This is a genomic window from Pseudomonas sp. PDM32 (genome assembly GCF_019219225.1).
Lineage (GTDB): Bacteria > Pseudomonadota > Gammaproteobacteria > Pseudomonadales > Pseudomonadaceae > Aquipseudomonas > Aquipseudomonas laurylsulfatiphila.
Genome location: NZ_JAHUWE010000003.1, coordinates 171,748 through 226,677, shown reverse-complemented (window position 1 = coordinate 226,677; position 54,930 = coordinate 171,748). Strand labels below are relative to the sequence as shown.

The following is a 54,930-nucleotide window of genomic DNA, read 5'->3' as shown; positions in this document are numbered from 1 at the left end:
TGGCTGGCTGACAACAGTGCAGCCATCGTCGGTGGGCGCAACCTGGGGGATGAATATTTCGACGCCAAGCCCGATCTCAACTTTACCGACATGGACCTGCTTTGCATCGGACCGGTCGCCGAGCAATTGGGACACAGCTTCGATCAGTACTGGAACAGCGCCTTGAGCCAATCGATCAGTGACTTCCAGATCAACAAGCCGACAGCACAGGACTTGCGCGAGAGCCGTCAACGTCTGGAGCAGTCGCTCCAGTCCTCACGTACCGAGCACAGGGCTTTGTACGACCATCTCATGACCTACCAGACTCGGCCGCAATTCGAGGCGTGGCGCAAGCAGCTGATCTGGGCCCATGGCACGGCGATGTGGGATGCTCCGAGCAAGGTCCTGGCTGACGGCGAACCGGCACGCGCGTTATTGATGGCCACACAACTGCGGCCTGAACTCGATGGCGTCAGCAACGAGCTGATCATGATGTCGGCCTACTTCGTCCCGCAAAAGTCGGGCATGGACTATCTCCTGGGGCGTGCCGATGCTGGCGTTGATGTGCGCCTGCTGACCAATTCACTGGAAGCCACCGATGTCCCGGCGGTGCATGGCGGCTATGCACCGTATCGCAAGACGTTGCTAGAACATGGCGTGAAACTCTATGAGCTGCGGCGTCAGCCGGAAGATACCGGCCGCAGTTCTTCGTTTGGACTCAGTGGTGGCTCGGACTCCAGCCTGCACACCAAGGCCATGATCCTGGACAGGCAGAAAGTGTTCATCGGTTCGTTCAATTTCGACCCGCGTTCACTGTTCTGGAACACTGAAGTCGGAGTGCTGGTCGACAGTCCAGAACTGGCCGGCTACGTGCGCCAGGCGGCGCTTGATGGCATGGCGCCGGCCATGAGTTACCAGGCCCGACTGGAAAACGGCGAAGTCGTCTGGCTCACCGAGGACGACGGCCGTCAACATACCTTGCGCAAGGAACCCGGCGGCAAATGGCGCAGCTTCAAAGCCTGGCTCAGCGACAAGGTCGGCCTGGAGAAGATGCTCTGAATCGATACCCGGAGTCCCCCCTGGTCTCATCGTGCAATAGGAATTTACAAAGAACCCTTTCGATAAGGGTGACGTGATCAAGCTGGAAGTCTTCTGACGTTTTTGCCTGCACCTGCCTGAATCCGGCGCCTGCCAGCGATGGTTGTTAAGGATAACGCGGGTGAGCTGGATGAACGCGGCGCACTGGAGTCCATCGCCAGCAGGCTGGCTCCTACAGTAGTTTCCCGGGATCGTGCGAAGAACTTTATTTTTGAGCGTGATGAATGACACAACGAAATTTTTTGCTGTTGGCTTTGTTGTTCATGTTTTTGACAGGTTGCACGACGATGCCACCCAAGGATCAGGACAATCTCTGCAACATTTACCGTGAGTATCCCGACTGGTACGAGGACTCGCTGGAAATGCAGAGTGAATATGGGACACCACTGCATGTGGCCATGGCGATCATGAAGCAGGAAAGCAGCTACGTGGCGGACGCATTGCCGCCGCGTGACTACCTGCTCTGGGTGATCCCCTGGGGGCGAGTCAGTTCGGCCTATGGTTATGCGCAGGCTCAGGACCCGGTGTGGGGTGAGTACAAGGACAGTACCGGCAACGGCGGTTCACGTGACAGTTTCGACGACGCGATCATGTTTATCGGCTGGTACACCACGGGCACGCAACGCCAGCTCGGAATCTCCAAATGGGACACCTACAATCAGTACCTGGCTTATCACGAGGGGCGTGGGGGCTTTAGCCGCAATTCCTATCGCAGTAAACCGTGGCTGATGCAGGTTGCCCAGAAAGTGCAAAAGCAATCGGAGATTTACAACGCCCAACTCAAGCAGTGTCGTCAGGCGCTGGAAGATGATCGCAGTGGGTGGTTCTAGCGCGGTAAAGACTTCGCTCACGGGTGTTATGCGGGATCAAGGGCCTGCCTTGCGACGATCGCTGCCGGTCGGGTTGCCGGTGTTGATCAGCCTTCTTTCCTGCAACACGTTTTCCAACGCCTGGCGGTCTGACGGGGTCAATTGATGCTCTCGCTCCTTGAGTTCCAGCAGGATCGGGGTGGACCACTGGCGGTAGGTTTGTTCGGCACTACGATTGAGTGACATGCGTTTTCTCCTTGATCAGGCTCCTGCCAATTAAGGCGCCGCAGTTCGATACGCAAGAGACCCTAGTCGACGTACCCTGTTCTCGCCAATGCGTTACATCGTACGCCCATTTCCCCAGATGCCCGCAGCGGCAGTTCGCTGCACATAATCGCTGAAGTCGCGCGCCGGTCGTCCCAGTGCCCGCTGCACGCCATCGGTCACCGGTGTGTTGCGGCCGTCGAGCACGGTGGTGAAGAGGTACAGCACCAGATCGATCAACGCCGGGGGAAGTTGTTCCTGTTCCATTGCCTGTCGATAGGCGAGCGCCGGTACGGCCACGAATTCGATGTTGCGATGAGTGGCTCGGGCAATCTCGGTCACGGCGTCGGCAAAGGTCAACGCCCGAGGACCGGTCAATTCATAGAGCTGGTGTGTGTGCCCGGGCTGGGTCAATGCGGCGACGGCGCACTCTGCTATGTCGTCTGCATCGACAAAGGGTTCGGCGACCTGGCCGACGGGGAGTGCCAGTTCACCTTGCACTATGGGTTCAAGAAAGTGCGCCTCGCTGAAGTTCTGGCAAAACCAACTGGCCCGCAGAATCGTCCAGTCAATCCCGCTGTCCTGTACGACACGTTCGGCCTGTTGCGCTTCGACTTCGCCGCGCCCGGATAACAAAACCAGTTTGCGCACTCCGCTTTTCACCGCCAGGTCGGTGAAAGCCTGGATGGTTTCAACGGCGCCTGGAACGGCGAGATCGGGCTGGAAGGATATGTAGACCGCATGAACACCCTCGATTACCGCGTCCCAGGTCGATCGATCTTCCCAGTCGAAAGGAGGATTCGCATCGCGGGAACCCTGGCGAACGGGCAGGCCGGCCGTTTCGAGTCGTTGAGTGATTCGCCGTCCGGTTTTGCCGGTGGCGCCGAGGACCAACAGGGTTTGCTGAGCGGTGTTCATCGCGTTCATCTCCATCGGTTAATGTGAGTAATACTCACGTTTATAAGATGATAGATCCTCATGTTTGTGCGTCAACCCTCAGGGTCGAATTGCCCGACGTGTGGGCATCAGTTGTTTGGCATGGGGATGGGCGATGCTAAGGTGAGTACATGTCACGTTATTGATCGGGAAATTCACTCGTGCGCAAAAAGCCCCCTGAAGCCCAGGAACAGCCTGTTGCAGAAGCTGTTCGGCGTAATCCCATGCAAAAGCGCAGTCGCGAGCGTCAGGAGCGGATTCTGGCCGCCGCGACTCAATTGATTGCGGACAAGGGCAGCGATCAGCTCAAGATGAGTGAAATCGCCGAGCGCGCCGAGATCTCCATCGGTTCCCTTTATCAGTATTTTCCCGACAAGAGCGCCGTCATTCGAACGCTCGCCGAACGCTACAACGCTGAGAGCCGTCGTTGCATTGCACAGGCATTGGAGGCTGTGGAGGATGCCCAGGGGTTGCAGGCAGCCTATTCGCAGTTGCTCGACCTGTATTACGAGATCGTGATGGCGACACCGGTGATGCGTGACATCTGGTCCGGCATGCAGGCCGACAAGCAGTTGTTGCAGCTGGAGCTGGAAGAGAGCCGGGTGGCCGGAGCGCTGCTGGCCCAGGCCATGCTTCGCGTATATCCGCAAAGCGATGAGCTGAAGGTCAGGCAATCCGCGTTTTTGATCTGGCACCTGGGCGAGGCGACCATGCGCTTGGCGGTCACTTGTACGCCAGAGGAAGGGCGCGCGCTGGTCGAGGCGTTCAAGCGCATGTCCCTGCGCGAGGTCATGGAGCCAGCGTGCAGGGACATCTCATCGCAGTAGAAGCTGCCTAGACGAAAGGTTGGCCGGCAAATCCCCGTGGCAGTCGTTGCAGGCCGGCCATCGCGGTCAGTCGTTCGGTCCAGGCTGAACGCCAGTTGTCGGCGGTGTGCACGGCTTTGGCTTTGCGTGCTGCGCGGCGGGCGGCGTTGCGTTCAGCCTTGCGGGCTTCTTTGTAGGCGTCGGTGTTTCGGCAACTTCTGCATTTCACCCGATTGAGTTCGCGGGTCGATACCAGGTTGTTGCCGTGGTGACCGCAGGCCAGGTGCCCGCTGACTTTGAAATGAGTGACCATTGGAACGTCTCCTTGGTGACGTGTGATCGGTTGACCCCACGTGAGCGGTGACGTTCGATTGATTTTGCGCAACAAAAAATCCCGGCACGAGGTCGGGTTGCAAGAGAGGGTGAAAACTCGGCAGGCAGCCAGCTATCCGGAGGCGTCAGTGCCACCGGTCATGCTGCCCGAATCGGGCCTGTCCTCGTACCGCGAATCCGTGGCGGATCATCTGAACCGAGGCAGAGGCCGGTCGACAGGCTGGAGAGAAGACAGCGTGTGCCGGATCAGCGGCGTGTCCTTCTCGATGTCGTTCAGGCGATCACGAATTCTGAGGGCGGTGGGGTGTCCGCCTTGATGATCGACCCAGTCGGCGATTTCTTTGCAGGCCGCAGCCAGGCGCGCCTGACGGGAGTCGAGCAAGGTGAGCAGGGTGGTGATGGACTCTTTTTCGGACATGGGAGACACCTCCGTTCAAGAAACCTGGTGTGGCAGCAAAAAGCCCGCCTGGAGCGAGCTTTCTGCCGTTGGGGTCGCTGTTCCTTCAGCCATTTCAGTATAGACCCGTTAAAAAATGGTGGCAGGCCCTCAACCTTGTCGGGCTGTCACTTGTGATTTGGCGTTCAACTGCCGGCAAACACGCTGAGCGTCTTCTTCAGTGTCGTAGCCATCTCCGATAAAACCTTGGGTGCGGGTATCGGCGATGCGATACCAGACCGCGGCATCCGGAGGCAGATGGTCATTTTCACCCGCACGGCGGCCATGAATGATGATCTTGTTGCAACGCTTCACGACGAAAATGTCTTCCATGGCGTCTCCGCAGCGGATTCGTGTTCAGTTCAACTATAGAAGTCATTGGTGATCGTGCAAAAAATAGGCAGGTCAATTCGTCGGTTCAGGCGCGGCGGGCATTCTTTCAAGGAAGATCGCCAGCCCGACCTCTTCGGCCGATAGCCCCTTGCGCGCTCTGGTCCTTGGCAGTTGCGCCAGGTCGCCGAGAACAAAGCCATCCAGCACCGCCGGGTGGATATAGCATTTGCGGCACACCGCCGGGGTATTGCCGAGTTGCCTGGCCACATTCTTGACCATGTCCACCAGGTGCCGCCTGGCGTCCGTTTCGGGCTCCCACTGCAGTTTGCGCAACATCGCCAGAGCCAGGACGCTGCCGGCCCAGGTGCGGTAATCCTTGGCGGTGAAGTCGGCGCCGGTGAGCGTTTGCAAATAGCTGTTGATGTCGGATGAACTGACGGTGTGCCGGTCTCCGTTTTCATCCAGGTACTGGAACAGGTTTTGCCCGGGAATGTCCTGGCAGCGTTTGATGATCCGCGCCAGTCTCCGGTCTTTCACGGTGATCTGGTGCTCGACGCCACTTTTGCCGCGGAACTGGAACAGGATGGCACTGCCGTTGATCTCTACATGGCGGCTGCGCAAGGTCGTCAGGCCGTAGGAGCGGTTTTCCCGGGCATATTGGCTGTTGCCGATTCGGATCAACGTCGTGTCCAGCAAAGTGATGACCGTGGCCATGACTTTGTCGCGACTGAACCCCGGTGCCGCCAATTCGGCCTCCAGTCGCTGGCGCAGTTTCGGCAAGGCCAGGCCGAACTCACGCAGGCGCAAGTACTTGTCAGCGTCGCGCACCTCCCGCCAGCGCGGATGATAACGGTATTGTTTGCGACCCCGGGCATCCCGACCGGTGGCCTGCAGGTGCCCGCATGGATCGGTGCAGATCCACACTTCGGTATAGGCCGGCGGCACCGCGAGTGCGTTGAGGCGTTTGATTGCCTCCGGGTCGGTGATGCGCTGGCCCGCCGGGTCGAAATAGGCGAATTTTCCACGCAGTTTCCGGCGGGTGATGCCCGGCTGGGTGTCATCGACATAATGCAGGTCAGGCGGCAGTTCATCGAGCATGACAGGCGTCCTGGGCGAGGAATCACGGGGCGTTACAGCCATGGACCGCGCCCCGCTGCAGTCGTGCCGACGGATTTACGCCAGCACCGCGACCGCTTTGATTTGTGCCCAGAGTTGCTGGCCAGGGTGGATGTTCAGGTGATCGCGGGAATAACGCGTGATCCGCGCCAGCAGCGGCGTGCCGGCGGCGTCCAGGCGAATCAGCACATGGGCGGCGTTGTCGGCGTTCATTTCACTGACCACGGTGACCGGCAGGCGATTGAGAATGCTGCTGTGCCCGGCACTGTGCAGGTTCAGGCTGACATCCCGTGCCTGGACCTTGCAGCGCAGTGCCTGGCCTGCATCCATGGGCGTATGCGGTACCCGAATGTTGAGGCTGGTGCCGGGCAATTGCAGGCTCAGCAATTGATAGTCGGCGTCATAGGCGCTGACACGACCTTCGATCACCACACCGGCGTCGTCCCCCATGGCCAGAGGCAAGTCGAGGCGCGCCAGGGTCTGGCCGATCGGACCGCTGGCCAGTGCCTTGCCGTTGCTGAGCAACACGATATGGTCGGCCAGCCGCGCGACTTCATCCTGGGAGTGGCTGACGTACAGCACCGGAATCTCGAGTTCGTCGTGCAGCCGCTGCAGGTAAGGCAGGATTTCACTTTTGCGTTGGGCATCCAGCGCGGCCAGGGGCTCGTCCATCAACAACAGTTTCGGACTGGTGAGCAAGGCGCGGGCGATGCCGACACGCTGTCGCTCGCCGCCCGAAAGGTGTTGCGGATGGCGGTCCAGCAAGTGACGGATGCCGAGCAATTCGCTGGCGTGGGCCATGTCGACCCGCCGCTGCGACTTAGGGATGCGCTTGAGGCCGAACTCCAGGTTGGCCAGCACCGACAGATGAGGAAACAGGCTGGCTTCCTGGAACACGTAGCCCAGCGCGCGTTTGTGCGGCGCAACGAAAGCCTTGTTGGCGCTGTCTTGCCAGACTTCATCGTTGACCTGGATAAAACCCTGATCGGCCCGTTCCAGGCCGGCGATGCAGCGCAGGCAAGTGGTCTTGCCCGAACCGGAATGACCGTAAAGTGCGGTGACGCCACGGCCCGGCAGTTGCAGGTCGACGTCCAGGGCGAAGCCCGGGTAATCCAGTTTCAGGCGCATGTGAATCATCGGTCAGCTCCAGCCCGCTTTGGTTTTCCGGCTGGAATACAGCGCCAGCAAGACGACAAACGAGAACACCAGCATCGCCCCGGCCAGCCAATGGGCTTGGGCGTATTCCATGGCTTCGACGTGATCGTAGATCTGCACCGAGACCACGCGGGTCTTCTCGGGAATGTTGCCACCGATCATCAGCACCACGCCGAACTCGCCGACGGTGTGGGCGAAACCGAGAATGGCGGCGGTAATGAAACCAGGGCGGGCCAGGGGCAGCGTCACGCTGAAAAAGGTGTCCCAGGGATTGGCCCGCAGCGTTGCGGCCACTTCGAGCGGGCGCGTGCCAATGGCGGAAAAAGCGTTTTGCAGCGGCTGAACGACAAAGGGCATCGAATACAACACCGAGCCAATGACCAGACCTGCAAAACTGAAGGTGAGGGTGCCAAGACCGAGTGATTGGGTGAGCTGGCCAATGAACCCGTGAGGGCCCAGCGCCAGCAACAGATAAAAACCGATCACGGTCGGTGGCAACACCAGGGGCAGGGCGACAATCGCCCCGACCGGACCGCGCCACCAAGAGCGGGTGCGCGAAAGCCATAACGCAATCGGAGTGCCGACAATCAGCAGGATGACGGTCGTCAGGGACGCCAGTTTAAGGGTCAGCCAGATGGCGGAAAAATCGGCACTCGATAGCGACATTTTAGATTTCGTAGCCGTAGGACTTGATGACAGCTGCCGCCTTCGGCCCCTTGAGGTAGTCAACCAAGGCCTTGGCGGCCGGGTTGTCCTTGCCCTTGTTGAGGATCACTGCGTCTTGCTTGATCGGGTCGTGCAGGCTGGAGGGAACGATCCAGGCCGAACCGCTGGTGATCTTGCCGTCCTTGTAGATCTGCGACAGCGCGACAAAACCCAGCTCGGCGTTACCGGTGGAGACGAACTGATAGGCCTGGGTGATGTTCTGGCCTTCAACGATCTTGTCCTTGACCTTGTCGGTCAGACCTTCCCTGGCCAGCACCTGGGTCGCCGCCAGGCCGTAAGGCGCAGCCTTCGGATTGGCGATGGACAGGTGCTGGTAATCGTTCTTTTTCAGCACGTCACCCTTGGCATCGACGTAGCCTTCCTTGGCCGACCATAGCGCCAGGGTGCCGACTGCGTAGGTGAAGCGCGAACCCTTGACGGTGTCGCCTTCGGCTTCGAGTTTTTTCGGGGTGCTGTCGTCTGCCGCGAGGAACACTTCGAACGGCGCGCCGTTTTTGATCTGGGTGTAGAACTGGCCGGTGGCGCCAAAGGCGGTGACCAATTTATGCCCGGTAGCCTTTTCGAAATCAGCGGCGATGGCCTGGATGGGCGCGGTGAAGTTGGCAGCGACAGCCACCTGGACTTCGTCCGCCTGGGCTGAGCCGCAGGCGAATACGGCGAGCAGGCTCGTGAGGCACGCAGGGGCAAAACGTGAGACGCGAAGGGTCATGAAACGGCTCCGTCAAAGGCAATTGCAGCAAGGGTAAATCGTTATGTAGAGAAATATATAGCGAATTGCCTTTGAACGGAATGTGCAGTCACAAAACTGTATACAATTTTAACGCAAATGATGCTCAGGGGTGGCGCAGCAGCCTCGCCAGTCCTTCTTCGGCCAGTTTTCGAGTCAGTGCCTCGGTGGTCAATTCAACGCCGAGAGTAAATGCCTGGCCGGCCCAAAGGTTGCTGAAGTCCGCTTCACCTTTGGCCCGCAACGGCATCAACGCGCCACCGGCCAGGGGAAAGGCCGGAGCCTTGGCGCTCATGGGCCCCAGTTCGCGCATCACCCGATTAAGAATGCCCCGGGCCGGGCGACCGGTGAACACGTTGGTCACCGCCGTCTCGCTTTCCTTGGCGGTGCGCAACGCTTTGTGATGGGACGGGCTGACCTTGGCCTCCGGGGTGAACAGGTACGCCGTGCCCACCTGCACCGCCGAAGCGCCCAGCATGAAGGCAGCGGCGACGCCTCGTGCATCAGCGATGCCGCCAGCGGCAATCACCGGCACTTTCACTGCATCGACGACTTGCGGCACCAGGGCGAACGTGCCCACCTGGCTGCTCAGGTCATCGCTGAGAAACATTCCGCGATGGCCTCCGGCTTCATAGCCCATGGCAATGATCGCATCGCAGCCATGCTGCTCCAGCCACACCGCTTCTGCGACGGTGGTGGCCGAGGACAATACTTTTGCACCGGTGGCTTTGACCCGGTCGAGCAGGGATTTTTCCGGCAGGCCAAAGTGAAAGCTCACCACTTCGGGGCGAAACTCTTCGATCACTTGGCAGGCCGCGCCATCGAACGGCGCCCGATTGGACACCGGAGTTGGCGCATCGAAATCGGCGCCGAGTTCCTGGTAGTAGGGTTGCAGCAGGTTTTTCCAGTCCTGCGCGCGTTGCTCATCAGGGGCTGGAGGCTGATGACAGAAAAAATTGACGTTGATCGGGCGCCGGGTGTGCTGGCGGATGGTTTTCAGCTCTTCGCGCAGTTGATCGATGCTGAGCATCGCCGCTGGCATCGAGCCGAGGCCGCCGGCATTGCAGGCCGCAATCACCATGGACGAGTTCGTGGCACCGGCCATCGGCCCCTGAATGATCGGCAGTTCGATCCCGAGCAGGTCAAGAATGCGGGTATCTGGCCATGGGTTCATGTGCTGTGTTCTCCGACGTTGAAGCAGGGCAGGGACGGTAGAACAGGATTTGTAACGCAACGATTGGCGCAAGGCCAGTCGTCTTTTCAGTTCGCCAGGCTTTCTTCGGTGCCCGCTGGGGTGGCTGATTGGCTTAAAGTCGAGTACGACAATCTGTTGCCATGTGCTATTTCAAATGCACCACAATCCGACTGATTCCATTGAGAGGCCGTAATGTTCAAAGGTATTTTGATCGACAAAGACGACAGCGGTTACCGGGCCACACTGCAAGAGATCCAGGACGATCAACTGCCCGAGGGCGATGTCACGGTGCGTGTTGCCTACAGCACGCTGAACTTCAAGGATGGCCTGGCAATCACCGGCAGCAGTCCGGTGGTGCGCAAATTCCCGATGGTGCCGGGCATCGACCTGACCGGTGTGGTCGAGGTCAGCGGGCATCCGGACTACAAGGTCGGTGACCATGTCCTGCTCAACGGCTGGGGCGTAGGGGAGGGGCATTGGGGCGGCCTGGCGCAGAAGGCTCGCCTTAACGGTGATTGGCTGATCCCGTTGCCCAAGGCATTCACCGCCGCCCAGGCGATGGCCATTGGTACGGCGGGCTACACGGCCATGCTGTGCATCCTGGCTTTGGAACATAACGGTGTGACGCCCGGGCAGGGCGAAATCCTGGTCACCGGCGCCAACGGTGGCGTCGGCAGTTTCGCCATCGCGTTGCTGAGCAGGCTCGGCTACCGGGTGGTCGCGTCCACCGGGCGTACGTCGGAGCACGACTACCTGAAGCAACTGGGCGCCAGCGAAATCATCGATCGCGCCACCTTGTCAGAGCCGGGCAAGCCCTTGGCCAAGGAGCGCTGGGCGGCCGTGATCGATTCGGTCGGCAGCCACACCCTGGCCAATGCGTGCGCCAGTACCAAGGCCAATGGCACCGTCGCGGCCTGCGGTTTGGCGCAGGGCATGGATTTTCCGGCGTCCGTTGCACCCTTCATATTGCGCGGTGTGACCCTGGCCGGCATCAACAGCGTGACCCAGCCCAAAGCCAAGCGCGTGGAGGCCTGGAGTCGCCTGGCCAAGGACCTGGACTTCAACCTGTTGCCGTTGATCAGTCACGAAATCGGCTTGAGCGAAGCCATCGAAGCCGCGCCGCGCTTGCTTGCCGGGCAGTTGCGCGGGCGCGTAGTGGTGGATGTGAATCGCTGATTACCGCGATTCGCGCTCCAGCAACTGGCGTTTGCGCTCGACACCCCAGCGATAGCCCGAGAGATTGCCATCGCTGCGCACCACGCGATGGCACGGGATCGCCACGGCCAAGCTGTTCGCGCCGCAGGCTTGAGCCACGGCGCGAACGGATTTCGGCGAACCGATGCGTAGCGCGACATCGGCATAGCTCGCCGTGCTGCCAACGGGAATCTCCCGCAGCGCTTGCCAGACCCGTTCCTGGAATGCGGTGCCGCGCACGTCCAATGGCAGGTCCAGGCCAATCGCCGGGGCTTCAATATAGCCGACGACCTTGGCAATCAGCGCTTCGAACGCCTGATCGGCGCCAATCAAATTGGCTCGCCGGAACTTGTCTTGCAGATCACAGACCAGTTGGTGCGGATCATCACCGAGCAAAATCGCGCAAACCCCGCGTTCACTCTGCGCCACCAGAATCGCTCCCAGCGAACACTGGCCGACGGCAAAACGAATGTCGTTGTTTTGACCGGCAGCGCGGTAGTCCCCGGGTTTCATTCCGAGCAGTTGGTCTGCCGCTTCATAAAACCGGCTGTTGGAGTTGAAGCCGGCGTCATACAGGGCATCGGTCACCGAGCCGCTGTCTGCCAGGCGCTCGCGCACCTTGCGTGAACGATGGGCATCGGCATAGCCCTTGGGCGTCAGGCCGGTGACGGCTTTGAACACGCGATGGAAGTGGAAGCTGCTCAATCGCGCAACCTCGGCTAATTCGCCCAGGGTGGGCAGCGTTTCGGCGCTTTCAATCTGGCGGCAGGCAGCGGCCACGGTGGCGGCATGCTGCGCGGCGAGTTCGCTCTGATCCTTTGCCGCGCGCTTGCTCGGACGATAACCCGCGGCCCGGGCCTGTTCGGCGCTATCGAAGAACTCGACATTCTGTGGTTTGGGCAGGCGCGCAAGGCTGCTGGGATTGCAGTAGATGCCTGTGGTCTTCACGGCATAGACAAACTGCCCGTCAGCCTTGGGGTCGCGCGCGACCACGGCGGCCCAGCGCGGATCGTTTTCGGTGGTGATCTTGGTCGATTGGGTTGTCATGGCGTCACGTCCTTTGAGGAGTTGCCTGCACATTAACCATGGGGCAATTCCCACACACTCCGGCGCTTGCGGTCAAATTCGAAGTCTTCATCCGGCGGTGCGGAAGGTGAAGTTGATGCGTTGCTCGCCCAGTCTCGGGTGAAGGCCGTCCTTGATCGGCAATACGCCGTGATAACGCAGGCGATCCACGCCACCCCAGACCACGATGTCACCATGCAGCAGAGGGATGCGCTGGCTTTTGTCACCGCGTGCAAAGCCGCCGAACAGGAACATCGCCGGCAAGCCCAGCGATACCGAAACGATGGGGGCTGCGTAGGCATGTTCGTCCTTGTCTTGATGCAATGACATTTTTGCCCCGGGGATGTAGCGGTTGATCAGGCAGGAATCGGGCACAAAGTCGCTGAACCCCGCAGCCTGCGCCGCCGCTTGTGCCAGCTGGAAAAACACCTCGGGCATTGTCGGCCAGGGCTGACCGGTCTGGGGATCGTGACGGGTGTAGCGGTATCCGTTGCGGTCCGTGGTCCAGCCAAATGTGCCACAACTGCTCAGGGCGACCGACATGGTAAAGCCGCCGGGTGTGACCATCTGCCGAAACGGCGCGGCCTCCAGCACCATCTCAAGCGCGGGCAGCAAACGCTCGAGCCAGGGCAGAGCGAAGCCTCTGAGCACCCAGGATTGTTCGCCGATCTGCTCGCGCCTGGGCTCTTGCTCGGGCTCTGCATCGGCAAACAGATCGAACGTCAGCGGATTCATGGGCTCATGTCGCATCGTGAAAGATGATTCCAAGGGTATGCCGCTTGCCGCTGTGCAGGCGACTCACGCCGTGGCGCAGGGTCACGCGGTAGTAACCGCGAGTGCCTTTGACCGGCCGCTGGTTGACGGCAAAGACCAGCCCGTCACCTTTCTTCAGATCGATGACCATCGGCCGTGACTGCATTCGCGGGCGTTGTTCAGTCATGACAAATTCGCCACCGGTGAAGTCTTGATCGGGGTCCGACAGCAGAATCGCCACTTGCAGCGGGAAAACCTGCTCACCGTACAGGTCCTGATGCAGACAGTTGTAGTCCTGCGGACCATATTGCAGCAATAAGGGTGTCGGACGGTTCTGACCAGCGGCATGACAGCGCTCGAGGAAGGCGGGATGAGTGTCAGGAAAACGCTGCGGCAATCCCATTTGTTCATGCCAGCGATTGGCGATCGGCGCCAGGCGCGGGTAGAGCGCGCTGCGCAAGCGCGCCACAAGGTCCGGCAACGGGTAGCTGAAATACTTGTACTCGCCGCGGCCGAAGCCGTGACGAGCCATCACCACGTGCGAGCGAAAGGACTCGGTCCGGGGGTACAGGGCGCTGACCTGATCACAAGCCTTGTGGCTCAGCAGTGAAGGGATGACGGCGTAACCGTCCAGGTCAAGTTGCTGTTCCAGCCGGGGCCAGTCCAGCCGGTCCAGATATTGCTCGCTCATTGCCGGGCCTCTAGTGATTGAGGTGCCCAGTCTGCAAGACTTGAATGCAGCAGGCACTCCGGCGCTTGCGGTCGAACTGCGAACGGGAGCCGACGTCCATTGTCGCTCCGGATTGCGTTACAGCGCTTTGCTGACGCTGATTTCGCTGATGACGTCGTCCGGTCCATGAATGGCATCCAGCGCCGCTTTGGCTTCCTCTGCGGTGCCGTGTTCAAGCTGGGCGAACTCGAAACGGCGCTCACCGTTGAGTTTGTATTTGATGACGTACTTGGTCGTTTGGGCCACGGTCGTATCTGCCTGTCTTGTGTTTCGGGTTTGCCGGTCAGCTCAGTTTCGTGCTGGAACGGCGAATGATTTTGATCGAATGCGTCAGGGTGGGCTTGCGCGTCACGCTGATAGCGCGGCGGTTGACAGTGTCGATCGTGATGTTCCAGAAACCGGTGCTGGGGGCGGTGATGCGCGCCGGAAACGTGTCGAATGCACCGCCGTGATAGGTGTGACGGCCGCCATTCTTGAAGCTGCGGAAGTTGGCGTCGTTCATCAAACGGATGTTGCACATTTGGGAGCATTGAATGACGACGATGTCGTCTTCATTGAGGTGCTCGCGCTGATGGATAAATTTCATGGGGCGCCTCCAGAAGGGCTTTTTCTACAAAATCAAAACGATAGCATGGGCGATGGGCGCAGTTTATCAGCCCGAAGGCCTTATTATCCGGCTGCTTCGACAATTAAAAACGCTAATTTCACCTTTGATGAGCGATAAAGCAGTTTGCCTCGGAGAAAAAACGCATCTGCGTTGTCCGAGCCTCTTTATCGGAGGTTTTGTATGAAGTGGGGTTTGTGGGTTGTTGCGCTGGCGGCATTGGTGAGCGGTTGTGCGAACGTCTCTGACATCAACGAGTCACTGCCGACCATGAGCGTGATTTCTGGCAAGAAACCCCATGAATATGCGCAATGCCTCAGCGAAAAACTGGCCGACAGTCGTGGTGCCTTGCAAATCGAGCCGCACAAGGATGGCCTGCGTGTGATCGTGCCGCTCAAGTATTCCACGGGGCCGTCAGCCGTATTCGACATTGAAGAGCGCTCGGGCGGCAGCAGCATCAAGCTGCACGAGAGCATGTCCAATGTCCCGGTGCGTCCAAAGGATGTACAGAAGGCTGCCACCGAGTGCATTTCCGGCTGATAAACTATCGACCCACAGCACCGATGCCGCCAAAGCCTGTTTTTGGCGGCATCGTCATTTCTGGAGTCGACTATGAAACGAGAGCAGGTCCGGGAGCGCCATGCAGAGGGACTTATCTCTGCCACCCATGTGATCCAGAATCCGGCGGAGCTGGGGGAATGGATCGTGTTTTTCAAGAAAAGCGCCGGGCGCAGCTATTTCCTGGTGGATGACAATGACGAAGTCGAGTCCTTCGGCAAGCTCGACGATTTGATCGAAACAGTACGTGGACTCGGGATCAGGTTCGCCGAGATTCATCTGTAGGGCCGGGCCCCTTATTTGCAGACCACCACGACGCTGCGGTTCTTGTAATTGCCGATATCGGCGCCGAGGGTTTTCTCACTGACCTTGAGCGCTGGCGTGCCGTCGGTGCCGACGATCCGGTAGCCGGTTCCTGCACAGGAGGCATCGGCCTTTTCGTAGCATGCGGCCCAGGAATTCGCCTCTCCCGAGCAATCGATCGTCAGACCCTGCTCTCCGTTGCCCAGGTAGGTTTCTTTCGACGTTGCGCAGCCGCTCAGGGCCAATACTGCTAGCAAAGGCAAAACTTTATTCATGGTTTGATCATCGTCAGTGGGGTGGGCTAAGGCTGAGACAGCGCCGGATTCAAAAGGTTATAGCCAAAGGCCACTTCTTTTCGTTATCCAGCAAAAAGGTTCTTCACACATTCCCGGGAAACTGTAGGAGCCAGCCTGCTGGCGATGGACTCCAGTGCGCCGCGTTTATGCAGGTTCACACGCGTTATCGTTAACGACCATCGCTGGCAAGCCAGCTCCTACAGGAGACCGCGTTCGCGTCGAAAACGAAGTGACCTCTAAACCAGTGAAAGAACCATAAAAAAGCCCTGCGCCATGGCAGGGCTTTTCGAGAGGAGCGTCGATCAGCTCTTGTCCTTGCCGCGTCGCTTGGGTTCCGGGTGCTCAAGCTCCAGCACCGAGGCCACTTCGATTGCCAGGGCTTCGGAAGGGAAAGGCCCGGCGATATTTTCACCGGCGACGCTGGCCACCCACCATTGGCCGTCTTTCACCTTGTTGATCAGGAATCCGTTGACGCTTTTTGCTTCCGACATCTATTTGCCTCGTTGTCTGGTTCAATCGCGCCATGATACCGGCAAACGCACGCAACGGGTGCCGATGAGCGTATGGTGATGGGTTTCGGGCGGTAGAAGGCCGTGCATTTGCGCCAGTCTCTGCTATGCATAAGAGGCTGTGCAATCGCCTGTGCAACCTCGCAGGGAACTATCCGCCAGAATAATTCTCTATGTTGGCATCAGTTAGCCAGCGCGGGGGCATTGTAAGGTGCACGCCGCCTGATTAGACTGCGCCGAAACTCGTACACACAGCCCTTTCAAGGACTTATATGATCAAGAAATGCTTGTTCCCAGCAGCCGGTTACGGTACTCGCTTCCTGCCAGCGACTAAAGCCATGCCCAAAGAAATGCTGCCGGTGGTGAACAAGCCACTGATCCAGTACGGCGTCGAAGAAGCACTGGATGCCGGCTTGACCGAAATCTCCATCGTCACCGGCCGCGGCAAGCGTGCCCTGGAAGACCACTTCGACATCAGCTACGAGCTGGAAAACCAGATCAAGGGCACCGACAAGGAAAAATACCTGGTCGGCATCCGCAAGCTGCTCGACGAATGCTCGTTCTCCTACACCCGTCAGACCGAAATGAAAGGTCTGGGCCACGCGATCCTCACCGGCCGCCCGCTGATCGGCGACGAGCCGTTCGCCGTGGTACTGGCGGATGACCTGTGCGTCAACCTCGAAGGCGACGGCGTGCTGACCCAGATGGTCAAGCTGTACAAGCAGTTCCGCTGCTCGATCGTGGCCATCCAGGAAGTCGATCCGCAAGAAACCAACAAGTACGGCGTGATCGCCGGCGAGATGATCCGTGACGACATCTACCGCGTACACAGCATGGTTGAAAAGCCAAAGCCGGAAGACGCACCGTCGAACCTGGCCATCATCGGCCGCTACATCCTGACCCCGGACATCTTCGACCTGATCGAACAAACCGAGCCAGGCAAGGGCGGTGAAATCCAGATCACCGACGCCCTGATGAAGCAGGCCCAGAACGGCTGCGTCATGGCCTACAAGTTCAAGGGCAAGCGTTTCGACTGCGGTGGCGCCGAAGGCTACATCGAAGCGACCAACTTCTGCTTCGAGAACTTCTACAAGACGGGCAAGGCTTATTGATAGCGCTTGAACCGCTTGTATTGAATTCACCTTCTCAGGTTGTGTAACAACAATCAGATGAAGGTCCAGGTAAACGCCCCGACTTGTTCGGGGCGTTTGCTTTTGTGCGGGCTCAAGTACACAGGGGGGGGCGAGAAGGTAGGCATCGCCTGACATCCATCGGTAGGCGTTGCGAAAGAAAATCCTGATTTGTTAATTGCAGGGGCAAACGATGATTGTTGCGGTTAAAAACCTCTGTATTAAATGGGATTTACCAGAGTTGGCTTGCTCGGCGTGACTAATGTCAGGTCAAGGGCACGCTTAAAGTCGCTGGGGTTTATGAGGAAATGGAGTTTCGTGAATGGCGTTAACAGGAGGCGTGACCCTAAAACGGTGGTTGGCTCTGAGCGTACTGATGCTGCCTGTACTGCTGGTAACAATTGACAATACAGTGCTTGGATTCGCATTGCCAAAAATTGCCGAGGCCCTGCGTCCGAGCGCTAGCCAGCAGTTGTGGATGATTGATGCTTATTCGCTGGTATTGGCGGGGTTGCTGGTATCGATGGGGAGTGTGGGAGATCGGGTCGGTCATCGTAAGTTGTTGTTGGTCGGGTCCTTGGGTTTTGCGATTGTGTCGGTGTTAACCGCGTATTCCGATACCGCCGCGCAACTGATTGCCGGGCGAGCTTGTATGGGCGTTTTCGGTGCAATGCTGATGCCCTCGACGCTGGCGTTGATACGTTCGGTGTTCGAGGACCGAGAAGAACGCAGGCTCGCAGTCGCGATCTGGGCGACGACGTTGACGGTAGGTTCGGCACTCGGTCCTTTGGTGGGCGGGGTGTTGCTGGAATTCTTCAGTTGGGGGTCGATTTTCCTGTTGGCGGTGCCCGTGTTGGTGCCACTGCTGGTGCTGGGGCCACTGTTGTTGCCCGAATCCGAGCGCGATGCTTCAGGACCGTTGGATCCGATAAGCATCCTGCAATCGATGGTAGCCCTTGGTGCCATTGTTTATGGCATTAAGCACAGCGCCAGTAATGGTAGCGACTGGATGGCGCTGACAGCATTTGCAGTAGGCGCAGTTGCGGGATGGATGTTTGTGTTTCGACAGTTACGTTTGCCAGTGCCGCTGATGGATCTGAGTCTGTTTCGTAGTGGCGCCTTTAGCGGCTCTGTCGCGATCAATTTGATGAGTCTCGCGTTTCTCGTCGGCTTCGTATTCTTTACCACTCAGTTCCTGCAGATCGTTCTTCAGATGTCGCCCTTGAGTGCTAGCCTCGCGTTGGTTCCTGGTCAGGTTATGGCGATTATAGTGGGGATGGCGGTCGTACCAGTTGCTCGGCGATTACAGGTGCATGTGCTGATACCGATTCTGATGGCTTTTGCTGGAGCGGCGTTTTTGCTGGTCGCCAGTATGGGCAGTAGCCTGACCGTTCTGGTGGTGGCTTTTGCCTTGCTGAACATTGGCGTGGGCGCGATCGCGACGGTGTCCAATGATGTGATTTTGTTAGCCGCACCACCGGCAAAGGCGGGCGCTGCGTCGGCCATTAGCGAAACGGCCTATGAAGTAGGCGTAGTTCTGGGGACGACAGTGCTAGGTGGTGTCGTCACCGCCTACTATCGCGGTGCATTGCAGCTTCCGAGCTTCCTGAGCGAAGTGCAGATGATGCTGGCGAGTGAGACGCTGTCTGGCGCCTATCATGTGGCGGCAGACTTGTCGGGTGATCAAGCAAGGGAATTGATGGTGCAGGCGGGAAGGGCATTCGAAGGTGGAATCGGTTTGGTTTCGTGGGTGACGTTCGGCTTGGCACTCATGGCGATTTTGATTGCTTGGCGCACTTTGAAGACACCGAAAACGCAATCCGCAGAGGGGCATTGATCGAAAACGAAGATTGGGTCGCGTATCGCCCGGCCCGAGCATTTCAGCACAATGCTTGCTCAGCGGCTGTCCGCAGGTATGCTGTTGGCCTGCCGAGGAGATTGAAAATGGCCTACGATTTTGACCTTTATGTGATTGGTGCCGGTTCCGGCGGTGTGCGGGCTGCGCGGTTTGCCGCCGGGTTTGGCGCGAAAGTGGCGGTGGCCGAGAGTCGCTACCTGGGCGGCACCTGTGTGAACGTCGGTTGCGTACCGAAAAAATTGTTGGTCTACGGTGCGCACTTCGCCGAGGACTTCGAGCAGGCATCCGGTTTTGGCTGGAGCCTGGATGAAGCGCAGTTCGACTGGGCGACGCTGATCGCCAACAAGGACCGCGAGATCAATCGCCTCAATGGCATTTATCGCAACCTGCTGGTCAACAGCGGCGTGACCTTGCATGAGGGGCACGCGAAGATCGTCGATCCGCATCAGGTCGAGATCAATGGCGAGCGCTTTACCGCCAGGAACATCCTGATCGCGACCGGTGGCTGGCCGCAGATTCCGGAAATTCCGGGGCACGAGCATGCCATCAGTTCCAACCAGGCATTCTTCCTCAAAGAGCTGCCAAAGCGGGTGCTGGTGGTGGGCGGTGGCTACATTGCGGTCGAGTTCGCCGGGATCTTCCATGGTCTGGGTGCCGAGACCACGTTGCTGTACCGCGGCGAACTGTTCCTGCGCGGCTTTGACGTTTCCGTGCGCAAGCATTTGCAGGAAGAATTGACCAGGCGCGGCATGGACCTGCAATTCAACGCGGACATCGAGCGCATCGACAAGCAGGCCGATGGTAGCCTGAAAGTCACGCTCAAGGACGGCCGCCAGCTGGAAGCCGATTGCGTGTTCTACGCCACCGGGCGTCGTCCGATGCTGGACAATCTCGGGCTGGAAAACACCGGGGTCAAACTCGACAAGAAGGGTTTTGTCGAGGTTGATGAGTTGTATCAGACCGCCGAGCCGTCGATCCTGGCGCTGGGCGATGTGATCGGTCGTGTTCAGCTGACACCGGTCGCACTGGCTGAGGGCATGGCGGTTGCGCGACGCTTGTTCAAGCCTGAGCAGTATCGTCCGGTGGATTACAAGATGATCCCGACGGCTGTGTTCAGTCTGCCGAACATTGGCACCGTCGGCTTGACCGAAGAAGAGGCCCGCGAAGCCGGCCACGACGTGCAGATCTTCGAAAGCCGCTTCCGGCCAATGAAGCTGACCCTGACAGAATGCCAGGAGCGCACGCTGATGAAGCTGGTGGTGGATGCCAAGACCGACAAGGTATTGGGTTGCCACATGGTCGGCCCGGAGGCCGGTGAAATCGTCCAGGGCCTGGCGATTGCCTTGAAGGCCGGCGCCACCAAGCGCGACTTCGACGAAACCATCGGCGTGCACCCGACGGCCGCCGAAGAGTTCGTCACCATGCGCACGCCGGTCGCCGGTTAATCGTCCTTCGCTGCGTCTGCCGCTGCCGCAAGGGTTGCGGCCAGACGTACGCGTTCTTCCAGTTCCGTCCGGATCCTGGTCAGTTCAATTTCCAGTGACTTGTTGAGCTGCGACTGCTCATCGACGTTTTGCTTGAGTGCCTGACTTTCCAGCAGGGCGACGCGCAGGCGTTCCTGGAGGAGGGTGCGCTCGCCGTCGACGCGGGTGGCCTGCTCCAGCAACTGATCCTGACGGGTATTGCTTTGCTTGAGCTGTTCCTGCAGCAGGCTCAGCTCGCGCAGGGTGCCGCGGTTTTCAGTCAGCAAGCGTTCGTTGTCGCGGTGCAACTGGGTGATTTCATCCTGGCGTACCAGTGCGCTTTGTTGTGCCTGGCGCAGTTCCATCTGTAGCTGTTGCACCTGGCCTTCGTGGCGACTCATTTCCTGTTCGCGCTGTTCCTTGACCGCATTGCGGTAGTGCTCCAGTGCGTCGCGAGTGTGCAGGTGCTTTTCCTCAAGGGAACGGATCTGCTCGTCCTTGTCTTTCAAACGCAATTCGAAATCGGCCAGCGCCTGGTTCATCCCGGCGTTACGGGTTTGCTCCGTTTGCAGCGTGGTGCGGGTTTCTTGCAGGGCCTCGGATTCCTGTGTCAGTGCCAGGCTCTGGAACTCGTATTGCTGGTGCAGTTCGCTGTTGGCCTCTTGCGCTTCGCTGAGCTGATTCTCCAGCGCCTTGCGTTGTTCCTCGTACTGCGTGCGCGCCTGGTCGATGGGTTCCTGCGCCTGCTCCTTGAGTCTTTGGGCGAGCCGCGCCACTAGCGCCATCAGTTCGTCGTCAATCGGTTCCGCTGGCGCTTCGACCGTCTCGGTTCTGTCATCGAGCTCTTTGAGGTAGCGATGAATCGTGGTTTTCGAGCCGGTATTGCCCATTTCGATCCGTACGGCATCGATGCTGGGGTTTTCGCCACGGGCGAGGATCGCCAACCGAGCGGCTTGCACCACCGCTTTATTTACACCGCCGCGTGCCATGAGATCTCCCGGGTTTTGTTTATGTGGTACGTACCACGTAAATACACATTGTACCATTCAATGAAAAAAGTTAAATGCTGAATCTATTTAACACGGGATATACTGGTATTACCCCGTGTGATACGCCAAGTACCGGTTTTTGACCTGTCAAAGCGGTATGAATTCAAGAGTTGAGCCCATGACTGAACTGGATCGTTACCTGCAAGCCGCGACTCGCGACAACACCCGTCGCAGCTATCGGGCAGCCATCGAACACTTCGAAGTCACGTGGGGCGGGTTTCTGCCGGCAACCGGCGACAGCGTGGCGCGCTACCTGGTGGCGCATGCCGGGGTGTTGTCGATCAATACGCTGAAGCTGCGCTTGTCGGCCTTGGCGCAGTGGCACAACAGCCAGGGTTTTGCCGACCCCACCAAGGCGCCGGTGGTGCGCAAGGTGTTCAAGGGCATCCGCGCGCTGCACCCGGCCCAGGAAAAACAGGCCGAACCCTTGCAGCTTCGGCATCTGGAACAGGTGGTCAGTCGTCTGGAGCTGGAAGTGCAAACCGCAAGGACCGAAGGCGACCGACCGGGGTTGTTGCGGGCCCGGCGCGACATGGCGTTGATCCTGCTGGGCTTTTGGCGCGGCTTTCGCAGCGACGAGTTGTGCAGGCTTCAGGTTGAACACGTGCAAGCCAGCGCCGGTTCCGGCATCAGCCTCTATCTGCCGCGCAGCAAAAGTGATCGCGACAACCTCGGCAAGACTTATCAGACGCCGGCCTTGCAGCGTTTGTGCCCGGTGCAGGCCTACATCGACTGGATCACCGAAGCGGCACTGGTGCGTGGGCCGGTGTTTCGTGGCATCGATCGCTGGGGGCATCTGAGTGAGGAAGGCTTGCACGCCAACAGCGTGATTCCCTTGTTGCGCCAGGCGCTGGAGCGCGCAGGCATTGCCGGCGAACTCTACACCAGCCATTCCTTGCGCCGCGGCTTTGCGACCTGGGCGCATCAAAGTGGCTGGGATCTGAAGTCGCTGATGAGTTATGTGGGCTGGAAGGACATGAAGTCGGCCATGCGCTACATCGAAGCCAGTCCGTTCCTCGGGATGGCGCGCCTTACGGAAAAGCAGATCGAGTCCTAGAGATCGTTTTCTTCTATAAATAGAGCCGGCTAATAGCGAAAGCCAATCAGCGGCATCAGGTTTGCCAATGAGCCAACCGTCCGTCGAGTGGGTAAAGTTCTCTCCATCAACTTCTTAACCCCTGACGGAGAGTCAACGATGCCTATCATCAACAGCCAAGTTAAACCGTTCAAAGCTGATGCATTCAAGAATGGCGACTTCGTAAAAGTCTCGGACGCTGACCTGAAAGGCAAGTGGTCTGTCGTGTTCTTCTACCCGGCCGACTTCACCTTCGTCTGCCCGACCGAGCTGGAAGACCTGGCTGACAACTACGACGCCTTCCAGAAGCTGGGCGTCGAGATCTACAGCGTTTCCACCGACACCCACTTTGCCCACGCTGCCTGGCACAACACTTCGCCAGCCATCGGCAAAATCCAGTACACCATGATCGGCGACCCGACCCACGCCATCTCCCGCAACTTCGACGTGCTGATCGAAGAAGCAGGCCTGGCTGACCGTGGCACCTTCGTGATCAACCCGGAAGGCCAGATCAAGATCGTTGAACTGAACGACGGCGGTGTAGGCCGTGACGCTTCCGAGCTGCTGCGCAAGATCAAGGCAGCCCAGTACGTCGCCGCTCACCCGGGCCAGGTTTGCCCTGCCAAGTGGAAAGAAGGCGAGGCCACTCTGGCGCCGTCCCTGGACCTGGTCGGCAAGATCTAAGTCTGTGATCGCTCCATCAGGGCGGAACTCCGCACCTACTCGGTAAGCTGCACCGCCCAATAAAAACGCCCGGGCGAGATTCGCTCGGGCGTTTTTTTATGCCTGCTTTATATGAAACAGCAAAAAGGAAATCGCCCGTATGTTGGACACCAATCTTAAAGCCCAGTTGAAATCGTACCTGGAACGGGTCACCCAGCCGATCGAGATCGTTGCTTCCCTCGACGACGGTGCGAAATCCCAGGAAATGCTCGAACTGTTGAAAGACGTTGCCAGTCTTTCCACCCAGATTACTTTGCTCGACAACGGTGATGATGCACGCAAGCCATCGTTCTCGATCAATCGCCCGGGAGCCGACATCAGCCTGCGTTTTGCCGGCATTCCGATGGGCCATGAATTCACTTCGCTGGTGCTGGCCTTGCTGCAGGTCGGCGGTCATCCGTCCAAGGCCAGTGTCGAGGTGATCGAACAGATTCGCTCGCTCAAAGGCGAGTTCAACTTCGAGACTTACTTCTCGCTGTCGTGCCAGAACTGCCCGGACGTGGTCCAGGCGCTGAACCTGATGGCGGTGCTCAATCCGAACATTCGCCACGTCGCTATCGACGGTGCACTGTTCCAGGCTGAAGTCGATGAGCGCCAGATCATGGCAGTCCCAAGCATCTACCTCAATGGTGTGAACTTTGGTCAGGGCCGCATGGGCCTGGAAGAAATCCTCGCCAAGATCGACACCAGTGGCATTGAGCGTCAGGCCGAGAAAATCAGCGCCAAGGAAGCCTTTGACGTATTAGTGGTCGGCGGTGGCCCGGCCGGTGCTTCGGCGGCCATCTATGCGGCCCGCAAAGGCATTCGCACCGGTGTCGCGGCCGAGCGTTTTGGTGGTCAGGTGCTGGACACCATGGCCATCGAAAACTTCATTTCGGTTCAGGAAACCGAAGGGCCGAAACTGGCCGTGGCGTTGGAAGAACACGTCAAGCAGTACGACGTGGACATCATGAATCTGCAGCGTGCCGACAAACTGGTGCCCGGCAAAAATGGCGAGCTGCACCAGATTCACTTCGCCAGCGGTGCAACGCTCAAAGCCAGGACCTTGATTCTGGCGACTGGAGCGCGGTGGCGTGAAATGAGTGTCCCGGGCGAGCAGGAATACCGCAACAAAGGCGTGGCGTACTGCCCGCACTGCGACGGCCCGCTGTTCAAGGGCAAGCGCGTGGCAGTGATTGGCGGCGGTAACTCCGGCGTCGAAGCGGCCATCGACCTGGCCGGTATCGTGTCCCACGTCACGCTGCTGGAGTTCGACGTTCAGTTGCGCGCCGATGCGGTGTTGCAGCGCAAGTTGCACAGCCTGCCGAATGTCACCGTGATCACCAGTGCGCAAACCACTGAAGTCACCGGCGACGGTCAGAAGGTCAACGGCCTGCGTTACAAGGATCGTCAGAGCGACGAAGTGCGCAGCGTGGAGCTGGAAGGGATCTTTGTGCAGATCGGTTTGCTGCCCAACACCGATTGGCTCAAAGGCACCATCGAGCTGTCACCCCGTGGCGAGATCATAGTCGATGCGCGCGGTGAAACGTCGGTGCCGGGTGTGTTCGCCGCCGGTGACGTGACCACTGTGCCGTACAAGCAGATCGTGATCGCGGTGGGCGAGGGCGCCAAGGCTTCGCTAAGCGCCTTCGATCACCTGATCCGCACGTCCGCCCCGGCATAAAACCCGGCGCTGAAAACATAAAACCCCATGAGCGATCATGGGGTTTTTTGTGTCTTGCACATTACCGATGTGGGAGCGGGCTGGATGATCTCGACCCAGTAGGCGTCCGGGTCCTTGATGAATGCCAGGCTCTTCATGCGGCCATCGCTCAGGCGTTTCTGAAAATCGCAGCCCAGCGCTTCAAAGCGCTCGCAGGCGGCGACGATGTCCGGCACCGAGATGCAGATATGGCCGAAACCGCGCGGATCGGTGTTGCCATTGTGGTAGGCGAAGTCCGGGTCGTTCTCTGTGCCATGGTTGTGGGTCAGTTCCAGAATGCCAGGGATCGATTTCATCCACTCGGTGCGCGCGGCGGTATCGGCCGGGATCTGGTTTTTGTCGACCAGCGCCAGGAAATACAGGCTGAACTCGGCTTCCGGGAAGTCGCGTTTTTCCACCAGGGTAAAACCCAGGACGCGTGTGTAGAAGTCCAGGGACTTGGTGATGTCCTTGACCCGCAGCATGGTGTGGTTGAAGACAAATTTCTGCGTAGCGGTGTCCGGTTGGGCGGTGACGCCGGGGAAGGTGTTCAATTCGTGCAGGCTCATGGGCCCTCCGGGAAATATGTGGGCTAACGAATGGTGACAATGATACGCAAGGGTTCGGACATCACCAAACCCAAACAGTCGGCTATTGCCTGACAGCCGGCCTGGGCCCAGACTTTACGGCTTGATCCGTGAGTGCCGATTGCAATGATCCGATTCCGTAACCTGCTGTTTATCCTGCTGAGCGTGTTTTCGCTGGTGGGCGTTGCTGGTGCCGATGCGCCAGTGGTGACCTGGCCGCAAGGCTGGCAGATCGAAGACGTCCCTGATTCAGCGTCGGGGGTCAGTCGCCAGCGGGCGGTGAAAAATGATCAGGATGGATCGCCGCTTCTGGTGATGGAGCTAACCATGAGTCCGGTGCAAAGCGATCATCAGGTAAACCTCGAAGGCGTATTGCTGGAGATGCGCAAATCAGTTCAAAAAGACTTCTTTCAGGGTGGGTATCAAAGTGTCTGCACACGAATTCATTCGACTACCTTGAGTCGATTGGCCGCGCTGGAAACAACCTGCACTGTCACGCAAAACGGCAGGCATGTGCTTTCGCAAACATTGGTGGCCGCGGTGGATGCCGATAAAGCCTATGTTTTTTCCTACGCAGGGCAGGCCGAGGCTTATAAGGCGAGCCAGGATGAAATAGACGCAGCCCGTAACAGCTTGAAACTTTAGTTGGCGACAGTGCTTTTTCGATGCATGAAAAAAATTTTAGATATCAAAATGGATTAAGCACAAAGTAGTCGGGGGCAGGTAGTTGACTTGTGCTCGCCGCGGGCATTTAGAGAGCCCATGAAAAAGCCCTGCATAAGCAGGGCTTTTTTGTCGCCGCGAGAGTTAGCCGCGCAGCCAGGAGTCGACGGTGGCTGCACCGTACTGTTCTTTCCAGGCTTTCAGGCCGCGGTGATTGCCGCCCTTGGTTTCAATCAGCTCGCCGGTGTGCGGGTTCTGATAAACCTTGACCACACGAGCGCGGCGGGTTTTCGGTGCTGCTTGCTGCAGGCCGGATTTTGCCGGGTTCGGGTCGAGAATGGCGATGATATCGCGCAAGCTCTTGCCATAGGTTTTCATCAAGCCCTGGAGCTTCTCTTCGAATTCGATTTCTTTCTTGAGCCCGGCATCGTTCTTCAGGGATTCCAACTGCTTGAGCTGTTCTTGAAGGGCCTTTTCGGCTGCACGAAATTCAGCGAGTCTGGACAATATCTTTACTCCAATAGTGTGTTTGGCTGATACCAACCGCAAACAAAGCTATAAGCCAAGAGCCTTGAAGCGACTCGGTGATAGTGGCTCACCTGCCAAATTAGCGCAGGCAGGAAAAATTGTAGTAGTTAATTGGCCAAGAGTAAATCCTGTCTTTTTCTTCATGTAACGGCAGTAGTGTTTTGATTCAAATTTATGCCTGTGGTCGTTGTTTTATCGATTAAATTTTCGAGTTAATGGTCGCTTAATGCACTAATGAATTCCGCCCCGGACATGGGTTTGCCGAACAGATAACCCTGCAGGAAGTTGACCTGACGAGCGCTGAGGTAATCACTCTGCTCAGGGGTTTCGACACCTTCGGCCACCAGGGCAAGGTCGAGTTTGACGGCCAGGTCGATGATGCTGTCGAGGATGTGGCTGGAGAGGGTGTCGATGCCGATCATGGCGACAAAACTCTGGTCTATTTTCAGGAAGTCGACATTGAACTGCCGCAGGTAGCCAAGGCTTGAGTGGCCCGTGCCGAAATCGTCGATGGCGATCTTCACGCCCAGTTCGCGAAGTTGCTCGAACAGTTGCAGGGTGATCGCCGTTGGCTCGATCAGTTCGCGTTCGGTCAGTTCCAGTATCAGGTAGATCGAGCCTGGCTCGAACGCATCGAGGAACTCGCGGCAATCCTTGACCAGGTCCAGGTCCTGACAATGGCTGGCGGTAATGTTGATGCCAATGTGAAAGGGTTTGTTGAATCCGGCGGATTGAGGCGCGAGCAGGGCGGCGGTTTGTCGCATGAGCGAACGGGTCATCGGTACGATCAGTCCGCAGTGCTCGGCAAACGGGATGAACAGGTCCGGACGCACCAGGCCTTCCTTCGGATGTTTCCAGCGCATCAGCACTTCAGCACCGGACCAACGTTTGCTGTCGCCATGCACCACGGGCTGAAAATACGGAATGAACTCTGCGGCTTCCAGTGCCCGTTGCATTTCCTGGGTGGGGGCCGATGAGCGCTTTTGCAGGAAGTGACCAATTGACCCGGCAATCACACCGAAGAAAATCAGCAGACTGAACAGGGGGGGATACTCGCTGCTCATGTATCGCCAGGTTTCGCCTTTGGGGAAACCTGCCTCCACGGCAAAGGCATAGCGTCCGGAAGTCAAGCGGCTCTGCGCAACGGGTAGTTCAGGCACGGCACCTGTGTGAACCTTGGCATCGGCGGACATCCAGTGCGGGCCAACCTGCAGCACCAGCAAGGTCTGGCGGCCGATCAAGCGCAGAACGTTGCCCAAGTGATAACCATAGAGGGTCGTCAGCGCGCCTTTTTTTCCTTCGCTCAGGCGGTACACCAGCAAGGACGCGTTGGGCGTCACCGGATTGCCGCTCATGAGCCACAAAGCGCCCTGAGTGTAGTCGCCGGGGCTGACCGTCTCCTGATAGTCGCCGAACAGCGAACTGCAATAGAGGTTGTTATCCCACACCAGACTGGTCGAGCGCACGAATGGGCGGCGGGTGACCTGTTCGCGCAGCGCCAGATTGACCTCGCCGCAACTTTGGCCGGCCATCGGCAGCAGTTCGCGAGCGGCTTGAGCGGCGTTGTCGAGCATAAAGTCGAACTGACGAACCGCTTCCTCGGCGGTTTGTTCGGTGTCTTGCTTGAGCGCACGCCCTGCCTGCATGTAAAGAATGATGGCCCCGAGCAGCACCGGGAGCAATCCGCTGATCAGGGTGACAGCAATTTTCGTGCTGCGACTGCGGGTTTTGGCTTTCAGCGGCATTCGCGAATCCCGTCACGAAGAAGTAAGGCTCTCAACCACTGGCAGGGCAATACGCCTCCCATAAAGAGTTCGGGTAATGGCCATGATAGTTGGCCCCAGGCGGTTACGCTGCTCAACACAGGTCGAGGCTTTGTGCCAGTTTGATAAAGGCCAGCGTCGCGGGTGATGCCTGGCGTCGATCGAGTACCGCCAGGCCGACCTGGCGCGCCACCGTCGGTGACAGCGGTTTTTTCACATAGCGGCTGTCTGATTGATGGGGCAATGAACCTTCGGCGACTACCGTCACCCCGTCGCCACGAGCGACGACATCCAGGGTGCTCATCAGCTGCGAGCAGCGATAACGGATGTTGGGCGTCAGTCGGGCCGCGGTGAACAGGCGGGAAACCAGCTCCGAAGAACCGGCCTCGGTCAGCACAAACGGCACGTCGCACAAGTCCTTCAGGCTCAGGCTGTCGTGAACCGTCAGCGGGTGGTCGGCGGGCAGTAGCGCGACCATCTGGTCTTCGATCAGCGCGACCGTGTCGAAGCGCTCCTCGGGCAACACCACAAAGCCGATGTCGATCCGTCGCTCCTCCAGCCACTGCAGCACCTGGCGGTCTGGGCCTTCGTCGATATGCACTTCTATGCCGGGATGGGCGGCGCGGTACTGCTGCAGAATCAACGGCAACAATTTGATCGACGAAGTCGGCCCGAACGAGCCGATACGCAGCGTGCCGCGTTTCATGCCCCGCGCATCGGCCGCTTCCTGGCGCAGGGTGTTGGCCAGGCCCAGCATCGCGCGGGCGCGCAGCAGCAATTGCTGGCCAATATCGCTTGGCTCGACCCGGGTTTGATGCCGGCGCAACAACTCGACCCCCAGTTCTTGCTCCAAAGACTTCAAGGCATGGGACACCGCCGATTGGGAAATGCCCAGGCGATTGGCCGCTGGCGTGAAGCCGTGGAGTTCGGCCACGAGGGAGAAAATCTCCAATTGAGTGAGGGTCATGAGTGTTTACTCATTTTACGATGATTTGCTATTAGTCGAATGATAGATCATCTCTCCGCTATCCGACCCTGGAATCTTATGACGATCTGTGAGCAAAACCTGTCAAAACCCTCGGATCTGCCGGTCTGTCTGAAACTGGCGAGCGTCAGCATGGTATGGGGCGGCACCTTCGTTGCCGGACGCTTTCTGGCCGACGGCCTCAGCCCGCTGTTGGCTGCCAGCCTGCGGTTTTTACTGGCCAGCGTGGCATTGCTGCTGTTTGTACGCATCGCGCGGGTACCGCTGCTCCGGCCCAGCGCCCGGCAATGGCTGCAATTGGTCTTGCTTGGCTTTTTCGGGATCTTCTTCTACAACCTGTGCTTCTTCTATGGCCTGCATTACATCAACGCTTCACGGGCATCCTTGATCGTGGCACTGAACCCGGCCGTGATCGGCCTGGCTTCCTGGCTACTGTTCAAGGAGCGTTTGAGCCGGGCAAAAGTCACCGGTATAGCGATCTGCATAGCGGGCGCGAGCATGGTGATCGTCAGTCGCAACCCGCAATTATTGGCCGCTGGTACCGATGCCTGGCTCGGCGATCTGCTGATTTTCGGCTGCGTGCTCGGGTGGGGTGTCTACTCGCTGTGCTCCAGAGAGCTGAACCAGACCCTGGGACCGGTGCAAACGGTGACCTGGTCGATTCTGTTGGGCACCGTCATGCTCTGGATGACCTGCATCGTCCGTGGCGAGGTGAGTGTCACTGCGATCGCCCAACTGGATGCCCGGCAATGGTTGAGCCTTTTGTACCTCGGCGTGCTGGGGTCGGCGCTGGCGTACATTGGCTACTACGATGGCATCCGCACAATCGGTGCGACGCGATCCGGGGTGTTCATTGCCTTGAACCCGTTGACCGCGGTGATCCTGGGGGCGCTGTTGCTCGATGAGCCGTTGACGCTGGCCATGTGCCTGGGTGGCGGGCTGATACTGGCGGGGATTTTCCTCTGCAACAAACCCCTTGCGCGGGTAAGGAAAAAGGGGATTTGATACAGAAGGCGGACAAATCGATTTACGCTGTGTAGAATCAGGTTACGCATACAATAATAATCGTCTTCTGGCAGCAGAAGCCTCGCCCGCAAGAGCCTTGGGTCGATAATGAAGATATTCGGGTTTCAACTGATCTACGGTGATTTTCTCGCCCGCAGCGTGCGGGGCATCTCCTGCGCGCCACCCAGCGGTCTCAGCATTGTTTACAACTAACCTTAGTTAATTGATAAAAAATGATGAGGCGCCAACAATGGCAGATTTATACGAAAACCCAATGGGCCTGATGGGCTTTGAATTCATCGAGCTCGCATCGCCGACCCCGAACACCCTGGAGCCGATCTTCGAGATCATGGGCTTCACCAAGGTGGCGACCCACCGCTCCAAGGACGTGCACCTGTATCGTCAGGGCGCGATCAACCTGATCCTCAACAACGAACCCCACAGCGTCGCCTCGTACTTTGCGGCCGAGCACGGCCCGTCGGTGTGCGGCATGGCGTTCCGCGTCAAGGACTCGCAGAAAGCCTACAAGCGCGCCCTGGAACTCGGCGCCCAGCCGATCCATATCGAAACCGGCCCGATGGAGCTGAACCTGCCGGCGATCAAAGGCATTGGCGGCGCGCCGCTGTACCTGATCGACCGTTTCGGTGAAGGCAGTTCGATCTATGACATCGACTTCGTGTTCATCGAAGGCGTTGACCGCCACCCGGTCGGTGCCGGCCTGAAGATCATCGATCACCTGACCCATAACGTGTATCGCGGTCGCATGGCCTACTGGGCCAACTTCTACGAGAAGCTGTTCAACTTCCGCGAAATCCGCTACTTCGACATCAAGGGCGAATACACCGGCCTGACCTCCAAGGCCATGACCGCACCTGATGGCATGATCCGCATCCCGTTGAACGAAGAATCGTCCAAGGGCGCCGGGCAGATCGAAGAGTTCCTGATGCAGTTCAACGGCGAGGGCATCCAGCACGTTGCCTTCCTGTCCGATGACCTGCTCAAGACCTGGGATCACCTGAAGAGCATCGGTATGCGCTTCATGACCGCACCACCGGACACCTACTACGAAATGCTCGAAGGCCGTTTGCCGAACCACGGCGAGCCGGTGGACCAACTGCAGGCGCGTGGCATCTTGCTGGACGGTTCGTCCGAGTCGGGCGACAAGCGTCTGCTGTTGCAGATCTTCTCGGAAACCCTGATGGGGCCGGTGTTCTTCGAGTTCATCCAGCGCAAGGGTGACGACGGTTTCGGCGAAGGCAACTTCAAGGCGCTGTTCGAATCCATCGAGCGTGACCAGGTTCGTCGTGGCGTGTTGTCCACGGACTGACCGGGTTTTCTGGATCAAAAGATCGCAGCCTTCGGCAGCTCCTACATGGGAAAACGTACACCCTGTAAGAGCTGCCGAAGGCTGCGATCTTTTGCTTTAAGGCCTGCGCTGTCGCACCAAATGCTTGAACCCTTCAAACACCAGCACCAGCACCGCCATCCAGATCGGGATATAGGTCAGCCATTCGCCGGCCTTGATACTCTCTCCCAGCAGCAGCGCCACGCCCAGCAGCAACACCGGTTCGACGTAGCTCAACAAACCGAACAGGCTGAACGGCAGCAGGCGACTGGCAATGATGTAGACCACCAGCGCTGAAGCGCTGATCACGCCGAGCAACGGGATCAACAGTGACAACCATGGGTGCTGGTCAAACACGCCAAAACCCTGTGCACCGCTCTGAACGAACCAGAAGGCCACGGGCAGCGTCAACGCCATGTCCAGCCACAAGCCGCCGAGGTTGTCCGCTGCCAGCCGTTTGCGAAGAACGAAGTAAGTCGGATAACCAATGCAGACCAGCAAGGTCGCCCAGGAAAAACCACCGACCTGATACACCTCGTTGACCACGCCCAGGCAGGCGAACACCACGGCGACCTTTTGCAGGTACGACAGGCGTTCGCCATAGGCGATCCGCCCGGTCAACACCATGGTCAGCGGCAGCAGGAAATAACCCAGGGATACATCCAGGCTGTAACCGTTCAGCGGCGCCCACATGAACAGCCACAATTGCACGCCGAGCAGGGCAGAGGAGGCGATCAGCGCGCCAATCAGCTTCGGATCGGCTTTGGCGCGCCGCCCGATCTCCAGCACGCGCTTCCACTCGCCGGACACCACCATGAACACGGTCATGCACGGCACAGTCAGCAGCATGCGCCAACCGAAGATTTCCACGCCGCTCAAGGGGGTGAGCAGCGACGTGTAGTAATACATGACGGCAAACAGCACCGAGGCTGAAACCGATAGAGCGATACCTTTAGACAAGCTGTCCTCGCGAGGTTGAAGGTGAAACGGGGGTGCGGAGGATACGTGGTTTTCGAGCCGAATATTGACCAATCAATCAACACAGTCCAATTGTGGGAGCGGCGGTGCGACGATTCGACTTGCTCGCGAAAGCGGTTTTCCAGCCAACATCAATGTTGAATGTTAAGCAGCCTTCGCGAGCAAGCCCGCTCCCACATTTTGTCTTGTGTTGTGTCAGCTAATGCGCGGTTTACGCCCGGACACAAAATGGCTCACATCATTGAACCCCGGTGTCGACGCATGCCCCGGTGTCACCAGCGCATCGATGAACGCCTCGTCCTCGACCGTGATCTTCACAGCCTGCGCCTTAGTGTAGGCGTCCCATTGCGCTTCGGTACGCGGCCCGACAATCGCCGAGGTCACGGCGCTGTTGTTCAGCACCCAGGCAATCGCGAACTCGACGATGCCGACGCCGCGCTCCTGGGTGTATTGCTGGATCTGCTGGACGATGCGCAGGGATTCGACGCGCCATTCAGTCTCAAGGATGCGTTTGTCCTGGCGACCGGCACGGCTGTTGGCGTCCGGTTCCACATCCGGCGCGTATTTTCCGCTGAGCACTCCGCGCGCCAGCGGGCTGTAGGGCACCACGCCCAGACCATAGTTTTGCGCCGCCGTGATCTGCTCGGTTTCAGCCTGACGGTTGACGATGTTGTACAGCGGCTGGCTGATCACCGGCCGGTCAACGCCGAGCTTGTCAGCCACGCGAATCACTTCGGCGATGCGCCAGCCACGATAATTGGACAGGCCCCAATAGCGGATCTTGCCCTGGCGAATCAAGTCGCCGATGGCCGACACCGTGACGTCCAGCGGCGTGTTGTGGTCTTCACGGTGCAGGTAGTAGATGTCGAGGTAGTCGGTGCCCAGGCGCGCCAGGCTGGCGTCGATACCGTTGAACAGATGCTTGCGGCTCAGACCGCTGCGGTTGGGAACACCGTCCACGGGACCGAAACCGACCTTGGTGGCCAGCACCCATTCATGACGGCGGCTGGCGATGGCCTCGCCGACGATTTCCTCGGAACGGCCGTTGGTGTAGACGTCGGCGGTGTCGATGAAATTGATGCCCTGGTCCCAGGCCTTGTCGATGATCCGCAGGGAGTCTTCGGTACTGGTCTGTTCGCCGAACATCATCGTGCCCAGGGTCAGCGTAGACACCTGCAGACCCGAGTGACCCAGTGTGCGATAGCTCATGAGCAAATCCTTTTACCGGTGGGAAAGGCTCAATCAGATACCAGAAAATCCGGGTGTGGCAAATGAAAAGATCGCAGCCTTCGGCAGCTCCTACAGGGTTTATCACAATCCATGTAGGAGCTGCCGAAGGCTGCGATCTTTTGATCTTCTATCCCTAAACTCGCAGCGTACGAGTCATGCGCAATGCCAGCAGACTGCCGCAGACAATCACCCCCGCCAGCAGGTAGAGCGCCGCATCGGTCGAACCAGTGCTGTCCTTGACCCAACCCACCAGATACGGGCTGAGGAAGCCGGCCATCTGGCCCATCGAGTTGATAAGCGCCAGGCCACCGGCGGCAGCGCCGGCACTGAGCAGGGCGGTCGGCACCGGCCAGAACATCGGCAGGCCGGTGAGGGCGCCCATGGTGGCGATGGTCAGGCCGAGAATCGCGATGGCCGGGTTGGCGGCGAAGTTCACCGCGATCAGCAGCCCCAGCGCGCCCATCAGCATCGGCACCACCAGATGCCAGCGACGTTCTTTGCGCAGGTCCGCCGAACGGCCGACGAGCAGCATGAACACTGCCGCCAGCAGGTACGGAATCGCACTGAGCCAGCCGATCACCAGGTTATCGCTGAAACCCAGGTTCTTGATGATCGATGGCAGCCAGAAGTTGATCGCGTACACGCCGCTCTGGATGCAGAAGTAGATCAGGCCGAAGGCCCAGATCGCCGGGTTCTTGAACACCGCCAGCAGCGAATCCGTCGTGGTTTTCGGTTTGTTGGCCAGGTCTTCAGCGTGGTCGGCTTCCAGGACCGAACGCTCGAACGGGGTCAGCCATTTCGCATTGGCGTAACTGTCACTGAGCAGGAAGTAAGCCAGTGCGCCAAGGATCACGGTCGGAATGCCTTGCAGCAGGAACATCCACTGCCAGCCGGCGAGACCGCCCTGGCCGGCGGCGAAGTGGTTGAGAATCCAGCCGGAGAAAGGGCTGCCGAGCAGGCCGGAGACCGGGATCGCCGACATGAACAGCGCCATGATGCGGCCACGGCGGAAGGTCGGGAACCACTGCGAGAGATACAGCACCACGCCCGGGAAGAACCCGGCTTCGGCGGCGCCGGTGAACAGGCGCAGGGTATAGAACTCGGTGGGCGTGGTGACGAACAGCAGGCAGGTCGACAGCGTGCCCCAGGTGATCATCATCAGCGCGATCCAGCGCCGCGGGCCGAATCGGGTCAAGGCCAGGTTGCTGGGTACGCCGCACAGCACGTAACCGATAAAGAAGATGCCGGCGCCCAGGCCGTACACGGTTTCGCTGAACTTCAGCGCGTCGAGCATCTGCAGTTTGGCAAATCCAACGTTGACCCGGTCGAGGTAGTTGAACAGGTAGCAGATGAAAATGAAGGGGATCAAACGCAGGGTGATGCGCTTGTAGACGGCGTTTTTGTCGTCAGCGATGGCCTCGGACGCTACGGCGCTCTGTGTCATGGCGGCTCTCTCTTTATTATGATTTTTTGCGATGCAAAGGGTAACGTTGATCGCCCGGAGAGTCTCGACCACCCTCAGGGTGGCTGTCTTTGTGCCTGAGCACAGGGTTTGCAACCAAGGCCTGTGCGGGTGAACAACCCGTTCCATCACCGTCTTCAAGGATCACTTGCATGTTCGAACTCGATCACGACCTGGCCCAGGACATCGTCGACCGGGCGATGGCCATTCTGCCGTACAACGTCAACGTCATGGACAGCCAGGGCCTGATCCTGGGCAGCGGCGAACCGGAGCGGGTCAACACCCGGCATGAAGGCGCGCAACTGGTCCTGGCCAACGGCCGCGTGGTGGAGATCGATGCGCAGACGGCGATTCATCTCAAGGGCGTGCAGCCGGGCATCAACCTGCCGCTGTTGCTCGATCAGCGCCTGATCGGCGTATTGGGTATCACCGGCGAACCCGAGCAACTGCACACCTATGCCGAACTGGTGCGCATGACCGCCGAGATGCTGGTAGGCCAGCGCAACCAGCAGGCCGAACAGCAATGGCGGCGCCAGCGCTGCGATGACCTGCTGGCGCTGCTGCTCAGCGAGGCCGGGGATTCTCCGCGGCTGATCGATGAAGCGCAGCAGTTGGGCCTCAAGCCGCAAATGACCCGGGTGCCGTACCTGTTCGAACTGGGTCTGGAGCACGCTGCGGGGCAAACCGTCGAGGCACTGAGTGCCTGGTTGACCACCCGCCACCCGGACAGTTGGTGCGTCAGTTCGGCCAAAACCTCGTTGCTCTGGTGCCGGCCGGCCAGTCAGTCGGTCGAGAACGAGCGCTTGCTGGACAAGCTTGACGGCCTCGGCTGGAACATCCTGCGCATTGCCGTCGGTGGGCAAGCCGATGGGCTGGCGGGGTTGCGTCGCTGTTATCGCCGGGTCGGTGACTTGCTGGCCTACGGGCGCGAAGTGTTGCCGCGCTCCCGGTTGTTGACGCTGAACCGCTATCGGTTGCCGGTGATGCTCTGGCGCCACCGCAACGACGACGCCCTCGACGAATTGCTCAACCCGCTGCGCAAGGTCATTGCCAAGGACAGCAATGGTCAGTTGCTGGCAACCCTGCGCAGTTGGTGTGAACACGACGGCCAGAGCCAGGCCTGCGCCGATGCGCTGGGCATCCATCGCAACAGCCTGCGTTATCGCATGGAGCGGATTGCCGAGCTCAGCGGCGTCGACCCGCTGCGACTCGATGGGATGCTCGCGTTGTACCTCGGCGTCCAGCTCCTCCCGCAAACCGAAGCAGGCCCCCTGTAGGAGCTGCCGCAGGCTGCGATCTTTTGATTGTAAAAAGCAAGATCAAAAGATCGCAGCCTGCGGCAGCTCCTACGGGGTCGGTGTGAATACCGGTTTGTGGAAATGAACAATAATCCTCTTTGCCGCTTGTGCAGCGGACCGGCGTTATTGTTCATGGCGGCTGGCAGCATGTGGGCATTGGAACTGGAGAATTCCCATGAAAATCGTGATCGCCCCCGACTCGTTCAAGGACAGCCTCAGCGCTCAAGGCGTAGCCGATGCCATTGCCTTGGGATTGGCGCAGGTCTGGCCTGATGCCCAACTGATCAAATGCCCGATGGCCGACGGCGGGGAAGGGACTGTCGAGTCGATACTGGCCGCGTGCGAAGGCGAACTGCGTCGCACCCTGGTTCGCGGGCCGCTGGGGGCCATGGTGGATGCCGCCTGGGGCTGGTTGCCGCAGAGCCACACCGCAATCATCGAAATGGCCGAGGCCAGCGGTTTGCAGTTGGTCCCGGTGGCGCAGCGCGACGCGTGCATCAGCAGTACTTTCGGCACCGGGCAATTGATCCGTGCCGCACTGGATGCCGGTGCACAACGGGTGATCCTGGCGATTGGCGGCAGCGCGACCAACGACGGCGGCGCCGGTGCCATGCAGGCCTTGGGCGTGAAATTGCTGGACGCTCAAGGTCAGACGCTGTCACCGGGCGGCCTCGCCCTTGCGCAATTGGCCCGCGTGGACCTGAGCGATATCGATCCGCGTCTGGCGCAGGTACGCTTCGACATCGCCGCTGACGTCAATAACCCCCTGTGCGGCCCCCACGGCGCCTCGGCGATTTTCGGCCCGCAAAAAGGAGCCTCGCCGGTGCAGGTCGAACAACTGGACCGGGCGCTGGGACACTTTGCCGACCATTGCGCGGCCGCTTTGAGCAACGACGTTCGCGACGAACCGGGGAGTGGCGCGGCGGGTGGCCTGGGGTTTGCCGCCAAGGCGTTCCTGGGCGCGCAGTTCAAGGCCGGGGTCGAGGTGGTCGGCGAGCTGGTGGGCCTGGCGGAGGCGGTTGCAGGCGCCGACCTGGTGATCACCGGCGAAGGGCGTTTCGATGCGCAAACCCTGCGCGGCAAGACGCCATTCGGTGTAGCGCGTGTCGCCGGGCAGCACGGCGTGCCGGTCATCGTCATCGCCGGCACGCTGGGCGAGGGGTATCAGGCGCTTTACGAGCACGGCATCGACGCTGCGTTTGCTCTGGCAAGCGGGCCGATGACCCTGGAGCAGGCCTGCGCCGAGGCGCCGCGCTTGCTGCGTGAGCGGGCGACCGACATCGCGCGTGTCTGGCGGATGGCCGTCCGCTGCGACTGAGGTTTTTTCTGTGGCGAGGGAGCTTGCTCCCGTTGGGCTGCGCAGCGGCCCCATTCAATGGCGGTTGCTGCGCAACCGAGCGGGAGCAAGCTCCCTCGCCACAAAAGCGCCGATGGCAGTTTTGAGGGTGGATTTGAACGCCATGCTGGCGCGTTGCGTGATTTGAGATAGGGTTGAGGCTTGGAGCACCCGCGCGACTGGAGAACGACATGCGCTACTCAGCCTTGACCCAACGAATCGCCGGTGACGGAGCGGCGGCCTGGCAGATTCACGATCGAGCGCTGCACTTGCGCGAACAGGGCGTCGACGTCCTGCTGTTGTCCATCGGCGACCCCGACTTCGATACGCCGCAACCCATTGTCCAGGCCGCCATCGCCAGCCTGTTGGCCGGTGATACGCACTATCCTGAAGTGCGCGGCAGTCGAGGGCTGCGCGACAGCATTGCCCGCCGGCATCGGCAACGCAGCGGCCAGGTGGTGGATGGCGAACATGTGATCGTCTTTCCGGGGGCGCAGTGCGCGGTGTATTCGGTGGCGCAGTGCCTGCTCGACCCGGGCGATGAAGTGATTGTCGCCGAGCCGATGTACGTGACCTATGAAGGTGTGATCGGCGCGTGTGCGGCCACCGTGGTCCCGGTGCCCGTGCGCCCGCAGAACGGGTTTCGCGTCGACCCGCTGGATGTCGCGGCGCGGATCACGCCCAAGACACGCGCCATACTGCTCAACAGTCCGAACAATCCATCCGGCGCCAGTTTGCCACTGGCCATCTGGCAAGAGCTGGCGGCGCTGTGCATTCGTCACGATTTGTGGCTGATCAGCGATGAGGTCTACAGTGATCTGCTGTTCGAAGGCCAGCACATCAGTCCGGCGAGTCTGCCGGGCATGGCCGAGCGCACCGCGACGATCAACAGCCTGTCCAAGTCCCACGCCATGAGCGGTTGGCGGGTGGGCTGGGTGATCGGGCCCAAACCCATGGCGGGTCACCTGGTCAATTTGTCGCTGAGCATGCTGTTCGGCATTCCGGATTTCGTGCAGAACGCTGCGCAGTTGGCACTGGACCGGGACCTGCCGGAAGTGGCCTCGATGCGTGAAGAGTATCGCCAGCGCCGCGACCTGGTGTGTGCAAGCCTTGGGCAATGCCCGGGACTCAAGCCGATACGCCCGGACGGCGGAATGTTCGTGATGGTCGATGTGCGCCAGACCGGGTTGTCGGCCCAGCGCTTCGCCGAGCGACTGCTGGAAGGTTATGGCGTGTCGGTGCTGGCCGGTGAAGCTTTCGGGCCGAGTGCGGCGGGGCATATCCGCATCGGGCTGGTGGTGGATCAGATGAAGCTGGCTGATGCCTGCCGGCGGATTGCTTTGTGTGCAACAGATTTGCTGGAGGTGCGGCGGGCCTGAAGGATTTGTGTTGCCTGTGCCGGCCTCTTCGCGAGCAAGCCCGCTCCCACCCTGATGTGGGAGCGGGTTTGCTCGCGAAGGCTGCCTGACAGGCGCCGAATACCTCAGCCCTTCCACGCTCGAGCGTTAACCAGATTGGCCGGCCGCTCACCGGCCAGCGCCGCCAACAGGTTGTCCACCGCGCACCTGGCCATGGCCTCCCGTGTTTCATGGGTGGCCGAGCCGATGTGGGGGGTCGCCACCACGTTGTTCAACTGCAGCAATGGCGAGCTCTGATTCAAGGGTTCGCGGTCGAACACATCCAGCCCCGCCGCGCGAATTTGGCCCGTGCGCAAGGCTTCGATCAGCGCCGTTTCGTCCACCACTTTGCCCCGTGAAATATTGATGAAGATGGTCTCGGCACGCATCAGGGCGAACTGATCTGCGCCGATCAGCCCTTGGGTTTCAGCGGTCAGCGGTAACGTCAGGCAAACGAAATCGGCCTGTTGCAACAGTTCCGGCAGGCTTCGATAGTGCGCATTGAAGCGCTGTTCCACGGCCGGTTTCGGTGACTGGCTGTGGTAGATCACGGGCATGCCAAACCCGCAGTGTCCGCGCTGCGCGAGGGCCTCGCCAATACGACCCATGCCGATGATGCCCAGGGTTTTGCCGTGCACGTCGCTGCCGAAATGCGCAGGGCCGATGTTGCGGTTCCATTGGCCGGCGCGAACCAGATTCGCCAGTTCCACCACCCGCCGGGCAGTCGCCAGGATCAGCGCAAAACCCGTGTCGGCGGTGGTTTCGGTGAGCACATCCGGCGTGTTGCTCAGCAGGATTCGCCGTTCGGTGAGGTAGTCGATGTCGTAGTTGTCGACGCCCACCGAAACGCTGGCAATGGCTTGAAGGTCGGGCGCCAGGTCGAGCAGTTCGGCGTCCAGCTTCAGGCTGGCCCCGAGCAAACCGTGAGCGCGGGGCAGGGCATCGCGCAGTTTGGCCAGGCCCTCTGCATCAAGGTTTTCGATCAGCGTCACTTCGGCCTGGTCGTGCAGGCGAGCCATCAATAGCGGCGAGAGTTTCTTGTAGAGGACGACCTGCTTTTTCATCTTCGAGATCTCGATTTCAGTTCAGGAATGTGCCGTGGCGGCGCGCGTTAACGTGGCCGAGGGCCGCTCCCGGTCGCTGGCGCCGGGCTTGAGGAAAATCGTCAGTACCACCGAGAACATCAACGCGCCGCTCATCAACAGGTACGACGCACCCGGCGAACCGGTGGAGCTGTTCAGGTAACCGACCAGATAAGAACCGCCAAACGAGCCGAGGGCACCCATGCTGTTGATCAGCGCCATGGCGCCGCCCGCGACATTGGCCGGGAGGATCTCCGGGATGATCGCGAAGAAGGGGCCGTAAGGCGCGTACATGCAGGCGCCGGCAATCACCAGCAGGGTGTAGGACCACCAGAAGTGTTCGGCACCCAGGGCGTAGGAGCCATAGAAGGCGATCGAGGCAATCAGCAGTGGCGGCCAGACGAAACGTTTACGCTTTTGCAGTTTGTCCGAACCCCAGGACACCAGCAGCATGCCGATCACCGCCGCCAGGTACGGCAGCGCCGACAGCCAGCCGGCCTGGACCATGTCCATCTGCGCGCCGGCCTTGAGGATCGACGGCAGCCACAGCACGAAGCCGTACACGCCAATGCTCCAGCAGAAGAACTGCAGGGCCAGGATGATCACTTTGGGAGAACGGAAGGCTTCGGCGTAGTTCTTCACGGCCTTGATGCCGACCTGTTCGGCGGCCAGGGCGCTTTCCAGATTCTGCTTTTCCTGATCGTTGAGCCACTTGGCCTGTGACGGACGATCATCGGCCAGGCGCCACCAGATGAATGCCCACAACACTGCCGGCAATCCCTCGACGATGAACATCCAGCGCCAGCTGTAGTGCTGCACCAGGTAGCCCGAGACCACTGACATCCAGAGCATGGTCACCGGGTTGCCGAGGATCAGGAAGGTGTTGGCCCGCGAACGTTCGGCGCGGGTGAACCAGTGGCACAGGTAGATCAGCATCGCCGGCATCACGGCCGCTTCGACCACGCCGAGCATGAAGCGAATGACGATCAGCCAGTAGGCATTGGAGACAATCCCGGTCAAGGTCGCCAGGCTGCCCCAGAGAATCAGGCTGACGAAAATCAGCTTCTTCACGCTGTGTTTCTGCGCGTAGATCGCGCCGGGTACCTGGAAGAAAAAGTAGCCGAGGAAGAACAGCGCGCCGAGCATCGACGACAGGCCTGGTGTGATCATCAAGTCCGCCGCCATGCCGGACGCGGCGGCGAACCCATAGTTGGCGCGATCCAGATACGCCAGGCTGTAGGTGATGAACACGATGGGCATGATGTACCACCAGCGGCGGGTGGCGAGCGTTGCGGTTTTCATGAGTGGTGCTCCTGAGCTTGTTGTTTTTGTCGCAGCAGGTAACGGTTTAAATCTTCAGTGACTGTGCTGGCCTATTCGCGAGCAGGCTCGCTCCCACAGGGGATTTACGTTGAAACACGGTCCAATGTGGGAGCGAGCCTGCTCGCGAAGGCGGCCTCGAATTCGCTGACCATTTCTGATCTGCTGGGCAACCCCTCCATATCCCCCCGGCTCTGCACCGCCCGGCTGCCAATCCAGTTGGCGCGTTGCACGGCCTCGGCAAAGCTCTGGTTTTCCAGCAGTGCACTGATCATGCCGACGGCAAAACCATCGCCGGCGCCCACCGTATCGACCACCGTGGCCACCGGCACGCCAGCCACGAAACCTTGATCCAGATGGGTGCGGTAGTAAGCACCGTGCGGCCCAAGCTTGATCGCCACGGCTTCGGCGCCCTGGTCGAGGTAGAACGCGGCGATGTCGGCCGGGTCTTCGAAACCGCTCAGCAAGCGACCTTCGCTCAAGCCCGGCAGCACCCAATGGGCGAGGGCGGCGAGGCGGTTGATCCCGGTGATCATTTGTCGCTCGCTGGCCCACAGGCTCGGGCGCAGGTTCGGATCGAAGGACACGCTGCGCCCGGCCTCGCGCATGCGGGTCATCAACTCGAACGACATCTGCCGCGCCGACTCCGACAGCGCCGGAGGAATGCCGGTGGCGTGCAGGTGTCGGGCCTTGAGCAACTCGGGCACGATCGAGTGCGGCGACAGGTGACTGGCCGCCGAACCACGGCGGAAGTACTCGACCACCGGATCGCTGCCATCGTCGGTGCGGGACTTGAGTTGAAAACCGGTCGGGTGAGCGGCGTCGATGTCGACGTGGCGGCAATCCAGGCCTTCTTTTTCCAGGGTGTCGACCACGAACCGGCCCAACGAGTCTGCACCGACCCGGCTCAACCACGCCACGTTGAAGCCAAGCCGGGACAAACCGATCGCCACATTGCTGTCAGCCCCGGCAATGCGTTTGTGGAAAGCGCCAACGCTGGCCAGGTCGCCAGCCTGCTCGGCGACGAACATTGCCATGGTCTCGCCGAAGGACAGAATATCGATCTCAGACATGAGCACTCTCCCGTTGCGACTGGCCGAGGCGGGCGAGGGCCGCTACGTGTTCGCGGGTCAGTTGCACCAGGTCATCGCCTTGCAGCGGATATTCCGCGGCCCGCATGACACCTTGGGCCATGTGCTGCAGCAGCTGTTCCCACTGTTGCAAGTCGCTGGCGGTCGGCGGGATGGCGACCAGCTTGTCGTCAGCGCGACGCGTTACCGCTTTGCAGTGCACATAGCCGACGTGGCGCCCGAGAAGCCGCGCGGCGCTGGCGGCGGACTGGTCCTGCCAGTGCCAGTTGCCGATGTCGAAGGTCATTTTGATCGGCAAGTGGTGTTGCTCGACCTCAGCGAAAAAGCGCTGGAAGGGTTCGATGCGTCCGCCGTGCAGGGTCTGGTCGTTTTCCACCAGCAACTGCACTGGGCTGGCGTCCAGCAGCCGGGCGAGGGCGTGCAGGTCGCAGTTGTCAGTGAAATAGCCCAGCGACACTTTGAGCCATTTGGCACCGAACGCCTCGGCGCGTTGCAGGACGGTGATCAGTTCTGGATTAGGCCTGGACTGACCGGCCAACCAGAGTTCCATTGGCGACGAATACACGCTCTCCAAGCCTTCCGCCTGAGTGGCATTGGCCAGTTGAGTGGGGTCCTCAACGGTCAGCAATTCCTCGCGCCATTCGATGCGCGTGGCGCCGGCGGCGGCCAGTACTTCGATAAAACTGCCTTGGCCGCGCTGGCGCACCAGGTCGGCGCCGTAGCTGGAGAGGCTGATGGAAACGGCGGGTTTGTTCATTGTTGTTTTACCTCTGAAACCGGTTTCATTTTTGTTCAAAAAAATAGTGGGTGTTTCTGATGGCCTCTTCGCGAGCAAGCCCGCTCCCACAGGGGAATGCATTCCAAATGTGGGAGCGGGCTTGCTCGCGAAGGGGCCATAACATTCACCGAGAGTTCCCCAAGGTCGACCCTCTAACTATCAACCGCGCCGAAAAATCCAGCGTCCGTACCGTCCCGTCATCCCCCCGCAGCCGCTTGAGCAAACACTCAAACGCACTGGCACCAATCTCGGTGGTCGGCTGGGCCAGCGCGGTTATCCCGCTACCCACCAACGGATACCAATCCAGATCATCCAGAGCAATCAGGCCCACCTCCTCGAACAGGTTGCACTTGAGTTCACGCAACGCATGGGTGCAGGCCAGTGCCGCAATCCCGTTCGCGCAAAACAGCGCTTTCGGACCCGGGCCAGGCGTGTCGAGAAAGGATTTCAGCTGTGCGGTCAGTTCGCTGCCGGTTTCGATGAGGCTGCCATGGAGGGCCGGACGCAGGGCAATCTGTGCCTTGAAACTGCCGACCCGTTCGATCCGTGAACTGGTGCCATCGAATGGTTCGGTCACCATCAACACGTCGCGGTAGCCGCGTTCTTCAAGATGCGCGAGGGCCATTTCAACGGCTGCCGGATTGTCCAGCCCGACCATGTCGCTCTCAAGGTGCTCGACCTTGCGGTCCACCAGCACCAGGGGCATTTCCCGGTGCAGTTCGTGCAATTCGTCACGGTGATGACCGAGGGTGTTCACGATCAGGCCTTCGATGTTGTAAGAGCGCAGCAGGGCCAGGTGCTGGCGCTCTTGCTCGTCGTCGCGGTCGGTGTTGCACACCACCAGGCTATAGCCGTGCTGACGGCAGGCGGTTTCCACTCCGTGCATCACGGCAATTGAATAAGGGTTGCGGATATCGGCCACCAGCATGCCGATCAGGCGGGTGCGTCCGCGTTTCAGGCCGCGGGCCATCTGGTTCGGACGATAGCCCAGTTCCGCAATCGCCTGCTCGATGCGTTGGGCGATGGCATCGGAGAGCAGGGCGCGGTCTTCGCCGATGAACCGCGAAACGCTGGCCTTGGAGACCTTGGCGTGTTCGGCCACGTCGAGCATGGTCACGCGGCTGCGCTGGGCGGCGGAGAAATCATTCACGGTCTGAAACCTTCTTATTGGATTTATAAGGCCGAGCGCTTCGTGAGATAGCGCTGAAACCGGTTTCAGAAGACACCAAAAGGCAATTCGCCGTCAAGCCCCGGATTGTCGATTGTCGAACAAACACCGACGGGTGGCGCTCAGACTAATACGCTCAGCCACGCCGAACCCAGCAGCAACAGGCCCATGCAGCGATTGAAAGTTTGCATGGCCGGGGGCGACCGCAACCAGCGACTCGACCCGGCACCGAGCAGCGCCCAGACACCCAGGCAGGGCAAGGAAACCAGGAAAAACACCCCTGAAAGATTGATCACATGGACGAGCCGATCTTCGCCCGCTCCAGCGAAGACACTGACCACCGCCAGCGCCATCATCCAGGTTTTCGGGTTGATCCATTGCAGGCTGGCGGCGCCCACCCAACCCAGTCGAGCAGCGGTTTTCTGCGTGCTGATGGCTTCGACCGGGGCGCGGAAAATCTGCCAGGCCAGATAACTCAGCCACGCCACCCCGACCCATTGCATGACGCTTTGCAACGCGGGCCAGGCCGTCAGTGAAGAGCCAACGCCCGTGCCCACCAGCAATACCAGCGTCGCGGCACTGACGCAGGCGCCCAAGATAATCGGCAGGGCGGCGCCCAAGCCGTATCGGGCACTGTTGCTGAGCACCAGAATGTTGGTCGGTCCGGGTGTGATGGACGCCACAAAGGCAAAGAGCAGGAAGGGCAGTAACGTCGGGAAAGAAGAGAGCATCGCGGGCAAACTCCGGTAAAGATCAGTGAAACCGATCTTCACAATCCCCCGCGTTACTTGTCTGGAAGATTTGAGCAGCGCTTGCGGTACAGCGCCGGTGTCAGGCCGTAGGCGCGCACGAACCAGCGGCCCAGATGGCTCTGGTCGGCAAAGCCCAGCTCCATGGCCACCGTCGCCGGTTGTTCGCCACGGGCCAGCATTCGCCGTGCGGTTGCCAGGCGCAATTGCACCAAATACGCGTGGGGCGCCATGCCGTAGGCGGCCTTGAACGCACGGGTCAGGCGGAAGCGGTCGACGCCTGTGACGGTTGCCAGTTGATCGAGGCCGATGTCGTATTGCGCGTTGGCATGCAGGTAGTCCCGGGCCTTCTGCGCCACACGCGGCAGGCGCGGGTCCTGGCCATCGCGGGCGCGCCAATGCAAGTGGCTGGTCAGGCGCTCGAGCAACACGTCGAGGGCGGTCTGGCGGACGATCTTCAGCTCACCGCGATGCAGGGTTTCAAACGCCAGGCTGGTGGCCTGGGCCAGGCGCGCATCGCTGGCCAGGGTGGCGGCGAAACTCAGTTGGCTGTTGTCGGGGGCATGATCGAACACAGCGCCGAGTTCACGCTGTAACCACTGCGGATCGAGGTACAGCATGCGGTAGGTAAAACCGTCGGCGGTCGGTGCGTCACCGTCATGGATGTCACCGGGCTCGAGCAAAAACACCTTGCCCGGCGTGCTCTGGTGCCTGGCCCGTCGGCAATTGAATTGCTGAACCCCTTGCTCAGTGACGCCCACCAGATAACTGTCATGCCAGTGCGGGTCGTAGGCGTGACCTTCGAAATGCGCGCGCAGGGTCTCGATGCCGGTGTCGGCGTCCTGGGACAGGTCGATCCAGTTGTGAGCGTTCATGTTGCACCTGCGGGGCGGATTGCCGAGCTATTTAACGCCTGCTGGAAGTGCGATGACTAGAACGTTTGTGCAGGCATCAGTTGAACAGGCCCGCCGCAATATTGATTGAGAATCCAAGGATGGCGGTGTTGAACAGAAAACCGATCAGCGACTGCGCGAGCACGATCTTGCGCAAATCACGGGTTGCCACGCCGACATCCGAGGTCTGCACCGCCACGCCGACGGTGAACGAAAAGTACAGGAAGTCCCAGTAATTGGGCGTCGTCAGGCCTTCAGCAAAACGCAGCGCCGGCTCTTTGCCTTCCCAGGTGTAAAACAGGCGCGCGTAGTGCACGCTGAAAATTACTCCGATCAGCAGCCACGAACCGATCACCGTCAGCGCGGTGAAGCCGTAGTGCAGGAGTCTGCGCGTGGTTTCCAGGTCTTTGCTGCCGGCCAGTTCGAAGGTGATGGTCGCCAGGCTGGCCAGTGCCGCGATGCACACGACCAACAGCACCAGCCCGGCGTTTTCGTCTTCGATTTCGGCGATGCGTTTCACGTCGGTCGCTTTTGAACGCACGGTGAGCCAGGACATCAGGATCAGGTAAGTCCAGACTCCGGCATTCCAGCCGATGAGGATTTTGCTGATCACCGAATCGGTCGGAACCAGGATGCCCGCCGCGATACCGAGCGTCGTGGCGGCGGACAGGCGAGGGTGGGTGTGGGTGAGGTAGGGCATGGAGGCTCGATGGGTTGAGGCGATGCAATCACCTTAGCCCAGGTGAGCACAATCTTGGAATCACCGGGATCCCCTGTGGGAGCGGGCTTGCTCGCGAAGGCGGACTGTCAATCAACACGGGTGTTGAATGTGACGGCCTCTTCGCGAGCAAGCCCGCTCCCACATTGAGACAGTGGTGTTGATCAGTGTGGTTTATGGCGTTTGCGCACCAGTTTCATCACCACCACAAAAAACACCGGCACGAACACCACGGCCAGCGTCGCCGTGATCATCCCGCCGATCACCCCGGTGCCGATGGCCTGCTGGCTCGCCGAACTGGCGCCTGTGGCAATCGCCAGGGGCACGACGCCGAGGATGAACGCCAGCGAAGTCATGACAATCGGCCGCAACCGCAGGCGTGCCGCTTGCAGGGTGGCGTCGACCAGGTCGTGGCCTTCGTCGTACAGGCTCTTGGCGAACTCGATGATGAGGATCGCGTTCTTCGCCGACAGGCCGATGATGGTGATCAGCCCGACCTTGAAGAACACGTCGTTGGGCATGCCGCGCAAGGTCACGGCCAGCACCGCGCCGAGCACGCCCAGCGGCACCACCAGCAGCACCGAGGTCGGGATTGACCAGCTCTCGTACAACGCCGCCAGACACAGGAACACGATCAACAGCGACAGCCCGAGCAGGATCGGCGCCTGGCTGCCGGACAAGCGTTCCTGCAACGACAACCCGGTCCATTCCTGGCCCAGGCCCGCCGGGCCTTGCGCCACTAACCGCTCGATCTCGGCCATGGCTTCGCCTGTGCTGTGGCCCGGTGTCGGTTCACCGGAAATGCTGATCGCCGGATAGCCGTTGTAGCGGGTCAACTGCGCCGGGCCCTGGGTCCATTTGGCCTGCACGAAGGCCGACAAGGGCACCATTTTTCCGTGGGTGTTGCGCACGTGGATCTTCAGCAGGTCTTGCACCTGGCTGCGCTGGTCGCCCTCGGCCTGCACCACGACGCGCTGCATCCGCCCCTGGTTGGGGAAGTCGTTGATGTAGGCCGAGCCCACGGCCGTGGACAGCACGTTGCCGACGTCGGCAAAGGACACCCCCAACGCGTTGGCCTGCTTGCGGTCGACCACCAGCTGTACCTGCGGCGCCTCGGCCAGGGCGCTTTCGCGCACGTTCATCAGGATCGGGCTTTTTTCGGCGGCTGCGAGCAAGTCGGTGCGCGCTTGCATTAGCTTCTCATGGCCGAGACCACCGCGATCCTGCAGGCGGAACTCGAAGCCGCTGGACGTACCCAGGCCATCCACGGGCGGCGGCAGCACGGCAAAGGTCACGGCGTCCTTGATCTGGCTGAGGGCGACGTTGGCCCGGTCGGCAATCGAGCTGGCCGAATCGTCGCTGCCGCGCTCGGACCAGTCTTTGAGCGTGCTGAACGCCAGCGCCGCATTCTGCCCGCTGCCGGAGAAGCTGAACCCGAGAATCACCACGCTGTCGCGAATGCCCGGCTCGCCGGCGTTGTGCGCTTCCACCTGCTCGGCCACCTGAACCGTGCGGTTCTTGCTCGCGCCCGGTGGCAACTGGATGTCGGTGATGGTGTAGCCCTGGTCTTCCACCGGCAGGAACGAGGAGGGCAGGCGACTGAAGGCCAGGCCCAGGCCGATCAGCAGCACGCCGTAGATCAACAGGTAGCGCCCGGTGCGTTTCAACGCATAGGCGACCCAGCCTTGATAGCGCTCGGTCAGTTGCTCGAAGCGGCGGTTGAACCAGCCGAAGAATCCGCTCTTTTCGTGGTGCTCGCCCTTGGCAATCGGCTTTAGCAGCGTCGCGCACAGGGCCGGGGTCAGGGTCAGGGCGAGGAAGGCCGAGAACAGGATCGAAGTGGCCATCGACAACGAGAACTGCTGGTAAATAACCCCGACCGAGCCCTGCATGAACGCCATCGGAATGAACACCGCGACCAGCACCAGAGTGATGCCGATGATGGCCCCGGTGATCTGATGCATGGCCTTGCGCGTGGCTTCCTTGGGCGACAGGCCCTCGGTGGCCATGATGCGTTCGACGTTCTCCACCACCACGATCGCGTCGTCCACCAGAATGCCGATGGCCAGCACCATACCGAACATGGTCAGCACGTTGATCGAAAACCCCAGCGCCAGCATCGTTGCAAAGGTGCCCATCAACGCCACCGGCACCACCAGTGTCGGAATCAGCGTGTAGCGGATGTTCTGCAGGAACAGGAACATCACCGCGAACACCAGCAGCATGGCCTCAAGGAGGGTGTAGACCACCTTGGTGATCGAGACCTTGACGAAGGGGGAGGTGTCGTACGGGATCGAGTACTCGACGTTCGCCGGGAAGTAGCGCTTGAGTTCATCCATCTTCGCCCGCACCAGGGTCGCGGTGTTCAGGGCGTTGGCGCCAGGCGACAACTGCACGGCGACGGCGGTGGACGGCTTGCCGTTCAGGCGCGTGGAAAACTGGTATTCCTGGCTACCGATCTCGACCCGCGCGACATCGCTGATGCGCACGGTCGAACCGTCCGGGTTGGCCTTGAGGACGATGTCGGCAAACTCTTCGGGGGTCGACAACTGACCCTTGACCAGAATGGTCGCGGTGATTTCCTGGGTGGTGCGGGTCGGCAGATCGCCGATGCTGCCGGCCGACACCTGGGCGTTTTGCGCGACGATGGCGCTGTTGACGTCCGCTGGCGTGAGGTTGAAGGCGAGCAGTTTCTGCGGATCGATCCAGATCCGCATCGCCCGCTCGGCGCCATACAGCTGCGCCTTGCCGACGCCGTCCAGGCGCTTGATCTCGTTCATCACGTTGCGCGCCAGGTAATCGCTGAGCGCCACGTCGTCGAGCTTGCCGTCGCTGGACGTCAGGGTGATCAACAGCAGGAAACCGGAGGAGACTTTCTCCACCTGCAAACCTTGCTGGATCACCGCTTGCGGCAGGCGCGACTCCACGGCCTTGAGGCGGTTCTGCACATCCACCTGGGCCAGTTCCGGGTTGGTGCCCGGCTGGAAAGTGGCCTTGATGGTCGCGCTGCCGAGGCTGCTCTGGGATTCGAAATACAACAGGTGATCGGCGCCGTTGAGTTCTTCCTCGATCAGGCTGACCACGCTTTCGTCCACGGTTTGCGCCGAAGCGCCCGGGTACACGGCATAGATTTCGATCTGCGGCGGCGCGACGTCGGGGTACTGCGCCACTGGCAACTGCGGAATGGCCAGGGCACCGGCCAGCAGGATGAACAACGCGACCACCCAGGCGAACACCGGGCGGTCGATAAAGAACTGCGGCATAAAAAAGCGTCCTGCTTACTGACCAGTCACCTGGGCAAGTGGAAGAGGGGTGTCGTCGATCTGCACTTTCTCGCCGGGGCGGGCGTGCTGCAGGCCCTCGATGACGATGCGGTCGCCGGCTTTCAGGCCGCCGGTGACGATCCAGCGATCGTTCTGCACGGCACCCAACTCGACCGGTTGCTGGCCGACGCGCTGTTCGGCGTCGAGCAGCAGCACCTGGGCGATGCCGGCGCTGTCGCGCTGGATGGCCCGTTGCGGCACGCTGATGCCCTGGCGGTTGACTGCTTGTTCCAGGCGCACGCGCACGAAACTGCCGGGCAGCAGGTCGAGGTCGGGGTTGGGGAACTCGCTGCGCAGGATGATCTGGCCGGTGCCCGGGTCGACGGTGATGTCGCTGAACAGCATTTTGCCCGGCAGCGGGTAGAGGCTGCCGTCATCCTGAATCAGCGTGGCCTTGGCCTGGTCCTGGCCGACCTGCTGCAACTGACCGGAACGGAAGGCGCGGCGCAGTTCGTTGAGTTCGCGGGTGGACTGGGCCAGGTCGGCATGAATCGGATTGAGTTGCTGGATCAGCGCCAGCGGCGTGGTTTCGTTCTGCCCGACCAGCGCGCCTTCGGTGACCAGCGCGCGCCCGATGCGCCCGGAAATCGGCGCGGTGACGGTGGCGTAGCCGAGGTTGAGTTTCGCCCGCTCCACCGCCGCCTTGCTGGCCGCGACGTCGGCGGCGGTCTGTCGTGCGTTGGCCCGGGCGTTGTCGTAGTCCTGGCCGCTGATGGCCTTGTCGTCGATCAACTGGGCATAGCGCTGTTCCTGCAACCGGGCCTGGAACGCGTTAGCCTCGGCCTTGCGCAGCGCTGCTTCGGCGCTGTCCAGGTCAGCCTTGAGCGGCGCCGGGTCGATGCGGAACAGGACATCGCCCTGTTTCACGTCACTGCCTTCACGGAAAGTGCGCTGCAGGACCACGCCGGCCACGCGGGCACGCACTTCGGCCATGCGCGGTGCGGCAATCCGTCCGCTCAGTTCGCTGCTGATGGTCAGTGGTTGCGCTTCGATGGTCTCGATGCGAACCGTGGCCAGCGGCGCCTGTTCCTCGGCATTCGAGGCCTTCTCGCACGCACCCAGTGTCAACGCCAGAGCAATCAGACTGAGCCTGGCAAGCAGATTCTTCGACATGTAATACCCCAATAAAGACTCCCAGCATCCTACTGGGCGCAGGCGAGGGTAGCGGTGAAGCTTTGTTGGTGCTGTGTGAAATTGTGTAAGGGTTTTACTCAGAGACGAGTGAGGGCGTATATCCTTCAGTCCTTGAATCTTATTGCGCCTGAGAGATCGCTATCGCGGGCAAGCCCGCTCCCACAGTGGTCGGTGGTGTTCATATCATTTGTGTTCACCTCAAATCCCTGTGGGAGCGGGCTTGCCCGCGAAGAGGCCGGTACAGGCGCCACTGCTTTTTTCTGGAAACACCCCATGCCCAACATCCTCCTGGTCGAAGACGACACTGCCCTCGCCGAACTGATTGCCAGCTACCTGGAACGCAACGGTTATTCCGTCAGCGTGATCGGTCGCGGCGATCATGTGCGCGAACGTGCGCGGCTCAATCCGCCGGACCTGGTGATCCTCGACCTGATGCTGCCCGGTCTCGACGGCCTGCAAGTCTGTCGCCTGCTGCGCGCCGATTCGGCGACCTTGCCGATCCTGATGCTCACCGCCCGCGACGACAGCCACGATCAGGTCCTGGGCCTGGAAATGGGGGCAGACGATTACGTGACCAAACCCTGCGAGCCACGGGTGTTGCTGGCGCGGGTGCGGACCCTGTTGCGCCGCAGTAGCCTCAGCGAGCCGCAGACCGCCAACGACCGCATTCTGATGGGCAACCTGTGCATCGATCTGTCCGAACGCACCGTGACCTGGCGCGAGCAATTGGTGGATTTGTCCAGCGGCGAGTACAACCTGCTGGTGGTGCTGGCCCGGCATGCCGGGGAGGTGTTGAGCCGCGACCAGATCCTGCAACGCCTGCGCGGCATCGAATTCAACGGCACCGACCGTTCGGTGGATGTGGCAATTTCCAAGTTGCGGCGCAAGTTCGACGACCACGCCGGCGAGGCGCGCAAGATCAAGACCGTGTGGGGCAAGGGCTACCTGTTCAGCCGTTCCGAGTGGGAATGCTGAGCCGATGTTCAGAATTCTCTTTCGTTTGTACCTGGTGACCATCGTCTCGTTCAGCGCGGCGATTTATCTGGTGCCGGATCTGGTGGTCAAGGTGTTCCAGGAGCGCTTTGTCACCTACAACCTCGATTACTCCCGTGGCCTGCAAACGCTGATCGTCAAACAGTTTCACGCGGCCCCGGCCGAACAGTGGCCGGCCCTGGCCGCCGAGATGGACAAGGACTTCAATCCGCTGCACATCGTGCTCAGCGGTAACGATGACAGCAGCCTGACGCCTGAGGAGCAGCGACGCTTGCAGCGGGGCGAGAACGTTGTGCGCGTGGGTGACTGGGGCTGGCGCACGCTGGCGGTTGCGCCGCTGAATGAGCGCACCGTGGTGCAAATGGTGGTGCCGCCGGACCCGCTGGACGTCAACCTGTTGTACTGGAGCATCAACGTACTGATCGGCGCGACCATGCTCGCGTGCCTGTTGCTGTGGCTGCGCCCGCACTGGCGTGACCTGGAACGGCTCAAGGGTGCGGCCGAGCGCTTTGGCAAGGGCCATCTGGGCGAGCGCACGCAAATCTCCCCGAGCTCCAATATCGGCAGCCTGGCCAGCGTGTTCGACACCATGGCCGGCGACATCGAGAACCTGCTCAACCAGCAGCGCGACTTGCTCAATGCGGTGTCCCACGAGTTGCGCACGCCGCTGACGCGCCTGGATTTTGGCCTGGCGCTGGCCCTCTCCGACGACTTGCCGGCAGCCAGTCGCGAGCGCCTGCAAAGCCTGGTGGCGCACATCCGGGAACTCGATGAGCTTGTGCTTGAGTTGCTGTCCTACAGCCGCCTGCAAAACCCGGCGCGGCTACCGGAGCAGGTCGAAGTGTCGCTGGATGAGTTCATCGACAGCATCCTTGGCAGCGTCGACGAGGAGCTGGAGTCCCCGGAGATCGTCATTGATGTGCTGCTGCACGGTCAGCTCGAACGCTTCAGTCTCGACCCGCGCCTGACCGCCCGCGCCCTGCAAAACCTGCTGCGCAACGCCATGCGCTACTGCGAAAAGCGTATCCAGATCGGTGTGCAGGTCTATGCCGGCGGCTGTGAAATCTGGGTCGACGATGACGGCATCGGTATTCCGGATGACGAGCGCGAGCGGATTTTCGAACCCTTCTATCGTCTCGACCGCAGTCGAGACCGCGCCACGGGTGGTTTCGGACTGGGATTGGCGATCAGCCGGCGCGCCCTGGAAGCCCAGGGCGGCACGCTGACGGTGCAAGCCTCGCCGCTGGGCGGGGCGCGGTTTCGCTTATGGTTGCCGACTTCGGCCTGACGCGCGCCCGGGATAACGCGGCTCAGGCGCTCAGCCGACTACGCAATACCTTGGCCATCTCCTCCAGATCCGTCATTGGCTGATGCCCGATCAGCATCCAGGCGTGCTCCATGTCCGCCCAATACACGATGTTCAGCTCGCGTCGCTGTTCCCGGGCGAAATGGCGGCTGCCGCTGTTGGAGCGGGTCACGCACAACGCCATGGGGCCGTGCGCCGGATCGAGGTAGGTGATCTGGGCGATGGGGGCGCCGTCGTACTCGAGGATTTGCGCCCGCTTGAACTCGGCACGGGGCAGGCTCAGTTTTGCCGGCACGAGGTCCAGGCCCAGGCGCGCATCGATGGTCCGCAGTTGGGCCCGCTGGGAGGCTTCATCAGCGGGCAGGTGATCCAGGGTTTCCGGCACGTAGAGCGCCATGTAATCAGCCACCAGACCACGCCAGCTGTGAGTCTGCTGGCTCGCTTGCCAGCCGAGGAACAAACGGTCCGCCAGCACGCCGCCGGCCAGCAGTCCTGCCGCGGCGGCCAGGAACCAGCGTCGGTTGAGCCCTGGGCGGGCGGGTGAGGGCATGGTGGCGAGCATGGCTTGCAGGCGATCCACCGGTGCCTGCCGGGCCAGTTCATCGTAGGCGTCCTTGAACGGTAGGCTGCTGCGACCCAGCCATTGCAGGCGCAGGCTCAGCATCGGGTCGGCGCTGATGGCCGCGTCGATGCGCGAGCGCTGCTCGGCATCGAGTTGGTTGTCGAGATAAGCCACCAATTGTTCGTCCGAGGGTTTAGCGTTCATCAATGTTCTCCTCGGTAAGGGTGGGGTACCGTGTGCAACGGCGGATATTCGGCCAGTTTCGCCCGGGCCGCGGCCAGGCGACTCATGACCGTGCCGATGGGCACTTGCAGGACGTCGGCGACTTCGCG

Annotated in this window: 58 protein-coding genes (2 of these 58 cut by a window edge); 21 read left to right on the top strand and 37 right to left on the bottom strand. The window is 60.3% G+C overall.

Features of this window, described 5'->3' with window-relative positions; genetic code table 11:
- Both KW846_RS07505 and KW846_RS07500 read left to right on the top strand, forming a co-directional pair.
- Positions 1–1,038 carry the 3' portion of a phospholipase D family protein gene (locus KW846_RS07505; protein WP_218481819.1) on the top strand. It extends 510 nt beyond the left edge of the window, so 1,038 of the gene's 1,548 nt are visible here — the last part of the coding sequence; its start codon lies off the left edge, out of view; the stop codon is at positions 1,036–1,038.
- Between the two features lie 263 nt (positions 1,039–1,301).
- Positions 1,302–1,907, top strand: coding sequence for a hypothetical protein (locus KW846_RS07500; protein ID WP_116580491.1), 606 nt, complete (start codon positions 1,302–1,304; stop codon positions 1,905–1,907).
- Positions 1,908–1,943: 36 nt separating this feature from the next.
- Here KW846_RS07500 and KW846_RS07495 read toward each other — a convergent pair whose 3' ends face one another.
- Both KW846_RS07495 and KW846_RS07490 read right to left on the bottom strand, forming a co-directional pair.
- Positions 1,944–2,132: a hypothetical protein gene (locus tag KW846_RS07495; protein WP_007975986.1), complete on the bottom strand. Its 189-nt coding sequence runs from the start codon at positions 2,130–2,132 to the stop codon at positions 1,944–1,946.
- Between the two features lie 93 nt (positions 2,133–2,225).
- Positions 2,226–3,068, bottom strand: coding sequence for an NAD(P)H-binding protein (locus KW846_RS07490; protein ID WP_218481818.1), 843 nt, complete (start codon positions 3,066–3,068; stop codon positions 2,226–2,228).
- A 179-nt stretch (positions 3,069–3,247) separates the two neighbouring features.
- Here KW846_RS07490 and KW846_RS07485 point away from each other — a divergent pair, with 179 nt between their 5' ends.
- Positions 3,248–3,913: a TetR family transcriptional regulator gene (locus KW846_RS07485; RefSeq protein WP_218481817.1), complete on the top strand. Its 666-nt coding sequence runs from the start codon at positions 3,248–3,250 to the stop codon at positions 3,911–3,913.
- Positions 3,914–3,920: 7 nt separating this feature from the next.
- Here the strand turns inward: KW846_RS07485 and KW846_RS07480 are convergent, their stop codons facing one another.
- From KW846_RS07480 to KW846_RS07445, 8 genes are all read right to left on the bottom strand, one after another.
- On the bottom strand, positions 3,921–4,205 hold the full coding sequence (locus KW846_RS07480) for a hypothetical protein (protein ID WP_007975979.1): 285 nt from the start codon (positions 4,203–4,205) through the stop codon (positions 3,921–3,923).
- Positions 4,206–4,412: 207 nt separating this feature from the next.
- Positions 4,413–4,643: a hypothetical protein gene (locus KW846_RS07475; RefSeq protein ID WP_007975977.1), complete on the bottom strand. Its 231-nt coding sequence runs from the start codon at positions 4,641–4,643 to the stop codon at positions 4,413–4,415.
- A 129-nt stretch (positions 4,644–4,772) separates the two neighbouring features.
- Positions 4,773–4,994 carry a hypothetical protein gene (locus KW846_RS07470; protein WP_007975974.1) on the bottom strand — a complete coding sequence of 74 codons (222 nt, stop codon included), beginning with the start codon at positions 4,992–4,994 and terminating at the stop codon, positions 4,773–4,775.
- A 72-nt stretch (positions 4,995–5,066) separates the two neighbouring features.
- Entirely contained in the window at positions 5,067–6,092 is a 1,026-nt protein-coding gene (locus tag KW846_RS07465) for a DNA topoisomerase IB (protein WP_218481816.1), read from the bottom strand.
- A gap of 75 nt (positions 6,093–6,167) precedes the next feature.
- Positions 6,168–7,247: a molybdenum ABC transporter ATP-binding protein gene (gene modC / locus KW846_RS07460; RefSeq protein ID WP_218481815.1), complete on the bottom strand. Its 1,080-nt coding sequence runs from the start codon at positions 7,245–7,247 to the stop codon at positions 6,168–6,170.
- A 3-nt stretch (positions 7,248–7,250) separates the two neighbouring features.
- Positions 7,251–7,931 carry a molybdate ABC transporter permease subunit gene (modB, locus tag KW846_RS07455; protein WP_218481814.1) on the bottom strand — a complete coding sequence of 227 codons (681 nt, stop codon included), beginning with the start codon at positions 7,929–7,931 and terminating at the stop codon, positions 7,251–7,253.
- A 1-nt stretch (position 7,932) separates the two neighbouring features.
- Entirely contained in the window at positions 7,933–8,700 is a 768-nt protein-coding gene (gene modA / locus KW846_RS07450; protein ID WP_218481813.1) for a molybdate ABC transporter substrate-binding protein, read from the bottom strand.
- A 124-nt stretch (positions 8,701–8,824) separates the two neighbouring features.
- Positions 8,825–9,892 carry a nitronate monooxygenase family protein gene (locus KW846_RS07445; RefSeq protein ID WP_218481812.1) on the bottom strand — a complete coding sequence of 356 codons (1,068 nt, stop codon included), beginning with the start codon at positions 9,890–9,892 and terminating at the stop codon, positions 8,825–8,827.
- Positions 9,893–10,105: 213 nt separating this feature from the next.
- On the opposite strand from KW846_RS07445, the gene KW846_RS07440 reads away from it, so the two are divergent.
- Positions 10,106–11,089 carry an MDR family oxidoreductase gene (locus KW846_RS07440; RefSeq protein ID WP_218481811.1) on the top strand — a complete coding sequence of 328 codons (984 nt, stop codon included), beginning with the start codon at positions 10,106–10,108 and terminating at the stop codon, positions 11,087–11,089.
- Here KW846_RS07440 and ada read toward each other — a convergent pair whose 3' ends face one another.
- The 5 genes from ada to KW846_RS07415 form a co-directional block, all read right to left on the bottom strand.
- Positions 11,090–12,154, bottom strand: a complete 1,065-nt coding sequence (gene ada, locus KW846_RS07435) for a bifunctional DNA-binding transcriptional regulator/O6-methylguanine-DNA methyltransferase Ada (RefSeq protein ID WP_218481810.1) — start codon at positions 12,152–12,154, stop codon at positions 11,090–11,092.
- An 87-nt stretch (positions 12,155–12,241) separates the two neighbouring features.
- Positions 12,242–12,922: a DNA oxidative demethylase AlkB gene (alkB, locus tag KW846_RS07430; RefSeq protein ID WP_218481808.1), complete on the bottom strand. Its 681-nt coding sequence runs from the start codon at positions 12,920–12,922 to the stop codon at positions 12,242–12,244.
- Entirely contained in the window at positions 12,912–13,616 is a 705-nt protein-coding gene (locus KW846_RS07425) for a 2OG-Fe(II) oxygenase (RefSeq protein WP_218481807.1), read from the bottom strand. Before KW846_RS07425 ends, alkB begins: the two co-directional genes overlap by 11 nt.
- Positions 13,617–13,733: 117 nt before the next feature.
- A complete protein-coding gene (locus tag KW846_RS07420; protein ID WP_178076716.1) occupies positions 13,734–13,901 on the bottom strand; it encodes a hypothetical protein in 168 nt (55 codons plus the stop codon).
- Between the two features lie 37 nt (positions 13,902–13,938).
- Positions 13,939–14,241 carry a DUF1883 domain-containing protein gene (locus KW846_RS07415; RefSeq protein WP_007912251.1) on the bottom strand — a complete coding sequence of 101 codons (303 nt, stop codon included), beginning with the start codon at positions 14,239–14,241 and terminating at the stop codon, positions 13,939–13,941.
- On the opposite strand from KW846_RS07415, the gene KW846_RS07410 reads away from it, so the two are divergent.
- The 3 genes from KW846_RS07410 (at position 14,240) to KW846_RS07400 (ending at position 15,102) form a co-directional block, all read left to right on the top strand.
- On the top strand, positions 14,240–14,446 hold the full coding sequence (locus KW846_RS07410; RefSeq protein ID WP_162130290.1) for a hypothetical protein: 207 nt from the start codon (positions 14,240–14,242) through the stop codon (positions 14,444–14,446). The two genes, KW846_RS07415 and KW846_RS07410, sit on opposite strands and share 2 nt — an antisense overlap.
- Complete coding sequence (locus KW846_RS07405) at positions 14,443–14,799, top strand: hypothetical protein (protein ID WP_007975953.1); 357 nt, start codon at positions 14,443–14,445, stop codon at positions 14,797–14,799. Before KW846_RS07410 ends, KW846_RS07405 begins: the two co-directional genes overlap by 4 nt.
- A 72-nt stretch (positions 14,800–14,871) precedes the next feature.
- Positions 14,872–15,102: a hypothetical protein gene (locus KW846_RS07400; protein WP_007975952.1), complete on the top strand. Its 231-nt coding sequence runs from the start codon at positions 14,872–14,874 to the stop codon at positions 15,100–15,102.
- Positions 15,103–15,113: 11 nt separating this feature from the next.
- On the opposite strand, the gene KW846_RS07395 is transcribed toward KW846_RS07400, so the two are convergent.
- Both KW846_RS07395 and KW846_RS07390 read right to left on the bottom strand, forming a co-directional pair.
- Positions 15,114–15,395 (bottom strand): hypothetical protein, encoded by a 282-nt coding sequence (locus KW846_RS07395; protein WP_007975951.1) that lies wholly within the window; start codon positions 15,393–15,395, stop codon positions 15,114–15,116.
- A 323-nt stretch (positions 15,396–15,718) separates the two neighbouring features.
- Positions 15,719–15,907, bottom strand: coding sequence for a hypothetical protein (locus KW846_RS07390; RefSeq protein ID WP_007975950.1), 189 nt, complete (start codon positions 15,905–15,907; stop codon positions 15,719–15,721).
- Between the two features lie 290 nt (positions 15,908–16,197).
- On the opposite strand from KW846_RS07390, the gene galU reads away from it, so the two are divergent.
- From galU to gorA, 3 genes are all read left to right on the top strand, one after another.
- On the top strand, positions 16,198–17,037 hold the full coding sequence (gene galU / locus KW846_RS07385; RefSeq protein ID WP_102702148.1) for a UTP--glucose-1-phosphate uridylyltransferase GalU: 840 nt from the start codon (positions 16,198–16,200) through the stop codon (positions 17,035–17,037).
- Between the two features lie 340 nt (positions 17,038–17,377).
- A complete protein-coding gene (locus KW846_RS07380) occupies positions 17,378–18,892 on the top strand; it encodes an MFS transporter (RefSeq protein ID WP_218481806.1) in 1,515 nt (504 codons plus the stop codon).
- A gap of 107 nt (positions 18,893–18,999) precedes the next feature.
- Positions 19,000–20,358: a glutathione-disulfide reductase gene (gorA, locus tag KW846_RS07375; protein WP_218481805.1), complete on the top strand. Its 1,359-nt coding sequence runs from the start codon at positions 19,000–19,002 to the stop codon at positions 20,356–20,358.
- Here gorA and KW846_RS07370 read toward each other — a convergent pair.
- The gene (locus KW846_RS07370) at positions 20,355–21,365 is read right to left on the bottom strand and encodes a DNA-binding protein (RefSeq protein WP_218481804.1); all 1,011 of its coding nucleotides are present in this window, start codon (positions 21,363–21,365) and stop codon (positions 20,355–20,357) included. The genes gorA and KW846_RS07370 overlap by 4 nt on opposite strands.
- 178 nt (positions 21,366–21,543) lie before the next feature.
- Between KW846_RS07370 and KW846_RS07365 the strand changes: the two genes are divergently transcribed.
- The 3 genes from KW846_RS07365 to ahpF all read left to right on the top strand — a co-directional run bounded on the left by KW846_RS07365 (position 21,544) and on the right by ahpF (position 24,886).
- Positions 21,544–22,482 carry a site-specific integrase gene (locus tag KW846_RS07365; RefSeq protein WP_218481803.1) on the top strand — a complete coding sequence of 313 codons (939 nt, stop codon included), beginning with the start codon at positions 21,544–21,546 and terminating at the stop codon, positions 22,480–22,482.
- 138 nt (positions 22,483–22,620) lie between these two features.
- On the top strand, positions 22,621–23,184 hold the full coding sequence (ahpC, locus tag KW846_RS07360) for an alkyl hydroperoxide reductase subunit C (protein WP_007975937.1): 564 nt from the start codon (positions 22,621–22,623) through the stop codon (positions 23,182–23,184).
- A gap of 139 nt (positions 23,185–23,323) precedes the next feature.
- A complete protein-coding gene (gene ahpF / locus KW846_RS07355; RefSeq protein ID WP_218481802.1) occupies positions 23,324–24,886 on the top strand; it encodes an alkyl hydroperoxide reductase subunit F in 1,563 nt (520 codons plus the stop codon).
- A 35-nt stretch (positions 24,887–24,921) separates the two neighbouring features.
- On the opposite strand, the gene gloA is transcribed toward ahpF, so the two are convergent.
- Positions 24,922–25,473, bottom strand: a complete 552-nt coding sequence (gene gloA, locus KW846_RS07350; RefSeq protein ID WP_218481801.1) for a lactoylglutathione lyase — start codon at positions 25,471–25,473, stop codon at positions 24,922–24,924.
- Positions 25,474–25,617: 144 nt separating this feature from the next.
- Here gloA and KW846_RS07345 point away from each other — a divergent pair, with 144 nt between their 5' ends.
- On the top strand, positions 25,618–26,136 hold the full coding sequence (locus KW846_RS07345; RefSeq protein WP_218481972.1) for a DUF4946 domain-containing protein: 519 nt from the start codon (positions 25,618–25,620) through the stop codon (positions 26,134–26,136).
- A gap of 162 nt (positions 26,137–26,298) precedes the next feature.
- On the opposite strand, the gene KW846_RS07340 is transcribed toward KW846_RS07345, so the two are convergent.
- From KW846_RS07340 to KW846_RS07330, 3 genes are all read right to left on the bottom strand, one after another.
- Complete coding sequence (locus tag KW846_RS07340) at positions 26,299–26,661, bottom strand: histone-like nucleoid-structuring protein, MvaT/MvaU family (protein WP_008065377.1); 363 nt, start codon at positions 26,659–26,661, stop codon at positions 26,299–26,301.
- A 233-nt stretch (positions 26,662–26,894) separates the two neighbouring features.
- Positions 26,895–28,427: an EAL domain-containing protein gene (locus KW846_RS07335; protein ID WP_218481800.1), complete on the bottom strand. Its 1,533-nt coding sequence runs from the start codon at positions 28,425–28,427 to the stop codon at positions 26,895–26,897.
- Positions 28,428–28,539: 112 nt separating this feature from the next.
- A complete protein-coding gene (locus tag KW846_RS07330; RefSeq protein ID WP_218481799.1) occupies positions 28,540–29,412 on the bottom strand; it encodes a LysR family transcriptional regulator in 873 nt (290 codons plus the stop codon).
- 78 nt (positions 29,413–29,490) lie between these two features.
- Between KW846_RS07330 and KW846_RS07325 the strand changes: the two genes are divergently transcribed.
- Entirely contained in the window at positions 29,491–30,435 is a 945-nt protein-coding gene (locus KW846_RS07325) for a DMT family transporter (RefSeq protein ID WP_218481797.1), read from the top strand.
- A gap of 250 nt (positions 30,436–30,685) precedes the next feature.
- Entirely contained in the window at positions 30,686–31,762 is a 1,077-nt protein-coding gene (gene hppD / locus KW846_RS07320) for a 4-hydroxyphenylpyruvate dioxygenase (protein ID WP_218481796.1), read from the top strand.
- A gap of 96 nt (positions 31,763–31,858) precedes the next feature.
- Here hppD and rarD read toward each other — a convergent pair whose 3' ends face one another.
- The 3 genes from rarD to KW846_RS07305 all read right to left on the bottom strand — a co-directional run bounded on the left by rarD (position 31,859) and on the right by KW846_RS07305 (position 35,432).
- A complete protein-coding gene (gene rarD, locus KW846_RS07315; RefSeq protein WP_218481795.1) occupies positions 31,859–32,740 on the bottom strand; it encodes an EamA family transporter RarD in 882 nt (293 codons plus the stop codon).
- 213 nt (positions 32,741–32,953) lie between these two features.
- The gene (locus KW846_RS07310) at positions 32,954–33,967 is read right to left on the bottom strand and encodes an aldo/keto reductase (RefSeq protein ID WP_218481794.1); all 1,014 of its coding nucleotides are present in this window, start codon (positions 33,965–33,967) and stop codon (positions 32,954–32,956) included.
- Positions 33,968–34,121: 154 nt separating this feature from the next.
- Positions 34,122–35,432 (bottom strand): MFS transporter, encoded by a 1,311-nt coding sequence (locus KW846_RS07305; RefSeq protein WP_218481793.1) that lies wholly within the window; start codon positions 35,430–35,432, stop codon positions 34,122–34,124.
- Positions 35,433–35,602: 170 nt separating this feature from the next.
- Between KW846_RS07305 and KW846_RS07300 the strand changes: the two genes are divergently transcribed.
- The 3 genes from KW846_RS07300 to KW846_RS07290 all read left to right on the top strand — a co-directional run bounded on the left by KW846_RS07300 (position 35,603) and on the right by KW846_RS07290 (position 39,463).
- Entirely contained in the window at positions 35,603–36,727 is a 1,125-nt protein-coding gene (locus tag KW846_RS07300) for a sugar diacid recognition domain-containing protein (protein ID WP_218481792.1), read from the top strand.
- 196 nt (positions 36,728–36,923) lie between these two features.
- Entirely contained in the window at positions 36,924–38,066 is a 1,143-nt protein-coding gene (locus tag KW846_RS07295) for a glycerate kinase (RefSeq protein ID WP_218481791.1), read from the top strand.
- A 209-nt stretch (positions 38,067–38,275) separates the two neighbouring features.
- Complete coding sequence (locus tag KW846_RS07290; protein ID WP_007970956.1) at positions 38,276–39,463, top strand: pyridoxal phosphate-dependent aminotransferase; 1,188 nt, start codon at positions 38,276–38,278, stop codon at positions 39,461–39,463.
- Positions 39,464–39,567: 104 nt separating this feature from the next.
- On the opposite strand, the gene KW846_RS07285 is transcribed toward KW846_RS07290, so the two are convergent.
- The 10 genes from KW846_RS07285 to KW846_RS07240 form a co-directional block, all read right to left on the bottom strand.
- The gene (locus KW846_RS07285; protein WP_218481790.1) at positions 39,568–40,545 is read right to left on the bottom strand and encodes a D-glycerate dehydrogenase; all 978 of its coding nucleotides are present in this window, start codon (positions 40,543–40,545) and stop codon (positions 39,568–39,570) included.
- 21 nt (positions 40,546–40,566) lie between these two features.
- Positions 40,567–41,865, bottom strand: a complete 1,299-nt coding sequence (locus tag KW846_RS07280) for an MFS transporter (protein ID WP_218481789.1) — start codon at positions 41,863–41,865, stop codon at positions 40,567–40,569.
- Positions 41,866–41,969: 104 nt separating this feature from the next.
- On the bottom strand, positions 41,970–42,956 hold the full coding sequence (locus KW846_RS07275) for a sugar kinase (RefSeq protein WP_218481787.1): 987 nt from the start codon (positions 42,954–42,956) through the stop codon (positions 41,970–41,972).
- Positions 42,949–43,731 carry a sugar phosphate isomerase/epimerase gene (locus KW846_RS07270; RefSeq protein ID WP_218481786.1) on the bottom strand — a complete coding sequence of 261 codons (783 nt, stop codon included), beginning with the start codon at positions 43,729–43,731 and terminating at the stop codon, positions 42,949–42,951. The genes KW846_RS07275 and KW846_RS07270 overlap by 8 nt, the downstream gene beginning before the upstream one ends.
- A gap of 145 nt (positions 43,732–43,876) precedes the next feature.
- The gene (locus tag KW846_RS07265) at positions 43,877–44,902 is read right to left on the bottom strand and encodes a LacI family DNA-binding transcriptional regulator (protein ID WP_371321728.1); all 1,026 of its coding nucleotides are present in this window, start codon (positions 44,900–44,902) and stop codon (positions 43,877–43,879) included.
- A gap of 140 nt (positions 44,903–45,042) precedes the next feature.
- Positions 45,043–45,651 (bottom strand): LysE family translocator, encoded by a 609-nt coding sequence (locus tag KW846_RS07260; RefSeq protein WP_218481785.1) that lies wholly within the window; start codon positions 45,649–45,651, stop codon positions 45,043–45,045.
- 53 nt (positions 45,652–45,704) lie between these two features.
- Positions 45,705–46,544 (bottom strand): AraC family transcriptional regulator, encoded by an 840-nt coding sequence (locus tag KW846_RS07255; protein ID WP_218481784.1) that lies wholly within the window; start codon positions 46,542–46,544, stop codon positions 45,705–45,707.
- Between the two features lie 76 nt (positions 46,545–46,620).
- Positions 46,621–47,262 carry a DUF1345 domain-containing protein gene (locus KW846_RS07250; protein WP_218481783.1) on the bottom strand — a complete coding sequence of 214 codons (642 nt, stop codon included), beginning with the start codon at positions 47,260–47,262 and terminating at the stop codon, positions 46,621–46,623.
- Positions 47,263–47,444: 182 nt separating this feature from the next.
- Positions 47,445–50,543 (bottom strand): efflux RND transporter permease subunit, encoded by a 3,099-nt coding sequence (locus tag KW846_RS07245; RefSeq protein WP_218481782.1) that lies wholly within the window; start codon positions 50,541–50,543, stop codon positions 47,445–47,447.
- Between the two features lie 15 nt (positions 50,544–50,558).
- Entirely contained in the window at positions 50,559–51,716 is a 1,158-nt protein-coding gene (locus KW846_RS07240; protein ID WP_218481780.1) for an efflux RND transporter periplasmic adaptor subunit, read from the bottom strand.
- 294 nt (positions 51,717–52,010) lie between these two features.
- On the opposite strand from KW846_RS07240, the gene KW846_RS07235 reads away from it, so the two are divergent.
- Positions 52,011–52,712, top strand: a complete 702-nt coding sequence (locus KW846_RS07235; protein ID WP_007970971.1) for a response regulator transcription factor — start codon at positions 52,011–52,013, stop codon at positions 52,710–52,712.
- A gap of 4 nt (positions 52,713–52,716) precedes the next feature.
- Positions 52,717–54,018 carry an ATP-binding protein gene (locus KW846_RS07230; RefSeq protein WP_218481779.1) on the top strand — a complete coding sequence of 434 codons (1,302 nt, stop codon included), beginning with the start codon at positions 52,717–52,719 and terminating at the stop codon, positions 54,016–54,018.
- 22 nt (positions 54,019–54,040) lie between these two features.
- On the opposite strand, the gene KW846_RS07225 is transcribed toward KW846_RS07230, so the two are convergent.
- Both KW846_RS07225 and KW846_RS07220 read right to left on the bottom strand, forming a co-directional pair.
- On the bottom strand, positions 54,041–54,802 hold the full coding sequence (locus tag KW846_RS07225) for an anti-sigma factor (RefSeq protein ID WP_218481778.1): 762 nt from the start codon (positions 54,800–54,802) through the stop codon (positions 54,041–54,043).
- Positions 54,802–54,930, bottom strand: partial view of an RNA polymerase sigma factor gene (locus KW846_RS07220; RefSeq protein ID WP_256356638.1) — the end only. 354 nt of this gene lie beyond the right edge of the window; only the last 129 of its 483 coding nucleotides appear in the window; its start codon lies beyond the right edge, outside the window; it ends in the stop codon at positions 54,802–54,804. Before KW846_RS07220 ends, KW846_RS07225 begins: the two co-directional genes overlap by 1 nt.

Excerpts from the sequence above, each read along its gene's own strand:
- KW846_RS07500 (WP_116580491.1), top strand. The coding sequence starts at position 1,302 with ATGACACAACGAAATTTTTTGCTGTTGGCTTTGTTGTTCATGTTTTTG.
- KW846_RS07495 (WP_007975986.1), bottom strand. The coding sequence starts at position 2,132 with ATGTCACTCAATCGTAGTGCCGAACAAACCTACCGCCAGTGGTCCACC.
- KW846_RS07490 (WP_218481818.1), bottom strand. The coding sequence starts at position 3,068 with ATGAACACCGCTCAGCAAACCCTGTTGGTCCTCGGCGCCACCGGCAAA.
- KW846_RS07480 (WP_007975979.1), bottom strand. The coding sequence starts at position 4,205 with ATGGTCACTCATTTCAAAGTCAGCGGGCACCTGGCCTGCGGTCACCAC.
- KW846_RS07475 (WP_007975977.1), bottom strand. The coding sequence starts at position 4,643 with ATGTCCGAAAAAGAGTCCATCACCACCCTGCTCACCTTGCTCGACTCC.
- KW846_RS07470 (WP_007975974.1), bottom strand. The coding sequence starts at position 4,994 with ATGGAAGACATTTTCGTCGTGAAGCGTTGCAACAAGATCATCATTCAT.
- KW846_RS07465 (WP_218481816.1), bottom strand. The coding sequence starts at position 6,092 with ATGCTCGATGAACTGCCGCCTGACCTGCATTATGTCGATGACACCCAG.
- modC (WP_218481815.1), bottom strand. The coding sequence starts at position 7,247 with ATGATTCACATGCGCCTGAAACTGGATTACCCGGGCTTCGCCCTGGAC.
- modB (WP_218481814.1), bottom strand. The coding sequence starts at position 7,931 with ATGTCGCTATCGAGTGCCGATTTTTCCGCCATCTGGCTGACCCTTAAA.
- modA (WP_218481813.1), bottom strand. The coding sequence starts at position 8,700 with ATGACCCTTCGCGTCTCACGTTTTGCCCCTGCGTGCCTCACGAGCCTG.
- KW846_RS07445 (WP_218481812.1), bottom strand. The coding sequence starts at position 9,892 with ATGAACCCATGGCCAGATACCCGCATTCTTGACCTGCTCGGGATCGAA.
- KW846_RS07440 (WP_218481811.1), top strand. The coding sequence starts at position 10,106 with ATGTTCAAAGGTATTTTGATCGACAAAGACGACAGCGGTTACCGGGCC.
- ada (WP_218481810.1), bottom strand. The coding sequence starts at position 12,154 with ATGACAACCCAATCGACCAAGATCACCACCGAAAACGATCCGCGCTGG.
- alkB (WP_218481808.1), bottom strand. The coding sequence starts at position 12,922 with ATGCGACATGAGCCCATGAATCCGCTGACGTTCGATCTGTTTGCCGAT.
- KW846_RS07425 (WP_218481807.1), bottom strand. The coding sequence starts at position 13,616 with ATGAGCGAGCAATATCTGGACCGGCTGGACTGGCCCCGGCTGGAACAG.
- KW846_RS07410 (WP_162130290.1), top strand. The coding sequence starts at position 14,240 with ATGGGGCGCCTCCAGAAGGGCTTTTTCTACAAAATCAAAACGATAGCA.
- KW846_RS07415 (WP_007912251.1), bottom strand. The coding sequence starts at position 14,241 with ATGAAATTTATCCATCAGCGCGAGCACCTCAATGAAGACGACATCGTC.
- KW846_RS07405 (WP_007975953.1), top strand. The coding sequence starts at position 14,443 with ATGAAGTGGGGTTTGTGGGTTGTTGCGCTGGCGGCATTGGTGAGCGGT.
- KW846_RS07400 (WP_007975952.1), top strand. The coding sequence starts at position 14,872 with ATGAAACGAGAGCAGGTCCGGGAGCGCCATGCAGAGGGACTTATCTCT.
- KW846_RS07395 (WP_007975951.1), bottom strand. The coding sequence starts at position 15,395 with ATGAATAAAGTTTTGCCTTTGCTAGCAGTATTGGCCCTGAGCGGCTGC.
- KW846_RS07390 (WP_007975950.1), bottom strand. The coding sequence starts at position 15,907 with ATGTCGGAAGCAAAAAGCGTCAACGGATTCCTGATCAACAAGGTGAAA.
- galU (WP_102702148.1), top strand. The coding sequence starts at position 16,198 with ATGATCAAGAAATGCTTGTTCCCAGCAGCCGGTTACGGTACTCGCTTC.
- KW846_RS07380 (WP_218481806.1), top strand. The coding sequence starts at position 17,378 with ATGGCGTTAACAGGAGGCGTGACCCTAAAACGGTGGTTGGCTCTGAGC.
- gorA (WP_218481805.1), top strand. The coding sequence starts at position 19,000 with ATGGCCTACGATTTTGACCTTTATGTGATTGGTGCCGGTTCCGGCGGT.
- KW846_RS07370 (WP_218481804.1), bottom strand. The coding sequence starts at position 21,365 with ATGGCACGCGGCGGTGTAAATAAAGCGGTGGTGCAAGCCGCTCGGTTG.
- KW846_RS07365 (WP_218481803.1), top strand. The coding sequence starts at position 21,544 with ATGACTGAACTGGATCGTTACCTGCAAGCCGCGACTCGCGACAACACC.
- ahpC (WP_007975937.1), top strand. The coding sequence starts at position 22,621 with ATGCCTATCATCAACAGCCAAGTTAAACCGTTCAAAGCTGATGCATTC.
- ahpF (WP_218481802.1), top strand. The coding sequence starts at position 23,324 with ATGTTGGACACCAATCTTAAAGCCCAGTTGAAATCGTACCTGGAACGG.
- gloA (WP_218481801.1), bottom strand. The coding sequence starts at position 25,473 with ATGAGCCTGCACGAATTGAACACCTTCCCCGGCGTCACCGCCCAACCG.
- KW846_RS07345 (WP_218481972.1), top strand. The coding sequence starts at position 25,618 with ATGATCCGATTCCGTAACCTGCTGTTTATCCTGCTGAGCGTGTTTTCG.
- KW846_RS07335 (WP_218481800.1), bottom strand. The coding sequence starts at position 28,427 with ATGCCGCTGAAAGCCAAAACCCGCAGTCGCAGCACGAAAATTGCTGTC.
- KW846_RS07330 (WP_218481799.1), bottom strand. The coding sequence starts at position 29,412 with ATGACCCTCACTCAATTGGAGATTTTCTCCCTCGTGGCCGAACTCCAC.
- KW846_RS07325 (WP_218481797.1), top strand. The coding sequence starts at position 29,491 with ATGACGATCTGTGAGCAAAACCTGTCAAAACCCTCGGATCTGCCGGTC.
- hppD (WP_218481796.1), top strand. The coding sequence starts at position 30,686 with ATGGCAGATTTATACGAAAACCCAATGGGCCTGATGGGCTTTGAATTC.
- KW846_RS07310 (WP_218481794.1), bottom strand. The coding sequence starts at position 33,967 with ATGAGCTATCGCACACTGGGTCACTCGGGTCTGCAGGTGTCTACGCTG.
- KW846_RS07305 (WP_218481793.1), bottom strand. The coding sequence starts at position 35,432 with ATGACACAGAGCGCCGTAGCGTCCGAGGCCATCGCTGACGACAAAAAC.
- KW846_RS07300 (WP_218481792.1), top strand. The coding sequence starts at position 35,603 with ATGTTCGAACTCGATCACGACCTGGCCCAGGACATCGTCGACCGGGCG.
- KW846_RS07295 (WP_218481791.1), top strand. The coding sequence starts at position 36,924 with ATGAAAATCGTGATCGCCCCCGACTCGTTCAAGGACAGCCTCAGCGCT.
- KW846_RS07290 (WP_007970956.1), top strand. The coding sequence starts at position 38,276 with ATGCGCTACTCAGCCTTGACCCAACGAATCGCCGGTGACGGAGCGGCG.
- KW846_RS07285 (WP_218481790.1), bottom strand. The coding sequence starts at position 40,545 with ATGAAAAAGCAGGTCGTCCTCTACAAGAAACTCTCGCCGCTATTGATG.
- KW846_RS07280 (WP_218481789.1), bottom strand. The coding sequence starts at position 41,865 with ATGAAAACCGCAACGCTCGCCACCCGCCGCTGGTGGTACATCATGCCC.
- KW846_RS07275 (WP_218481787.1), bottom strand. The coding sequence starts at position 42,956 with ATGTCTGAGATCGATATTCTGTCCTTCGGCGAGACCATGGCAATGTTC.
- KW846_RS07270 (WP_218481786.1), bottom strand. The coding sequence starts at position 43,731 with ATGAACAAACCCGCCGTTTCCATCAGCCTCTCCAGCTACGGCGCCGAC.
- KW846_RS07260 (WP_218481785.1), bottom strand. The coding sequence starts at position 45,651 with ATGCTCTCTTCTTTCCCGACGTTACTGCCCTTCCTGCTCTTTGCCTTT.
- KW846_RS07255 (WP_218481784.1), bottom strand. The coding sequence starts at position 46,544 with ATGAACGCTCACAACTGGATCGACCTGTCCCAGGACGCCGACACCGGC.
- KW846_RS07250 (WP_218481783.1), bottom strand. The coding sequence starts at position 47,262 with ATGCCCTACCTCACCCACACCCACCCTCGCCTGTCCGCCGCCACGACG.
- KW846_RS07245 (WP_218481782.1), bottom strand. The coding sequence starts at position 50,543 with ATGCCGCAGTTCTTTATCGACCGCCCGGTGTTCGCCTGGGTGGTCGCG.
- KW846_RS07240 (WP_218481780.1), bottom strand. The coding sequence starts at position 51,716 with ATGTCGAAGAATCTGCTTGCCAGGCTCAGTCTGATTGCTCTGGCGTTG.
- KW846_RS07235 (WP_007970971.1), top strand. The coding sequence starts at position 52,011 with ATGCCCAACATCCTCCTGGTCGAAGACGACACTGCCCTCGCCGAACTG.
- KW846_RS07230 (WP_218481779.1), top strand. The coding sequence starts at position 52,717 with ATGTTCAGAATTCTCTTTCGTTTGTACCTGGTGACCATCGTCTCGTTC.
- KW846_RS07225 (WP_218481778.1), bottom strand. The coding sequence starts at position 54,802 with ATGAACGCTAAACCCTCGGACGAACAATTGGTGGCTTATCTCGACAAC.